The sequence below is a fragment of the Leclercia sp. UBA1284 genome (genome assembly GCF_002308415.1).
In the GTDB taxonomy this organism is placed as follows: Bacteria; Pseudomonadota; Gammaproteobacteria; order Enterobacterales; family Enterobacteriaceae; genus Enterobacter; species Enterobacter pneumoniae.
Genome location: NZ_DBUS01000005.1, coordinates 172,546 through 230,216, shown reverse-complemented (window position 1 = coordinate 230,216; position 57,671 = coordinate 172,546). Strand labels below are relative to the sequence as shown.

Genomic DNA, 57,671 nt, shown 5'->3' with positions numbered 1-57,671 from the left:
GGTCTGCGCGCGGAACACTTTTACTCACCCATTCGTCGCTACCGACAGGTGACCAGGCGGTGATAAAGCCGTCGTTAGTACGTTGTAGCTTCAGGCGAAACTCTGGCGTCTGGTTGAGATCGACCTCCTCTTTATAGCTCTGTTTCACAATGGCCGCACCGGCATTTCCCCAGGGCTGCGAGATCCCCTCGCGGGTGATTGCCTGAAGCTTTATCCGATGATGATCTTTTTTATCCTGCGTCATAATGGCATTCATGACCAGGTTCGAGGCGGCCGGAAATTCTTCATAGCCCTCTTTCAGCGGTTGCTGGCGGGGCACACCAATAACATCACGCACCAGCAGGCCAGCACCCTCCTGCGCGGCGGGTTTTGCGCCATTCTCCGGCCCAAACTGATCAACTCTCACCGTCGCCTGCAGAGTAAAGTTTTCGCTGGTGGGAAGCTCAGTGTAGAAAAAGGTGAGTCCATCATGGGAATTGGCAATTTTGCCGCCCCGGCTCTCAATCACAACGGGTTTAGTCAGATCAGCGGCATCCTCTGGCTCGAGAATTTTACCATCGATAGTGACATCATTAACGCCCACCTTTTCCGGCAAAACATTCGAGGAGAAATTGACGTCTGTGGACTGGCCGAACGCAATTGCTCGCCAGACCTGCGGCTGCTCCGCCGCGTTAACAGCACAGGCGCTGCAGATCATTAAGGCCAGAGGTAATTTATAATTCATTTTTATTCTCCTGAGTGATAATTGAGCGCCATTATCATCAGGATGAAACGCCGTTTCTTTTTTCTTTGTCACATTATTGGATAATTAAAACGATGTTTTGTTTTTGACCGATCTTTATTTTTGCGGCGAAAAAATAGCTAACCTGTTGTGTGAACAAGAGAGTTCCAGCAATGACGCTATTTTCCGGACGAAAAGTGATTTACTCTGCCCTGAAAAGTATCTTCAAATAGCCCGTATTGACTGATGTTGTGCGTTTTACCGCCGCTCCATTTTTTGGCGCAAAATATGTAGAATTTTCAACGTCAAAGGGTTTTACTTCTCACTCAAATTACAGTCAGGACGTGTATGTTGAACAATGCGATGAGCGTGGTCATCCTTGCCGCTGGTAAAGGCACCCGCATGTATTCCGATCTTCCGAAGGTGCTGCATACCCTTGCAGGGAAAGCGATGGTGCAGCATGTCATTGATGCCGCTAACGAAATGGGTGCCGACCAGGTTCATCTTGTTTACGGTCACGGCGCCGATATGCTGAAACAGACCCTCAGTGACGACAAACTGAACTGGGTGCTGCAGGCAGAGCAGCTGGGAACCGGCCATGCGATGCAGCAGGCTGCGCCGTTCTTTGCTGACGACGAAGATATCCTGATGCTTTACGGCGACGTGCCGCTGATTTCCGTTGAGACTCTTACCCGCCTGCGTGATGCTAAACCGCAGGGCGGCATTGGCCTCCTTACCGTTAAGCTTGATGATCCAACCGGCTATGGCCGCATCACCCGAGAAAACGGCACTGTCACCGGTATTGTTGAACATAAAGATGCCACAGAAGCGCAGCGTGAAATTCAGGAAATCAATACCGGTATCCTGATTGCCAACGGCGCGGATATGAAGCGCTGGCTATCGAAGCTGAACAATAATAACGCCCAGGGTGAGTTCTACATCACCGATATCATTGCGCTGGCGCATCAGGAAGGCCGCGAAATCGCCGCCGTCCACCCGGATCGCTTAAGTGAAGTGGAGGGCGTGAACAACCGCCTGCAACTCTCCCGCCTGGAACGCGTTTATCAAGCTGAGCAGGCTGAAAAGCTGCTGCTCGCAGGCGTTATGCTGCGCGACCCTTCGCGTTTCGATCTGCGCGGTGAACTGAACCACGGGCGCGACGTTGAAATTGATACTAACGTTATTCTGGAAGGGAAGGTCACTCTCGGCCATCGCGTTAAAATTGGCGCAGGCTGCGTGATCAAAAACAGCGTGATCGGCGACGACTGTGAAATCAGCCCGTACAGCGTGGTGGAAGATGCCAACCTGGCCGCTGCCTGCACCATCGGGCCGTTTGCACGTCTGCGCCCTGGTGCGGAGCTGCTGGAAGGCGCCCACGTGGGTAACTTCGTTGAAATGAAAAAGGCGCGCCTGGGCAAAGGCTCCAAGGCGGGCCATTTGACCTATCTGGGCGATGCGGAAATTGGCGATAACGTCAATATCGGCGCGGGTACCATCACCTGTAACTATGATGGCGCCAATAAATTCAAAACCATCATCGGCGACGATGTATTTGTAGGCTCTGATTCACAGCTGGTCGCGCCGGTGACCATTGGCAAAGGCGTGACCATTGCCGCCGGTACCACGGTAACCCGCGATGTAGCGGATGACGAACTGGTATTAAGCCGCGTGCCACAGGTGCACAAAAAGGGCTGGAAACGCCCGGTGAAGAAAAAGTAATTACTCCGCATTTTAACCCTCTCTCCTCAGGGGAGAGGGATGATTCGATGCGGTGTGTCGGGTGAGGAGATAAATATATATCCCCCCCAATAGCAGTACCTATAACAATAACCCCACTCTCTACAAGGCTCGGGGCGCCCGTAAAACGGGCAACAACAGGTCAGCGACAACGCATGGCATAACGCCATAATCAGGAAATTTAACTATGTGTGGAATTGTTGGCGCAGTCGCGCAGCGTGATATTGCTGAAATCCTTCTCGAAGGATTACGTCGTCTGGAATACCGTGGTTACGACTCTGCCGGTCTGGCGGTGGTCGATGCAGAAGGTCACATGACCCGTCTGCGCCGCCTCGGTAAAGTACAAATGCTGGCACAGGCCGCGGAAGAACATCCGCTGCATGGCGGCACAGGCATTGCTCACACCCGTTGGGCGACCCACGGCGAGCCCTCTGAAGGCAATGCGCACCCGCATGTCTCTGAACATATCGTGGTGGTGCATAACGGCATCATTGAAAACCACGAACCGCTGCGTGAAGAGCTGAAAGCGCGCGGTTATACCTTCGTCTCTGAAACTGACACCGAAGTCATTGCCCACCTGGTACATTGGGAACTGGCACAGGGCGGTACGCTGCGTGAAGCGGTACTGCGCGCTATTCCTCAACTGCGTGGCGCTTACGGCACGGTAATCATGGATTCCCGCGATCCGTCCACGCTGCTGGCGGCTCGCTCCGGCAGCCCGATGGTTATTGGCCTGGGCATGGGTGAAAACTTCATTGCTTCCGACCAGCTGGCCCTGTTGCCGGTGACACGTCGCTTTATCTTCCTTGAAGAGGGTGACATCGCGGAAGTGACACGCCGTAGCGTGACCGTATTCGATACTAAAGGCGTACAGGTTAAACGCGCTGAGATCGAATCTAACCTGCAGTATGACGCGGGCGACAAGGGCGCGTATCGTCACTACATGCAGAAAGAGATCTACGAGCAGCCAAACGCCATCAAAAACACTCTGACCGGGCGTATCAGCCACGGTGAAGTGGATCTGAGCGAACTGGGGGCCAATGCCAATGAGATGCTGGCGAAAGTTGAGCATATCCAGATCGTGGCCTGCGGGACCTCTTACAACTCCGGTATGGTTTCTCGCTACTGGTTCGAATCGCTGGCCGGTGTGCCTTGTGATGTGGAGATCGCTTCCGAATTCCGCTATCGCAAATCGGCCGTACGCAAAAACAGCCTGATGATCACCCTGTCTCAGTCCGGTGAGACCGCCGATACACTCGCGGCGCTGCGCCTGTCGAAAGAGCTGGGCTATCTCGGTTCGCTGGCAATCTGCAACGTGCCGGGCTCGTCCCTGGTGCGTGAATCCGATCTGGCGCTGATGACCAAAGCGGGCACCGAAATCGGCGTGGCCTCTACCAAGGCCTTTACCACCCAACTGACCGTTCTGCTGATGCTGGTGGCGAAACTGGCGCGTCTGAAAGGCCAGGATGCTTCTGTTGAGCACGACATCGTTCACGGTCTGCAGGCGTTGCCGAGCCGTATCGAGCAGATGCTGTCGCAGGATAAGCGTATCGAAGCGCTGGCTGAAGATTTCTCCGACAAACATCACGCACTGTTCCTGGGGCGTGGCGATCAGTATCCCATTGCGCTGGAAGGTGCATTGAAGCTGAAAGAGATCTCCTACATCCACGCAGAAGCCTACGCAGCAGGCGAGCTGAAACACGGTCCGCTGGCGCTGATTGATGCTGATATGCCGGTTATCGTTGTCGCACCTAACAATGAACTGCTGGAAAAACTGAAGTCCAACATCGAAGAAGTGCGCGCCCGTGGTGGCCAGCTGTATGTCTTCGCCGATCAGGATGCCGGTTTTGTGAGTAACGACAACATGCACATCATTGAGATGCCGCATGTGGAAGAGGTCATTGCACCTATCTTCTACACCGTGCCGCTGCAGCTTCTGTCTTATCACGTCGCGCTGATTAAAGGCACCGACGTTGACCAGCCACGTAACCTGGCGAAGTCGGTTACTGTCGAGTAATACCTCCAGGCTCCACCTTCGGGTGGAGCTTTTCTCCCCGTTTTTTTCTTCTTGTGATGGTGACAACCTGTCATCTTCAGCTATTTTTTTGAGTGTCATAGAAAGAAAATTTTTCTGCAATCTTACTGTCAAAAAAACCGTCAAATTACTGATAAAAAAGAGTTATCTGTTTTAGATTAAAGTGAAATTTTCACTGTAATAAAACTGTCATAATTCGGACATTTATCTGTCACCTGTTTGTCCTATTTTGCTCCTCGTAGCCACTAAACAACGATTTACCAAAATCTTGCAGGAGACATTATGAAAGTTATGCGTACCACTGTCGCAACTGTTGTCGCCGCGACCTTATCGATGAGCGCGTTCTCTGTGTTCGCAGAGGCAAGCCTGACTGGTGCTGGTGCAACCTTCCCTGCGCCGGTGTATGCCAAATGGGCTGATACTTACCAGAAAGAGACTGGTAATAAGGTGAACTACCAGGGTATCGGCTCCTCCGGTGGCGTTAAACAAATTACCGCGAATACCGTTGATTTCGGCGCATCAGACGCTCCGCTGTCTGATGAGAAACTGAACCAGGAAGGTCTGTTCCAGTTCCCGACCGTTATCGGCGGTGTTGTGCTGGCCGTGAATATCCCGGGCCTGAAGTCTGGCGAGCTGGTGCTGGATGGTAAAACGCTGGGTGATATCTACCTCGGCAAAATCAAAAAATGGGATGACGAAGCCATCACTAAACTGAACCCAGGCGTGAAGCTGCCTTCGCAGAACATCGCTGTGGTTCGTCGTGCTGACGGTTCCGGTACCTCCTTCGTCTTCACCAGCTACCTGGCGAAAGTGAACGAAGAGTGGAAATCCAAAGTAGGTTCTGGCTCTACCGTGAACTGGCCGACCGGTCTGGGCGGTAAAGGTAACGACGGTATCGCCGCGTTCGTACAGCGTCTGCCAGGCTCAATCGGCTACGTAGAGTACGCTTACGCGAAGCAGAACAACCTGGCTTACACCAAGCTGGTTTCTGCTGACGGCAAACCGGTGAGCCCGACCGAAGAGACCTTTGCTAACGCAGCAAAAGGCGCTGACTGGAGCAAATCCTTCGCACAGGATCTGACAAACCAGAAAGGTGACGAAGCCTGGCCAATCACCTCCACGACCTTCATCCTGGTTCATAAAGATCAGAAGAAACCTGAACAAGGCACAGAAGTGCTGAAGTTCTTCGACTGGGCATACAAAAACGGCGGCAAACAGGCTAATGACCTGGATTACGCCAGCCTGCCGGACAGCGTGGTTGAGCAGATTCGTGCTGCATGGAAAACTAACGTGAAAGATAGCAGCGGTAAAGCGCTGTACTAACAGGATATTTTTGACGAAGATGGCGGGGGCGCAAGCGCCCGCCACCTTTCGTGAAACGACGTTAACAGAAGAGTAATTTATGGCTGCAACCAAGCCTGCTTTTAATCCTCCGGGAAAAAAAGGCGACATGATCTTCAGCGCGCTAGTAAAACTGGCTGCGCTAATTGTGCTATTGCTGCTGGGCGGCATTATCGTGTCTCTGATTTTCTCCTCCTGGCCGAGCATTCAGAAATTCGGTTTCTCCTTCCTGTGGACCAAAGAGTGGGATGCGCCAAACGAAGTCTTTGGTGCGCTGGTACCCATTTACGGTACCCTGGTGACCTCGCTCATTGCCCTGCTGATTGCGGTTCCGGTGAGTTTTGGTATCGCCCTGTTCCTGACGGAGCTGGCACCTGGCTGGCTGCGACGTCCGCTTGGTATCGCCATTGAACTGCTGGCGGCCATTCCGAGTATCGTATACGGCATGTGGGGCCTGTTTATCTTTGCGCCGCTGTTCGCCACATACTTCCAGGAGCCGGTAGGGAATGTGCTCTCTGCCATTCCGTTTGTGGGCGCGCTGTTCTCAGGCCCGGCGTTCGGTATCGGTATTCTGGCTGCAGGCGTGATCCTCGCCATCATGATTATTCCGTACATTGCGGCGGTTATGCGCGATGTCTTCGAACAAACCCCGGTGATGATGAAAGAGTCGGCCTACGGGATCGGCTGTACCACCTGGGAGGTTATCTGGCGCATCGTTCTTCCGTTCACCAAAAATGGGGTGATCGGGGGCATCATGTTGGGCCTGGGGCGTGCGCTGGGCGAAACTATGGCGGTGACCTTTATCATTGGTAACACCTACCAGCTCGATAGCGTCTCACTTTATATGCCGGGTAACAGCATTACTTCTGCACTGGCGAACGAATTCGCCGAAGCGGAATCGGGGCTGCACGTTGCGGCGCTGATGGAACTGGGTCTGATTCTGTTTGTTATCACCTTCATTGTTCTGGCGATTTCTAAGCTGATGATTATGCGTCTCGCTAAAAATGAGGGGGCACGCTAATGGCGACTCTCGAAATGCAAAACACCGCTGAGCTGGCGGAATCCCGCCGCAAAATGCAGGCCAGACGCCGCACGAAGAACCGCATTGCGCTGACACTCTCCATGGGGACGATGGCATTCGGTCTGTTCTGGCTGGTCTGGATTCTTTTCTCCACCGTGGTACGCGGTATCGATGGAATGTCGCTGGCGCTGTTCACCGAGATGACGCCGCCGCCGAATACGGCGGGCGGGGGGCTGGCAAATGCCCTGGCGGGCAGTGGCCTGCTGATCCTCTGGGCGACGGTCTTTGGTACGCCGCTGGGCATCATGGCGGGGATTTATCTGGCGGAGTACGGCCGTAAATCCTGGCTGGCTGAAGTCATTCGCTTCATCAATGACATCCTGCTGTCTGCGCCCTCTATCGTCGTCGGTCTGTTTGTTTATACCGTGGTGGTGGCACAGATGGAGCACTTCTCCGGCTGGGCTGGCGTGATTGCGCTGGCGCTGCTGCAGGTGCCTATCGTCATTCGAACTACCGAGAATATGTTGAAACTGGTGCCGGACAGCCTGCGTGAAGCGGCTTACGCGCTGGGAACGCCAAAGTGGAAAATGATCTCCGCGATTACGCTGAAAGCGTCTGTTTCCGGGATCATGACCGGTATCCTGCTGGCCGTTGCCCGTATCGCCGGTGAAACCGCCCCGCTGCTGTTTACGTCTCTCTCCAACCAGTTCTGGAGCACGGACATGATGCAGCCGATCGCCAACCTGCCGGTGACGATCTTTAAATTTGCGATGAGCCCATTCGTAGAATGGCAGCAGCTGGCCTGGGCCGGGGTGCTGATCATCACGCTTTGCGTACTGTTGCTGAACATTCTGGCGCGCGTCATTTTCGCGAAGAAGAAACACGGTTAATTTTTTACGGCGCGGCACATCGCGGCGCCGAATGAGGAAAAGAGTCAATGAGTATGGTTGATACTGCCCCGGGTAAGATTCAGGTTCGTGATTTGAACTTCTACTACGGCAAATTCCATGCACTGAAGAATATCAACCTGGATATCGCCAAGAACCAGGTTACGGCATTCATCGGTCCGTCTGGCTGTGGGAAATCCACGTTGCTGCGTACCTTTAACAAGATGTATTCGCTCTACCCAGAGCAGCGCGCTGAAGGCGAAATCATCCTGGACGGCGAAAACATCCTGACGCATGCCCAGGATATCGCCCTGCTGCGCGCGAAAGTGGGCATGGTATTCCAGAAGCCGACCCCGTTCCCGATGTCGATTTATGACAACATCGCCTTTGGCGTGCGTCTGTTTGAGAAACTCTCCCGTGCCGATATGGACGAGCGTGTGCAGTGGGCCTTGACCAAGGCCGCATTGTGGAACGAAACCAAAGATAAGTTGCACCAGAGCGGGTACTCTCTCTCCGGTGGTCAGCAGCAGCGTCTGTGCATCGCCCGCGGTATCGCTATTCGCCCGGACGTATTGCTGCTGGACGAGCCGTGCTCGGCGCTGGACCCTATTTCAACCGGGCGCATCGAAGAGCTGATCACCGAGCTGAAGCAGGATTACACCGTGGTGATCGTGACCCACAACATGCAGCAGGCTGCGCGTTGTTCCGACCATACGGCGTTTATGTACCTGGGCGAGTTGATTGAGTTCAGCGATACGGACGCGCTGTTCACCCGCCCCGCGAAGAAACAAACTGAAGATTATATTACTGGCCGCTACGGTTGATTTGGAGTGAACCATGGACAACCTCAATCTTAATAAACATATTTCCGGCCAGTTCAACGCAGAGCTGGAAAGCATCCGCACCCAGGTGATGACCATGGGCGGTATGGTGGAACAGCAGCTGACCGATGCCATCACGGCGATGCACAACCAGGACAGCGAGTTGGCGAAGCGCGTTATCGCTGGCGATCAGAACGTCAACATGATGGAAGTGGCCATCGACGAGGCCTGCGTGCGCATTATTGCCAAGCGTCAGCCAACGGCGAGCGACCTGCGTCTGGTGATGGCGATCATCAAAACTATTGCCGAGCTGGAACGTATTGGCGACGTGGCGGATAAAATCTGCCGCACCGCGCTGGAGAAGTTCTCCCAGCAGCATCAGCCGCTGCTGGTGAGCCTGGAGTCGTTGGGTCGCCACACCGTGCAGATGCTGCACGACGTGCTGGACGCCTTTGCACGTATGGATCTGGACGAAGCAGTTCGTATCTACCGCGAAGATAAGAAAGTCGACCAGGAGTATGAGGGCATTGTGCGTCAGCTGATGACCTACATGATGGAAGACTCCCGCACCATTCCCAGCGTTCTGACCGCGCTGTTCTGTGCTCGCTCTATTGAGCGTATCGGCGACCGTTGTCAGAACATCTGTGAATACATCTTCTACTTCGTGAAGGGGCAGGACTTCCGTCACGTGGGCGGAGATGAGCTGGATAAGATGCTGGCGGGTAAAGATCCGAAAGAGTAATATTATTAACGCCAGCAAAGCTGGCGTTATATTTTTAAAGAATCCATTCCCCATATAAATAACACCTGATCTATTTTTTGCCGGTGCGCGAATTAATTAGGCGTTAGTCACATTTTACCCTCCCCTGAATTGTTTTTATTTTTGCTCTGGAATAAAAAAGAGCGGCGCAGTTGTGTCATCAGACGCTATTTTTAGTTAATACCTTAAACATTGATAACTGGATTGTTACCGTCAACGTACGGGCAAAACCTGAAAGAGGTCCTCTCTGCATAGAGGTGCCTTTTTCAGGTTTTTTTATTTCCCGGTGGCGGTTAAAGGATGAGCAAATGGAATTAGCCGAAATAATTGTCACAGGCGTAGGGGGCAAAGAAAATATTCTGAGCTTGCTTCATTGTGCAACCCGCCTGCGTTTCAGATTAAAAGAGAGAGATAAAGCCACGCCTGAGATCTTAAAAAATACGCCGGGTATCATCATGGTCGTTGAAAGCGCCGGTCAGTTTCAGGTCGTGATTGGCAATCATGTTCATGATGTTTATAACGCTATCAATGCCCTTATCGGGGAGAAAGCACCTGCCAGTATGGACACGGCGACGGGCAACCTTATTAATCGTTTTATTTATACGGTATCCAGTATTTTTACCCCGTTAATAGGCGTGATGGCGGCAACCGGCATACTGAAAGGTGCCCTGGCAGCCGGGGTGGTCTTTGATGTGTTAACAGAGCAGAGCGGGACTTATCGCATTCTGTTCAGCGCCAGCGATGCCCTGTTCTACTTTTTCCCGGTTATTCTGGGCTATACGGCCGGTAAACAATTTGGCGGTAATCCTTTTGTCTCGATGGCCATTGGTGGCGCATTAATACATCCCACCATCATTCAGTCTCTGGGAAGTGCGGCGGCTACGCCACATGAATTTATGGGTTTACCCGTTACGTTTATCAATTATAGCGCTTCCGTCATCCCGATAATCTTCTCTGCCTGGTTTTGTGGCGTCGTAGAGAAACACCTTAATAACTGGCTCCCTTCATCAATAAAAAATTTCGTCACGCCGCTTCTTTGTCTGATGGTGACGACCCCTCTGGCCTTTCTGGTTATTGGGCCACTCGCCACCTGGATAAGTAACGGCATTGCCCAGGGTTATTTGGCGCTCTACGGCTTTGCTCCGGGGGTTGCTGGCATCGTTATGGGCGGGTTATGGCAAGTGTTTGTCATGTTTGGCCTGCACTGGGGGCTGGTACCGTTATGCATTAATAACTTCACGGTGCTGGGATATGACTCGCTCCTGCCTTTGCTGGTGCCAGCCATTCTTGCGCAGGTTGGCGCTGCGCTGGCCATGTTCTGCTTTGAACGCGACCCGCAAAAGAGAGTGGTTGCCGGATCGGCTGCAATCACCGGGCTCTTTGGTATCACCGAACCGGCCGTTTATGGCGTTAATTTACCGCGCAAATATCCCTTTTATATCGCCTGTGTCAGTGGCGCCTGCGGAGGGCTGTTGGTCGGGCTCGCGCAAACCAAAGCCTGGTCTTTTGGGATGCCAGGCATCTTCACCTTTATGCAAATTCTTCCCCCCGGCGGGGTGGATTATAGCGTCTGGGCTTGTTTGTTGGGTTCAGCCCTCGCTCTCGTCGCGGCTTTTATTGGCTCTTTGCTCTTTTGCTATTTCGCGGATAAGGCATCCGCCGTCGCTTAATTCATTTGAAAAAGGAATTCATTATGTTCAGGAGAAATATCATAGCCTCTGCGCTTGTCATGATACTGCCGGGTTTGAGCTGGGCGGGCTCATTGACGGTCGAACAACGCCTGGAGATGCTTGAAAAAGCGTTAAAGGAGACGCAGGCCGAATTACAGCATTACAAAAATCAGGCCGTCCCCGTTCAGGTCGCCGATAAACCGGCGAAAAAGCCGGCCACCGTGCTGGTGAAAAATGAGAGCAAAGATGTATCTGCTATCACCATGAAGGATTTCAGTAAGTTTGTTAAAGATGAGATTGGCTTTAGCTATAACGGCTATTTCCGTTCCGGCTGGGGCAGTGCGTCTCACGGCTCGCCCAAATCCTGGGCCATTGGCTCTCTCGGGCGACTGGGTAATGAATATACCGGCTGGTTTGATTTACAGCTGAAACAGCGGGTCTGGCATGAGGGCAACAAACGTGTCGATGCAATCGTTATGCTGGATGGCAACGTCAGTCAGCAGTACTCCACCGGCTGGTTTGGTGACAATGCGGGTGGCGAAAACTATTTACAGTTCTCCGACATGTACGTCACCACGCAGGGTTTCCTGCCATTTGCGCCGGAAGCCGACTTCTGGGTGGGTAAACATGGCGCACCGAAAATCGAAATCCAGATGCTGGACTGGAAAACACAGCGTACGGATGCTGCCGCAGGGGTGGGGCTGGAAAACTGGAAAGTGGGCCCCGGCAAGGTGGATATTGCGCTGGTGCGTGAAGATGTGGATGACTACGACCGCGATCTGAATAACAAACAGCAAATCAATACCAATACCGTCGACCTTCGCTATAAAGAGCTCCCTCTGTGGGAAGACGCCACGCTGATGCTCAGCGGGCGCTATGTGGCGGGTAATCAGAGCGCCAGCGAGAAAAGTAATCAGGATAATAATGGCTATTACCGCTGGAAAGACACCTGGATGGTGGGCAGTACCCTCACGCAGAAACTCTCTGACGGCGGCTTTAATGAGTTTTCGCTGCTGGTTGCGAATAACTCCATAGCCAGCAGTTTTTCACGTTATGCGGGCTCCAGCCCGTTCACCACGAATAATGGCCGTTACTATGGTGACCATACTAACGGGACAGCTGTCCGTCTGGCCTCACAGGGAGAGATGTATCTCGGCGATAAGGTGATTGTCGCCAATGCGCTGGTCTACTCCTTCGGCAACGACGTCTACAGCTATGAAACGGGTGCCCACAGCGATTTTGATTCGATACGTGCCGTTGTCCGTCCGGCCTGGATCTGGGATAACTTCAACCAGACCGGCGTAGAGCTCGGTTACTTCAGACAGAAAAATACCGATCTGAACGGCAAGAACTATTACGAGTCGGGTTACAAAACCACGCTGTTCCACACCTTTAAAGTCAACACCAGCATGTTGACCTCCCGTCCCGAAATCCGTTTTTACGGCACCTACATTAAAGCGGATGAGACCGATTTAGATCACTTCACTTTCGAAGACCAAAAACAGGACCAGTTTGCGCTCGGTGCGCAGGCTGAAATCTGGTGGTAACAGGCTACTTAACAAGGATGAAACTGATGAACAAAATGAAGACCGCTTTATCCATCATTACGCTTTCAGTTTGCTTCGCTCAGCAACTTTACGCGATGCCGCTACCTGCGATGCCGGATCCCGCGCAGCCCGTGAACCGGTTTGTTACGCAGGTGAATGCGGATAACTCCATTACCTTTCGCTATTTTGCACCACAGGCAAAAAGCGTCTCTGTGGTGGTGGGCATACCTACGCCAGAGAGCATCCACCCCATGACCAAAGACAGTACCGGTTTATGGAGCTGGCGCGGGCCGGTGATGGAGCCCAATTTGTATGAGTATTTTTTCAACGTTGACGGCGTGCGCAGTATCGATACCGGCACGGCGATGACCAAGCCGCAGCGCCAGGTTAACACCAGCATGGTGCTGGTGCCTGGTAGCATGCTGGATACCAATCCGGTACCGCATGGCGATCTGATAACGCTGACCTACCACTCGGATGCGTTGAAATCAGAACGGCAGCTCTTTGTCTGGACGCCGCCAGGCTATAGCGGTCAGGGTGACCCGCTACCGGTGCTCTATTTTTATCACGGGTTTGGCGATACGGTACGTTCCGCGGTCGACCAGGGGCGTATCGCGCAGATCATGGACAATTTGTTAGCGAAAGGGGCAATTAAACCGATGCTGGTGGTGGTACCGGATACGGAAACGGACGCAGAGGGCATCGTTCCTGAAACCTTTGTGCCCGCTGAACGGCGGAAAGTGTTCTACCCCCTGAATGCTAAAGCCGCTGACCAGGAGCTGATGACCGACATCATTCCATTAATCAGCAAGCGCTTTCATGTACGAAACGATGCCGAAGGGCGCGCGCTCGCCGGGCTCTCCCAGGGAGGATACCAGGCGCTCGTCTCTGCTCTTAACCACCCCGAAAGTTTCGGCTGGCTTGCATCTTTTAGTGGCGTGACCACCACCACGGTGCCTGATGCAGGCGTTAGCGCAGGCCTGGATGACCCGACCTCGATTAATCAACAGCTACATAATTTTACCCTGGCGGTGGGCAGCAAGGATGACGTGACCGGGAAGGATATCGCCGGGCTGAAGGCCGAGCTGGAAAAGCGGAATATCCGTTTTGAATACCATGAGTATCCGGGGCTTAACCATGAAATGGATGTCTGGCGCCCGGCCTACGCGCAATTCGTGCAGACAGTATTCAAATAACTTTCTGATCAGGATGATCTCATGAAACTTATATTGACCGACGATTACGAACAGATGAGCCAGGCAGCCGCGCAACATCTGCTGAGCTATATGACCAGACCGGGCCGGGTGAATCTGGCCATCACCGCCGGGAAGACCCCGAAACGCATGTATGAGCTGTTAATCCCGATGATGAAGAGCAAGCAGGGGATAAATAGCCATTTTTACAACTTCGACGAGATCCCTTTTCGCGGCAAAACAGGCGATGGCGTGACAATCACCAATCTGCGTCGTCTCTTTTTTACCCCGGCGCAGATAGAGGAATCCCGCATACACCCGCTGACGGTTGAAAACTATCAGCAGCACGACGCCACTCTGGTCGCAGAGGGGGGGCTTGATCTGGTGGTGATGGGGCTGGGGGCTGACGGCCATTTTTGCGGGAACCTCCCCGGAACCACCCACTTCCATGAGATGACCACCAAAGTGGCGATTGAAGGGGAGATGGTCGCGATGGTGGCCCATGGCGAACTGGGGGGCGATTTTTCGCTGGTACCGGATTGCTATGTCACGATGGGGCCAAAAAGCATTATGGCCGCGAGAAATCTACTGCTTATCGTCAATGGCACAGCGAAGGCGCAGGCGTTAAAAGGGGCGCTGGAAGGGCCAGTTAGCGAGCGCCTGCCTGCATCGGTGTTGCAGCTTCACCCCTCGCTGACGGTCATTGCAGATAATGCCGCCGCCGCGGCGCTCTCGTCCAACCCCTGAGCAACGCTAAAGCTCCGCCGCGGCCTGCGGCGGAGCTGATCTTAACGGGTAATATTCCAGCCGCGCGTTTTCCACAGGCCGGGCAATTCTGCCAGATCGGTAAAGGTGGTCACCTTAGGATGGTGGATCGGCTTGTTATGCGGGTCGGCACAGAAGTAAAACACCTCCATCCCCGCATCAATCCCTGATTGCGCGCCCGCGGAGGAGTCATCCACCAGAATGCAATTTTCCACGTTCACATTCATCGCTTTTGCCGCGTGAAACATCAGGGCCGGATCGGGCTTCCAGCGCTGGATATCGTAACCGCTGAACAGTTTTTCCGGGAAGTGGTGCAGCATCTCTAGCTTGCCGAGTGAATGCTGCATTTTGCTGACCGGGCCGTTAGAAACCACGCACATTGGCACGGTCATCGCCTCCAGCAAGGCGTTTGCGCCTGCGATCACCTCAAGTTCCGCATCGAAAAGGCGTGCGACCTCGGCGCGGTAAACTGGTTCGAGATCGGCTTTCGCCAGATCAACGCCGTGCTCAGTATTAATAATGTCGATAATTTCGTAGAGCTTAACGCCTTTAAAGCGTTTAAAAATCTCGTCGAGATCGAGCGTAATGCCAAACTCCTGAAACATGGCGACATACGCACGGGCGCAAATGACCTCACTGTCGACCAGCGTACCGTCGCAGTCGAAAAATACCGCTTCAATCTGAGACATGCCTTTCCCTTTTTAACAGGTTTAACGTTTACGTACTGATTGTTTGCGGCACGCAATCGTTGCCGTATAAGCAAAATCAATGAAAAAAAGTACGCCACAAACACCCCTATTGTCGCATTTTGGTATAGGATAGCGACGGATTTTCCCTCCCTGTTCGGAAATAGATGATGAGTCAACAACATACTACCCAGGCATCTGGCAAGGGTCTGCTTGAGCGCGTGTTTAAACTGCGCGAGCACGGTACAACGGCGCGCACCGAAGTGATCGCGGGTTTTACCACCTTCCTGACAATGGTCTATATCGTTTTTGTTAACCCGCAAATTCTGGGCGTGGCTGGCATGGATACCAGCGCCGTCTTCGTTACCACCTGTCTGATCGCCGCGTTCGGCAGCATTTTAATGGGGCTGTTCGCCAACCTGCCGGTTGCGCTGGCTCCGGCGATGGGTCTGAACGCATTCTTCGCCTTCGTCGTGGTTCAGGCCATGGGCTTGCCATGGCAGGTCGGTATGGGTGCGATTTTCTGGGGCGCAGTCGGTCTGCTGCTGCTGACCATTTTCCGCGTACGTTACTGGATGATTGCCAATATCCCGGTGAGCCTGCGCGTGGGCATCACCAGCGGTATCGGTCTGTTTATCGGGATGATGGGGCTGAAAAATGCTGGCGTGATTGTGGCGAACCCGGAAACCCTGGTCAGCATCGGTAACCTGACCTCCCACAGCGTGCTGCTGGGCATCCTGGGCTTCTTTATCATCGCTATTCTGGCGTCCCGTAACATTCATGCTGCGGTACTGGTTTCGATCATCGTAACCACGCTGCTGGGCTGGATGCTGGGCGACGTCCACTACAGCGGCATCATCTCTGCGCCGCCGAGCGTCAGCACCGTGGTCGGTCACGTGGATCTGGCTGGCTCCCTGAATCTGGGTCTGGCAGGCGTGATCTTCTCCTTTATGCTGGTGAACCTGTTCGACTCCTCCGGTACCCTGATTGGCGTGACCGATAAAGCGGGCCTGGCAGATGAGAAAGGCAAATTCCCGCGCATGAAGCAGGCACTGTTCGTGGATAGCGTCTCCTCGGTAACCGGCTCTTTTATCGGTACCTCTTCTGTTACCGCTTACATTGAGTCCTCTTCAGGCGTGTCTGTGGGCGGTCGTACCGGCCTGACAGCGGTTGTTGTGGGTCTGCTGTTCCTGCTGGTTATCTTCCTTTCGCCGCTGGCGGGGATGGTGCCACCGTATGCGGCCGCAGGTGCGCTGATTTACGTGGGCGTACTGATGACCTCCAGCCTGTCGCGCGTGAAGTGGGACGACCTTACCGAAGCAGTACCGGCGTTTATTACCGCGGTAATGATGCCGTTCAGCTTCTCGATTACCGAAGGTATCGCGCTGGGCTTTATCTCTTACTGTGTGATGAAGGCGGGCACCGGACGTTTCCGTGAAATTAGCCCGTGTGTGATCGTGGTAGCGCTGCTGTTCGTGCTGAAGATTGTCTTTATCGATGCAAAATAAACAGCAAGCTCGTTTCTAAACGGGCTTGCTGGTTTGTGTCCTCTCCCGGCGGGAGAGGACATCAGGCTGTGCTTACGCCTTCACCCTCTTGATGTAATCACCAAACGCGGTCAACTGCCCCGAGAGATGGTCCAGCGTGCTCTGGTCAATCACTTCACCTGTTTGTGGGTCGACCTTGTTCTGAATCACGCCGCCCATAAATTCCGGTTTGTTCATGACCATCGCGTCGAGGAACACCAGGATCTGACGCAGATGGTACTGGCAGCGCGCGCCGCCGATGGCGCCCATGGAGCTGGTCTGGAGCAGCACCGGTTTACCCGCCAGCGGCTGTTCCGGCAGACGAGAGAGCCAGTCGATCGCATTTTTTAATCCACCCGGTACCGAGTAGTTATATTCCGGGGTCACAATCACCACCCCATCTGCCTGGCGAATCTGTTCAGCCAGCACTTCAACGCTTTGCGGGAACCCCTCTTCTTGCTGCACATCGGCATCGTACAGCGGGATATCCCCAATAGACGGCAGGGCGTCGACCGTCATCCCCTCTGGCGACAGTTTCGGCAGCGTACGGGCAACCATCCCGTTAAATGAACCTTTGCGCAGGCTTCCCAGTAACGTAACAACTTTCAACGTATCAGACATGATTACTCCTGTTTCATCATGATGGCCCTGGACGGGTCAGCTAAGGGTAAATGCTTTCTCTGCGGGTAAACTGGTTAATCTCATCAGACGCGTGGCGGGTTCGTTGGCACGCTCGGGAACGTCCGCCAGGCTATTCCAGCCATGCTTGCTGTCAAATTCCCAGATATTCAAACGCTCAATCGCGGGCGTAACGGCGAGAGACCAGATCAGCACATCTTCTGCGTCGCTGAGGGCCTCTACAAGCGTTGCCTGGGTGGCGCGAAGTCGTCCGGAACCTGGAAGCAATTGTAGCAGCCGGGCATCGTCAGAGGCGCATCCGCAGAGTTTACGAATACTCTGGCGCAGGGTAATGAGCTGCGCTTTGGCTTCATTAGGATCGTTTTGATTACGCACCCACAGCAGTTCATTGCTGGATAACGGATAGGTGTCGTGGGCATGCGGCCCGCCGTGGAAGCCACGAATAGCGCGCTGCAGTTCCATATCCAGACCACAATCGCCCTCTGTCGTGAGCGCTACACCGACAATATTCCCGGTATAGGCGATGGAAAAACGAGGCAGTTCAGGGTTGGCAAATACAGGGCGCCCCTCCGGCAGGGTGATGATATCCGGTAGCTCAGTGGTGCCGTAAAGCATAAACAGCAGTTCGGCGAGCAGCGCTCTTGAGGCGATAAAACGTGAGCGGCGATGTTCCGGCAGTATCCGTGCTTCATCATGACAGGCGGGGGAGAGCCTGGTAGAGACAAGATGTCCCTGGGTAAGTATCCCTCTAGCAAAGTGCGTTGCCATTTTTCGCTCCGTGATAATGGTTTGTGCCTGGTTAAACGGTTACATCATTATCGCTTAACTCTTCCTCAGTTTTAATCCGTAAAGTTGATTATTAGAAGTCCCGACACCGAACTTTACATTTTCAGATATAAAAATCGGATTCCTCGCGCAGTGAATCGCAATAGAGGGCCTTGATCGTCTCTTTAAGCCAGATGATTTTCGGGTTATGGCTGTTACGTTTGTGCCAGATTAGCGTAAAGGGCACGGTAAGTTTTTCTGCCATCGCTTCGTCGATAGGGATCGGACGCGTCACCAGCTTACGCTGGTGGAGATGATTATAGTGCCGGCAGTAGTGCGGCGCGGTCGCAATGTAGTCATGGTGCGGCTGCGCAGCCATAAACATCGACTGCTCAAACCCCGGCAGGCTCATAGCGATATTGCGCGTCAGCCCCATCTCATTTAACACCTCGTCCAGCGCCCAGGTGTCGCTACGCTCCCAAAAGATACTGATATGGGGGTAGCGGAGAAACGTCTCGAGATTCCACTCCTCCTGAAGCGCCGGATGGCCCTCACGCAGGTAGACGCAGGGGCGGTCGGAAAAGAGAATTTCATGGTCGATAAACCACGGCAGCAATTTCAACAATTCGCGGGAGCGAGGATGGGTTTCGCGACCGGTAAAGCCGATATCCACTTCACCCCGGGTTATGGCATCCAGCGAGTCGTAGTCCCAGTGGCGCATACGCACCGAGGCCTGGGGATAGCGCTGGTTTATCCTGTCCAGTAGCGCGTTAAAGCGGATCAACATTAACGGCGTTTCTGCCGCCAGTTCAAACTTCATCCCCCCCGGGGAGTCATTGTGTGACTTGTCGAGGATCTGATTGCCTATCTGCATCCAGTCGGCAAGATCGTGCTCCAGGCTTACCGTCAGCGGCGTTGGCAGTAACCCGAGCGGGGTTTTCACAAATAACGGATCATCGAACCAGGCGCGCAGCTTTGCCAGCGCTTTGCTGACCGCGGACGGCGTGATGTTCATTCGCTTCGCCGCCCGGGTAACGCTTCGCTCCTGCAACAACAGTTGCAGGGTGAGTAACAGATTAAGATCCAGACTGCTGAGGGGCTTCTTCATAATGGGCTATGGGCCGAATCGCCAGAAGGAGAACAATGCAGAGAATGCTACAGCCAATCAGAATCCCGATCAGCATATTCAGCGCATTAAGGCCGAGTACGGCGGCGAGCCAAATCCACAGCGACGAGCCGCACACCTGCGCGATACCTAATACTGAACTGGCCACGCCTGCCCGCAACGAAAAGGGTCCTAACGCCTGACTCATCGCTACGCCAAAGCCGACGGAGAAACCTGCGCAAATCAGCGTAATGCCCGCCAACATCAAAGAGTGCGAACTTGCCGATGCGAGCAGCACGCCTGCGGCCAGGAACAGTACCTGTGAGGTCAGCATCAGGGTGCGCTGGCTAAAGATATTTAGCGCAAAAGGAGTAGAGAAGGAGACGGCCATACTTACCAGCGCGGTAGAGGCCATCACTGTAGAGTATTCGCCGCGATCAAAGCCCATGGTTTCCATCAGTAATACCGGGGAAACGTTTACATAGGTCAGGATCACCGCCACGCTGAGGGTCGTGACCAGCAGTCTGCTAATAAAAAACCGGTTTAGCAGTTTTTCCGCCGGATGGAAGGTGGTCCCCGTCCGGGAGTGTTGTGAGCCCGGGTGGGTCTCTTTCAATACCGCAATAGAGAGGATGAAGACCAACATCCCCATTACCGCCATGGTCCAGAACAGGCTTTGCCAGGGTAATTTGAGCATAATCAGATAACCGATGACCGGCGCCAGTACCGGAATAATGCAGGTAATGCCGTTAAGCATCGAGAGCACTTTCGCACGGCGTTGAGCGCTTAACGTATCGCGCAGAATAGCAAACGCCACCACGTAGCAGCCGCCAGCGCCGACGCCCTGAATGAAGCGTCCGATCAGAAAGAGGGTGCTTTCTTGCGCTTGTGAACAGAGTACTGACGCGAGGGCAAAAATCACGGCGCCGGTAATCGCCACGGGCTGACGTCCTGCTTTATCGGCAATTTTCCCGGCAAACACCATTGAGGAGGCCATTCCCGCGAGGTAGGCCGAAAAGGCAATGTGCAACTGCGCTTCACTGGCCCCCAGGTCGCGGGCGATATGCGGCAAACCGACCAGATACATATCAATGCCAGACGGATAAAGCAGAACCAGTGCAAAGCTACAAAACAGAAAACGAGCCATAGATCCCCCATAGATGCAGGCAAGCAGAATAGGGGTTGGGAAGGGGATAAGCGAGTTGCCATTTGGACAAAGGTGATTTCCTGTCAGGAAAGCCACCCGGGCGGGTGGCGTAGACAACGAGCGCGGACGTTAACCGAAGCGTGGCAAAACGTTAAAGGTGCTGCCGAACCAGCAGAGAATAACTGCAATACCAAACAGAATGACCAGCCCCGGAATAAACAGCCCTCCCCAGACGGTGAAGGTTTTTTCGGGAAACTTTTTTCTCGCTTTTAATGCCAGCACGGCAGGAACAATCACGGCCCAGATGGTTGCGCACAATCCCGCACCGCCAATGCCATAGATAAAGCCATTCGGGAAGATGAGATAGAGAATGGCGGGGGGCAGAAAGGTTAACAAAACCGTTTTCAGGCGTCCGACAGGAGAGTTATCGATGTTAAAGAGATCGGCAAGATAGTCGAACAGCCCCAGGGTGACGCCGAAGAAAGAGCTGGCGACCGCAAGGTTAGAGAAGACCAGCAGGCAAAATTCGATCACGCCGTGCTGTCGGGTGCCGAGGAATGATTTCACCAGCGAATCGACATTGCCGCCTGAAGAGATAATCTCGTTAAAGCTCTCGCGGGTGATATTGCCCATCGTGCAGTACAACCAGAACAGATAAATGAACAGGGCCAGCAGCGAACCAAAGACAATGCTTTTAATCAGCTTATCTTTTCGTTTGCCGTAGCAGATGATTAAGCTGGGGATGTTGCCATGAAAACCAAACGACGCCAGACAGACCGGCAAGGCCATAAAAATATAGGGGAAATAGGCTGTGTTGCTGGTGGTACTGACATTAATGTCCCGTAAAATGGCGTAGTCCACCTGGAAGAAAAACGACCCAAAAACAATAATAAACGCAATGATCTTAATCCCCAGGAAAAGCGAGGTAATACGGCTGGCTGCCAGGGAACTGACCCATAATACCGCCGCAACAAAGATCGCTGTACCTATCCCTACGAGGCGCGGATTAACATGCGTCCCCTGGTTCATGGCGATGGTTTCACTAATGATCGCGCCATTGGCAGAGATATACGCATAAGTAAGAATATACAGAACAAAGGCGACCGTGAAGCCACTCACCACATTCCATTTATTGCCAATCAGATCTTTGGTGATGGTATTAAAGCTGGAACCGACAGGATAATTTAAATTGGCCTCTAACAGTAATAATCCTGAGTGAAGCATTGAAAACCAGGCGATGATTAAAATAAATGCGCCCCAAAAAAACCACGAGCCTGCTAAATCCACGGGTAAAGCAAACATTCCCCCGCCAATAACCGTACCTGCTATTACCATGACACCCCAAAACGAGGAGTGTTTAGTCTTTAAACTGTTATCCATGGTGCACCCATTAATTATGGTTAGCCTGATGTTGTTGGTGTGTAATGAATTCCGGGTGACTAACAGGGTGTTAGTCACCCGGAAGGTGCGGGTTAAACTTCTTTCAGTTTGGCAGTGAAGTGACGTAAAACTTTCGGTTCGTAGGTGAAGGTTAACCCCTTAATATTGCTGGCGTTCTCTTTCACATGTTTAAAGGCTTCGACAATAAAGTCCATGTGTGTCTGTGTGTAGGTCGCGCGTGGAATGGTTAAACGCAGTAACTCCGCCGGGCAGGGCAGCTGTTTGCCGGTTTTAGGATCGCGGCCTAACAAGAACGACCCGATTTCTACCGCCCGAATGCCCGCCACCTTATAGAGCTCGCAGGCTAACGCCTGTGCCGGGAACTGATCAGCCGGAATATGCGGCAGTAGTTTTCCTGCATCAACAAATGCCGCATGCCCTCCCGCCTGCTGACACACTACACCGATGGCTTCCAGGCCATCGACCAGGTATTGCACCTGATTGATACGATACGCCAGCCAGTCCGGATTCATGCCATCATGCAGACCGACGGCCAGGCGCTCCATCGCACCGCCTTCAAGGCCACCGTAGGTCGGGAAGCCTTCCTGCACCACGCAAAGGGTTCGGCATTCGGTATAGACGTCGAAGAAGCGGTCATCCTTAATACACAGCAGGCCGCCCATGGGCACCATCGCGTCTTTTTTGGCCGACATCGCCAGCATATCGGCGTATTTATAGGTTTCACGGGTAATGTCTGCAATGCTCCAGTCGCGGTATTCCGCTTCACGCTTCTGGATAAAGTAGGCGTTCTCCGCGAAGCGCGCGGAGTCCATCACTACCGGAATGTCATATTTTTGCGCGATGGCGTACATCGCCTTCAGGTTGGCCAGCGAGACCGGCTGGCCGCCGGCGGAGTTGCTGGTAATGGTTGCGACGATATAAGGCACATTATTGGCGCCCACCTCCTGAATGCCGCGCTCCAGTCCTTCGAGGTCAAAGTTGCCTTTAAAATCGTAACGAATACCGGTATCAAACGCCTCTTTGATATAGACGTTACGCACCGTGCAGCCATTAATCTGGCTATGGCCCTGAGTCGTATCAAAGAAATAGTTGGAGAACGCGACCATTTTGCTGCGGTCCAGCCCTTTTTCCTGCTCGCGTTTTTTGATCAAGACCGGAATGTAAATCTGTTCAGCACCCCGCCCCTGGTGAGTCGGGATAGTGTATTGATAGCCAAAAATGGTTTTCACCGCATCGGAGAGCGCGTAATAACTGCGGCTGCCGCTGTAGGCTTCGTCCCCACGCAACATAGCGGCCTGCATATTTTGTGTGACTGCCCCGGTACCGCTGTCGGTCAGCAGGTCAATAAAGACATCTTCGCTATCAAGCAGAAACGGGTTCATGCCCGATTCAACAATGGCATTTTCCCGATGCTCGCGGGTGGTGCGTTTCACTGGCTCAATAACACGAATACGGAAAGGCTCAGGTAAATGTTTGAAGTTTTCCATTTGTTCATCCTTTTTGCACGCAGCGGTGCTGAGGGCTATTTAATAACCCTAAGTACAGAGATGTATATGCCAGCCATCATTTAATGCCGCCTGTGGAAATAAACCATGCAGACGATCGGAGCTGGCAAGAATATATTGCAGACATACCAAATAAGCAGATTAATAAACCTGGTTAGTTAGCATTTAGCAAAGGACGAGCAAAGAGGGGATTATGGGTGGTGATTGACAATTTTATTGTCAATATTAAACCACTTAGAAGTGATGTATGTATTTAAGATAATCATCATTGATTTATCCTCATTAGACACTCAGCTACATTATTATAATGAGAATAATGGGTCTATCTGTAGGATAATTAATTGTGAGTGTAATCACAGCCACAATAACCTGACGATTACTGTGGCTGTGCAGGGTTATTTCCCGATACAGAAGCTCGAGAAGATGCGGCCCAACAGATCGTCCGAAGAAAACTCCCCGGTGATCTCACTCAGATTCTGCTGCGCCAGGCGCAGCTCTTCCGCCAGCAGTTCACCCGCCCAGGCGCCAATCAGCTGTGCTTTCCCCTGAACAAGATGATTCGCCGCCTCTTCCAGCGCCTGCAGGTGACGACGGCGCGCCAGGAAGCCGCCTTCCATGCTGGTATCAAAGCCCATGCTCTGTTTGAGATGGTTACGCAGGTCATCCACGCCTTCGCCGGTACGTGCCGAGAGGCGAATAAGTGAGTGACCATTTACTTCACTGATACCCAGCGTCTCGCCAGTCATATCGGCTTTGTTACGCACAACGGTGATCGGCAGTTTAGCGGGCAGACGGGCGATAAAGTCCGGCCAGATATCTGCGGGATCCACCGCGTCAGTGGTAGTGCCATCTACCATAAATAGCACGCGGTCAGCCTGCTCAATCTCCTGCCAGGCGCGCTCGATACCGATACGCTCCACTTCGTCGCTGGCATCGCGCAGACCCGCGGTGTCGATAATATGCAGAGGCATGCCGTCGATGTGGATATGCTCGCGCAGTACGTCGCGGGTGGTGCCGGCGATATCAGTAACGATGGCAGCCTCACGGCCCGCCAGGGCGTTCAGCAGGCTCGATTTACCGGCATTAGGGCGACCGGCAATCACCACTTTCATCCCTTCACGCAGCAGGCTGCCCTGGCGCGCTTCGGCGCGCACCGCGTCGAGATCGGTCATCACGCTGTTGAGCTGGGCTTCGATTTTACCATCGGAAAGGAAGTCGATCTCCTCATCCGGGAAATCAATCGCCGCCTCCACGTAGATCCTGAGGTGAGTAAGTGCTTCCACCAGATGATTTACGCGGGCAGAAAATGCCCCCTGCAGCGAATTGAGCGCAGAGCGGGCCGCCTGCTCTGAGCTGGCATCAATCAGGTCGGCAATCGCCTCGGCCTGCGCCAGATCGAGTTTATCGTTCAGGAAGGCACGCTCAGAAAACTCACCCGGCTTCGCAATGCGCAGGCCCGGCAAGGTCAGAATACGTTTTAACAGTAAATCGAGGATCACCGGGCCGCCGTGGCCCTGAAGTTCGAGCACATCTTCGCCGGTGAAGGAGTTTGGCCCCGGAAACCACAGCGCAATGCCCTGATCCAGCGCGGTACCGTCGCTGTCTTTAAACGGCAAATAATCGGCGTAGCGCGGCTTCGGCAGTTTCCCCAGTACGGCTTCTGCTACCTCGCGCGCCTTCTGGCCGGAGATGCGCAGGATGCCCACACCACCGCGTCCCGGTGGGGTTGCCTGGGCGACGATAGTGTCGTTATGGCTCATGGTTTTTCTCAACTGTGTTGCAATAAAAAAAGGCGGTCATTTGACCGCCCTTATTCTAGCTACTGCTCAACCGAATCAGGAACTTTTCTTTTCGCGGCTATGCAGGCCACGTTTTTCCAGACCACGGTAAATCAGCTGCTGCTGGATAATGGTCACCAGGTTGCTGACGATGTAGTACAGCACCAGACCTGACGGGAACCACAGGAAGAACACGGTGAAGATGACCGGCATAAAGGTCATGATCTTCTGCTGCATCGGGTCGGTCACGGTGGTCGGCGACATCTTCTGGATGAAGAACATCGTCACGCCCATCAGGATCGGCAGGATGTAGTACGGGTCCTGTGCAGACAGGTCATGGATCCACAGGGCGAACGGCGCATGGCGCAGCTCAACGGAACCCATCAGCATGTAGTACAGCGCAAGGAAGATTGGCATCTGAATCAGCAGCGGGAAGCAACCACCCAGTGGGTTCACTTTCTCTGCTTTATACAGGGCCATCATCTCCTGGCTCTGACGCTGTTTGTCATCGCCCAGACGCTCACGCATCGCCGCAATCTTCGGCTGCAGCATGCGCATCTTCGCCATGGAGGTGTACTGCGCTTTAGTCAGCGGGTACATGATGCCACGAACGATAAAGGTGATAACGATGATGGAGAAGCCCCAGTTACCCAGGAAGCTATGGATCCACTTCAGCAGCTTAAACAGCGGCTGAGAGATGAACCACAACCAGCCGTAATCCACGGTCAGATCCAGGTGCGGCGCTACTGCAGCCATTTTGTCCTGAATTTCCGGGCCGACCCACAGGGTGCTCGCCAGCTTACCGGTTTGACCCGGCTGCACCAGAACCGGCTGAGATTTGTAGCCGATAGCTGCAATACCGTTGCCGAGGTTCGCGGTGTAGAAGTTGTTGGTACCGTCGTTATTAGGCACCCACGCCGTTGCGAAATACTGTTGCAGCATCGCGACCCAACCGCCTTTAGCGCTGACGTTCAGGTTCTCGTTATCCGCGATAGTATCGAATTTGTATTTCTCATACTTCGAATCTGGCGTGGAGTACGCTGCGCCACGGAAGGTATGCAGCGCGAAGTTGCTGCTTCCGGTGTCACGATGAGACGGCAGATCGATGGATTGCTTCAGCTGACCAAAGGTCGAGATTTCCAGCGGTTTCTCGCTGGCGTTCTGCACGCTGTAGCCAACGTTCACCGCATACTCACCGCGTTTCAGGGTGAAGGTTTTGGTGAAGGTGTTGCCTGCGGCGTCGGTATAAGTCATCGGGATAGCCAGCTCGTTCTGACCATCAGCCAGCACAAAGGTATCACTCTCGACGTTATACAGTGGACGCGCACCGTTAGCCGGGTTATCCGGGCCATCACGACCGGTCAGACCGCTCTGCGCCTGATAAAGGAACTGCGGTGTGGTTTCCAGTAACTGGAACGGTTCGGTAGACTTCAGCTCTTTTGGGTAGGTCAACAGCAGCGCCTGCTCAACATCACCACCACGGGTGTTGATAGTCAGCTCAAGCACATCGGTCTTAACCGTAATCTGTTTCCCCTGGCCACTGGCCGGTACGCCCTGGTCGGCGGCGCTACCCGCTGCGGTGGTCGTGGTCTGCGTGGTCTGCTGCTGGGGTTGAGGATTTTTATCCTGCTCCCATGCCTGCCAGATCATGAAAGACACGAACAACAAAGCGATGATAAGAAGATTGCGTTGCGAATCCATCGTTAGTGTTCTCTGGTATCAAAGGGTCCGGGGGGGACGGGGTCGTCTCCACCTGGGTGTAAAGGGTGGCATTTTAATACGCGTTTCACCGTCAACCAACTGCCTTTTATCACTCCAAACCTGCGCAATGCCTCAATTCCATAGCTTGAGCATGTCGGTGTGAAACGGCAGTGCGGCCCGAGTAGCGGACTAATCAGGCGTTGATAGACCCTAATGAGGGCTATCAGGACCCGTGAGCCAGGCGACAGTGGCGGCGCCATAATTTTTCCAACGCTTCCGAGAGAGCACGGTTATCGAGGTCGGCAACCCCTTTTTTCGCCACCACCACAAAATCCATCGAAGGGAGTTCATGTTGACGTAAACGGAAGCTTTCACGCGTCAGACGTTTAATCCGGTTGCGTTCATGCGCACGCTTAACGTTTTTCTTGGCGACAGTAAGACCGATACGGGGATGCCCCAGCGAATTTTGGCGGCCGAGGATGGTGATTTGCGGCGTGCCAGCCCGTTGTGGCTGCTGGAAGACGAAAGTGAAATGAGTGGGAGTTAACAAACGTAACTCCCTGGGAAATGCGAGCTTAACCACCAGGGGTTAGCTTTATTACTTGGAAACGGTCAGACGAGCGCGGCCTTTAGCACGACGACGTGCCAGAACCTGACGACCATTTTTAGTAGCCATACGAGCACGGAAGCCGTGAGAACGGTTGCGCTTCAGTACAGACGGTTGAAAAGTGCGTTTCATGGCGATTTCTACCTAAACTTGAATAAATTCAATGGCTTTTTACGATGCCCGAACGAATATCGCACGACGGACGCCGAAGCCATGGGTGATTAAAGAGGCCGGATTGTAATAATTGTACACTCCGGAGTCAATTCTCTTTCCTTATTTCCCGCGTAAATTCACACGATTTCGCATGCAAAATGAACAGCGTTAAACGCGCGGGAAGCCGAGCATTACGCGACGGGTGGAGGATTATACGACCTCACCGGTAAAGCGCAAGGATCGTCCAGGATCTTCGTTAGATCTTTTAAGCAAAAATTTGTCACGACTCAGTAATTTTTCCAATATGCGGCCTAAATCCCGGGGCAGGCTAACCAGGATCGATTACACTTACCCGGTTTCGGATCTTCCTGTGGATAAATCGGGAAGAATCTGTGAGAAACAGAAGATCTCTGGCTCAGTTTAGGCTATGATCCGCGGTCCCGATCGGGATCCCAGCGGTTACGATCGGGTATAAAACCGCAGACAGCGGTTCGCACGTCCCCCTTATGCGCAGGGCTTTTCGACGTGCGTCTACAATCATGACTATTCAATAGCTTTCTTTTTATTGTTCGAGTGGAGTCCGCCGTGTCACTTTCGCTTTGGCAGCAATGTCTTGCCCGATTGCAGGATGAGTTACCAGCCACAGAATTCAGTATGTGGATCCGCCCGTTGCAGGCGGAACTGAGCGATAACACGCTGGCTTTGTATGCGCCAAACCGTTTTGTGCTCGATTGGGTAAGGGACAAGTACCTTAATAATATCAATGGACTGCTAAACGATTTTTGCGGTACCGATGCCCCACAGCTGCGTTTTGAAGTGGGCACCAAGCCGGTCACCCAAACCCTTAAAGAGACCGTTAACGTTGCCGCCCCTGCGCAGACGACACAGGTCCATCAGCCGCGCGTCGTGCCTGCGGCACGTTCAGGCTGGGATAACGTTCCGGCCCCGGCGGAGCCGACCTACCGTTCCAACGTTAACGTCAAACATACCTTCGATAACTTCGTAGAAGGTAAATCAAACCAGCTGGCCCGTGCGGCAGCCCGTCAGGTAGCGGATAACCCCGGCGGGGCGTATAACCCCCTGTTTTTATATGGCGGTACCGGTCTGGGTAAAACGCACCTGCTGCATGCCGTGGGCAATGGCATCATGGCGCGCAAGCCAAACGCCAAAGTGGTGTATATGCACTCCGAGCGCTTCGTTCAGGACATGGTAAAAGCCCTGCAAAACAATGCGATCGAAGAGTTTAAACGCTACTACCGTTCCGTTGATGCCCTGCTGATCGATGACATTCAGTTCTTCGCTAATAAAGAACGATCCCAGGAAGAGTTTTTCCACACCTTCAACGCTCTGCTGGAAGGTAATCAACAGATCATTTTGACCTCGGATCGTTATCCAAAAGAGATCAACGGTGTTGAAGATCGTCTTAAGTCTCGCTTCGGCTGGGGCCTGACCGTGGCGATCGAACCGCCGGAGCTGGAAACCCGTGTGGCGATCCTGATGAAAAAGGCAGATGAAAACGACATTCGCCTGCCGGGTGAAGTGGCATTCTTCATCGCCAAGCGCCTACGCTCTAACGTGCGTGAGCTGGAAGGGGCACTGAACCGCGTCATCGCCAACGCCAACTTTACCGGCCGGGCCATCACCATTGATTTCGTGCGTGAAGCGCTGCGCGATCTGCTGGCGTTGCAGGAAAAACTGGTCACCATCGACAATATTCAGAAGACGGTGGCGGAGTACTACAAAATTAAAGTGGCCGACTTACTGTCGAAACGCCGTTCACGCTCGGTAGCCCGACCTCGCCAGATGGCGATGGCGCTGGCAAAGGAGTTAACCAACCACAGTCTGCCGGAGATCGGCGATGCGTTTGGTGGCCGTGACCACACCACCGTGCTGCACGCTTGTCGTAAAATCGAGCAGCTGCGGGAAGAAAGCCACGACATAAAAGAAGACTTCTCCAATTTAATCAGAACATTATCATCGTGACGCTATGAAATTTACCGTTGAACGTGAACATTTATTAAAGCCGCTACAACAGGTGAGTGGCCCATTAGGCGGCCGCCCGACACTGCCTATTCTTGGTAACCTGCTGCTGCAGGTCGCAGACGGTACGCTGTCGCTGACCGGCACCGATCTGGAAATGGAGATGGTTGCGCGGGTGACGCTGACTCAGCCGCACGACGCAGGCGCCACCACGGTTCCGGCCCGTAAATTCTTTGATATTTGCCGTGGCTTGCCTGAAGGGGCAGAGATCGCCGTGCAGCTCGAGGGCGACCGCATGCTGGTCCGCTCTGGCCGCAGCCGTTTCTCTCTCTCTACCCTGCCAGCCGCGGACTTCCCGAACCTGGATGACTGGCAGAGCGAAGTGGAATTCACCCTGCCACAGGCGACGATGAAGCGTCTGATTGAAGCCACGCAGTTTTCTATGGCGCATCAGGACGTTCGCTACTACTTAAACGGCATGCTGTTTGAAACCGAAGGGGAAGAGCTGCGTACCGTCGCCACCGACGGACACCGCCTGGCGGTCTGCTCTATGCCAATTGGCGTTAGCCTGCCAAACCATTCGGTGATCGTGCCGCGTAAAGGGGTGATTGAGCTGATGCGCATGCTTGACGGCGGTGATACTCCGCTGCGCGTGCAAATTGGCAGCAATAACATTCGTGCCCACGTGGGGGATTTCGTCTTCACCTCGAAGCTGGTTGATGGGCGTTTCCCGGATTATCGCCGCGTATTGCCGAAGAATCCCGACAAGACGCTGGAAGCGGGCTGCGACAGCCTTAAGCAGGCATTTGCCCGTGCGGCCATTCTCTCCAACGAGAAGTTCCGCGGCGTGCGTCTGTATGTGAGTGAAAACCAGATCAAAATCACCGCGAATAACCCGGAGCAGGAAGAGGCAGAAGAGATTCTGGACGTCACCTACGCCGGCGCAGAGATGGAAATCGGCTTTAACGTTAGCTACGTGCTGGACGTACTGAATGCACTGAAATGCGAGAATGTTCGCATTCTGCTGACCGACTCTGTATCGAGCGTACAGATTGAAGATGCTGCATCCCAGTCCGCTGCTTATGTTGTTATGCCAATGAGACTGTAGTGATAACTATCGGGCTATCTTACTTGCCATTTTCAACCTGGGCTGTGCTCGCCCCTGTCACGTACTGCGTGTACGCGCCAGGGTCTGCGCGCAGTCCGCGTTGAAACTGGCTGCGCCGATTACGCCCTGGCCCGAAGAAATTCAGATATGTCACTGACGCGCCTTTTAATCAAAGATTTCCGTAATATTGAAAATGCGGATCTCGCTTTATCCCCCGGCTTTAACTTCCTGGTTGGCGCAAACGGCAGCGGCAAAACCAGCGTGCTGGAAGCCATCTATACGCTTGGCCACGGTCGGGCGTTTCGCAGCTTGCAAATTGGCCGCGTCATTCGCCACGAGCAAGAGTCCTTTGTTCTGCATGGGCGTCTCCAGGGCGCAGAGCGTGAAACCGCCGTCGGCCTGACCAAAGACAAGCAGGGTGACAGTAAAGTCCGCATTGATGGTACCGACGGGCATAAGGTGGCCGAACTGGCGCTCTTGATGCCGATGCAGCTGATTACGCCCGAGGGGTTTACTTTACTCAACGGCGGCCCCAAATACAGAAGAGCGTTCCTTGACTGGGGATGCTTTCACAATGAAGCGGGATTCTTTAACGCCTGGAGCAACCTTAAGCGTTTGCTCAAGCAGCGCAATGCCGCGCTGCGCCAGGTGACGCGCTACGCCCAACTGCGCCCGTGGGACAAAGAGTTGGTCCCGCTGGCGGAACAAATCAGCACCTGGCGTGCCGAATACAGCGCAGGTATCGCCGAAGATATGGCCGACACCTGCAAACAGTTTTTACCGGAGTTCTCTCTCACCTTCTCCTTCCAGCGTGGCTGGGAGAAAGAGACGGATTATGCCGAGGTGCTGGAGAGAAGCTTCGAGCGCGACCGCCTGCTGACCTATACCGCGCATGGCCCGCATAAAGCGGATTTCCGCATTCGTGCTGACGGTGCGCCGGTAGAAGATACATTATCGCGTGGGCAGCTTAAGCTCCTGATGTGCGCGCTACGGCTGGCACAGGGGGAGTTTCTCACCCGCGAGAGCGGCCGACGCTGCCTGTATCTGATAGATGATTTTGCCTCGGAACTCGACGACGCGCGGCGAGGGCTGCTAGCCAGCCGCTTAAAAGCCACGCAGTCGCAGGTTTTCGTCAGCGCGATTAGCGCTGAACACGTTATGGACATGTCGGACAAAAATTCGAAGATGTTCACCGTGGAAAAGGGTAAAATAACGGATTAACCCAAGAATAAATGAGCGAGAAACGTTGATGTCGAATTCTTATGACTCCTCCAGTATCAAAGTCCTGAAAGGGCTGGATGCGGTGCGTAAGCGCCCGGGTATGTATATCGGCGACACGGATGACGGCACCGGTCTGCACCACATGGTATTCGAGGTGGTAGATAACGCTATCGACGAAGCGCTCGCGGGTCACTGTAAAGACATCGTGGTGACGATCCATGCGGACAACTCCGTATCCGTCACCGATGATGGTCGTGGCATCCCAACCGGTATTCACCCGGAAGAGGGCGTATCTGCTGCGGAAGTTATCATGACCGTTCTGCACGCAGGCGGTAAATTCGATGATAACTCCTATAAAGTCTCCGGCGGCCTGCACGGCGTAGGCGTCTCCGTGGTTAACGCCCTGTCGCAGAAGCTGGAGCTGGTTATCCAGCGTGAAGGCAAAGTTCACCGCCAGATCTATCAGCATGGTGTGCCGGAAGCGCCGCTGGCTGTCACTGGCGATACCGAAAAAACCGGTACCCTGGTGCGTTTCTGGCCGAGCCTGGAAACCTTCACCAACGTCACCGAATTCGAATATGAAATTCTGGCCAAACGCCTGCGTGAGCTGTCGTTCCTGAACTCCGGCGTCTCTATTCGTCTGCGCGACAAACGCGACGGCAAAGAAGACCACTTCCACTATGAAGGCGGTATCAAGGCGTTCGTTGAGTATCTGAACAAGAACAAAACGCCTATTCACCCGAATATCTTCTACTTCTCTACCGAAAAAGACGGTATCGGCGTGGAAGTGGCGCTGCAGTGGAACGATGGTTTCCAGGAAAACATCTACTGCTTCACCAACAACATTCCACAGCGTGACGGCGGTACGCACCTGGCGGGCTTCCGTGCGGCGATGACCCGTACCCTGAACGCCTACATGGACAAAGAAGGCTACAGCAAGAAAGCGAAAGTCAGCGCCACCGGCGACGATGCTCGTGAGGGCCTGATTGCCGTGGTTTCTGTTAAGGTGCCGGATCCGAAGTTCTCCTCTCAGACCAAAGACAAACTGGTCTCATCTGAGGTGAAATCGGCGGTTGAACAGCAGATGAACGAACTGCTGAGCGACTACCTGCAAGAAAACCCGTCTGACGCGAAAATCGTGGTCGGCAAAATTATCGATGCGGCACGTGCCCGTGAAGCGGCGCGTAAAGCCCGTGAAATGACCCGCCGCAAAGGCGCACTCGACTTAGCAGGCCTGCCGGGCAAACTGGCAGACTGTCAGGAGCGCGACCCGGCGCTGTCCGAACTGTACCTGGTGGAAGGGGACTCCGCGGGCGGTTCTGCGAAGCAGGGCCGTAACCGTAAGAACCAGGCGATCCTGCCGTTGAAGGGGAAAATCCTCAACGTCGAGAAAGCGCGTTTCGACAAGATGCTCTCTTCGCAGGAAGTGGCAACGCTGATTACCGCGCTCGGCTGCGGCATCGGTCGCGACGAATACAACCCGGACAAGCTGCGTTATCACAGCATCATCATCATGACCGATGCGGACGTCGACGGCTCGCACATCCGTACGCTGCTGTTGACCTTCTTCTATCGTCAGATGCCGGAAATCGTTGAACGTGGCCATGTCTACATTGCGCAGCCGCCGCTGTACAAAGTGAAGAAAGGCAAACAGGAACAGTACATCAAAGACGACGAAGCGATGGATCAGTATCAGATCTCTATCGCTCTGGATGGCGCAACGCTGCATGCGAACGCCAGCGCTCCGGCCCTGGCCGGCGAGCCGCTGGAACGTCTGGTGTCCGAGTTCAACGCTGCGCAGAAAATGATTGGCCGTATGGAGCGTCGTTATCCGAAAGCGCTGCTGAAAGAGCTGGTGTATCAGCCAACGCTGACCGAAGCCGATCTGAGCAGCGAGCAGACGGTCAGCCGCTGGGTCAACGCGCTGGTAAGCGAGCTGAACGAGAACGAACAGCACGGTAGCCTGTGGAAATGCGATGTTCAGCAGAACGCTGACCAGCTGTTCGAGCCGATCGTTCGCGTGCGTACCCACGGTGTGGATACCGACTATCCGCTGGAGCACGAGTTTGTGACCGGACCGGAATACCGTCGCCTTTGCACTCTCGGCGAAAAGCTGCGCGGTCTGATCGAAGACGATGCCTACATCGAACGTGGCGAACGCCGTCAGCCGGTTGCCAGCTTCGAGCAGGCGCTGGAGTGGCTGGTGAAAGAGTCCCGTCGTGGTCTGGCAATTCAGCGTTATAAAGGCCTGGGCGAAATGAACCCGGATCAGCTGTGGGAAACCACTATGGATCCGGAAAGCCGCCGTATGCTGCGCGTTACCGTAAAAGACGCGATTGCAGCGGATCAGCTGTTCACCACCCTGATGGGCGATGCGGTTGAACCCCGTCGTGCCTTTATCGAAGAGAACGCGCTGAAAGCGGCAAATATCGATATCTAAGCTGTTATCACCCCTCACCCCAGCCCTCTCCCACAGGGAGAGGGTGCACGGTTCCCTCTCCCTGTGGGAGAGGGTTAGGGTGAGGGTAAACCTGTGCAAAAGAGGAATCCCCTCCTCATATCCAATCCCCTTTCTTACCGTGTTTTTTGAGCGGAATCGCGTTAGCATGAGTGCAGACTCATTCAATCCGGGGATCCCATGGCCATCAAACTCATTGCAATCGATATGGACGGCACGCTGCTGCTGCCAGATCACACCATCTCTCCAGCCGTTAAAAATGCGATTGCCGCCGCCCGTGCAAAAGGGGTGAATGTGGTACTGACGACCGGTCGCCCCTATGCCGGTGTGCATAATTACCTGAAAGAGTTGCACATGGATAAACCGGGCGATTACTGCATTACGTATAACGGTGCCCTGGTTCAGAAGGCCGCCGACGGCAGCACCGTCGCCCAGACCGCGTTGAATTATGACGATTACCTCTATCTCGAAAAACTCTCCCGCGAGGTGGGTTCACATTTCCACGCGCTCGATCGCAATACGCTCTACACGGCCAACCGCGATATCAGCTACTACACCGTACACGAATCCTATGTCGCCACTATTCCACTGGTTTTCTGTGAAGCAGAAAAAATGGATCCGCAAACGCAGTTCCTGAAGGTGATGATGATTGATGAGCCAGCTATTCTCGATAAAGCCATCGCCCGCATTCCGGCTGAGGTTAAAGAGAAATACACTGTGCTAAAAAGCGCGCCGTACTTCCTCGAAATCCTCGATAAACGCGTCAATAAAGGCACCGGCGTGAAATCGCTGGCCGATACGCTGGGCATCAAGCCTGAAGAGATCATGACCCTGGGCGATCAGGAAAACGATATTGCGATGATCGAATATGCGGGCATGGGCGTGGCAATGGATAACGCAATCCCATCGGTGAAAGAAGTGGCCAATTTCGTCACCAAATCTAACTTGGAAGACGGCGTTGCCTACGCGATTGAGAAATTTGTCCTGAACTAAGCGTGGCTAAATACATCGGCCCTGGTTATTAACCGGGGCTTTTTTTTGCCCTGAATTTATCGAATTGTTCTTTTTGTGATCCAGATTGTAGTACAAAACAAACAGATTGTACTACATTGCAATCACGGTCTTAACGAATTGCATCACGTTTGTACTGCAAAAGTGAGGCGGAATTCAGCGGTCGCGGTAAAGTAGTGATGGACACAAAAATCATAAGGACCCTCCATGACTCTCAATAAAACCGACCGCATTGTCATCACGCTGGGCAGCCAGATTGTGAGTGGCAAATACGTACCCGGCTCGCCGCTTCCTGCAGAGGCGGAGCTATGCGAAGAGTTTGAAACCTCGCGCAACATCATCCGGGAAGTGTTCCGCTCGCTGATGGCGAAGCGGCTAATTGAAATGAAGCGTTATCGCGGAGCCTTTGTCGCCCCACGTAGTCAGTGGAACTACCTCGATACCGATGTTCTGCAGTGGGTACTGGAAAACGATTATGACCCGCGGCTGATTGGTGCCATGAGCGAGGTACGAAACCTCGTAGAACCGGCGATAGCCCGCTGGGCCGCCGAACGCGCCACCTCGGGCGACCTGGCGCAGATTGAGTCGGCGCTGAACGACATGATCGCCAATAACCAGGATCGTGATGCCTTCAACGAAGCGGATATTCGCTACCACGAGGCGGTGCTCCAGTCGGTGCATAACCCGGTGCTACAGCAGCTTAGCGTGGCGATCAGCTCGCTACAGCGCGCGGTATTTGAACGGACCTGGATGGGCGATGAGGCCAACATGCCGAAAACGCTCCAGGAACATAAAGCGCTGTTCGATGCGATACGGCATCAGGACGGCGATGCGGCAGAGCAGGCGGCACTCACGATGATCGCCAGCTCGACACGAAGGTTAAAGGAAATCACATGACATCTCGCTACATCGCTATTGACTGGGGATCGACCAATCTGCGCGCCTGGCTTTATCAGGGTGAGCAGTGCCTGGAAAGCAGGCAATCAGAAGCAGGCGTTACGCGTCTGAACGGTAAATCCCCCGAGGCGGTGTTAGCAGAGGTGACACAAAACTGGCGCGACGGCGCCACGCCAGTGGTAATGGCGGGCATGGTGGGCAGTAACGTAGGCTGGAAAATTGCGCCTTATCTGCCCGTACCGGCTCGTTTCTCCGCTATTGGCGAACAGTTAACGTCCGTTGGCGACAATATCTGGATTATTCCCGGCTTGTGCGTCTCTCGCGACGATAATCACAACGTCATGCGCGGCGAAGAGACGCAACTGCTCGGCGCGCGCACGCTTTCTCCTTCTTCTGTCTACGTTATGCCCGGTACCCACTGCAAGTGGGTACAAACCGATGCAGAGCAGATCCACGATTTTCGCACCGTGATGACCGGTGAATTACACCATTTGCTCCTTAAGCATTCGCTGGTGGGGGCGGGTTTGCCGGAGCAAGCCCCCTCGCCGGAGGCATTTGCCGCCGGGCTTGCGCGCGGGATCGCTTCTCCTGCCGTTTTGCCGCAACTTTTTGAGGTTCGCGCCTCGCACGTGCTGGGACAACTCCCGCGCGAGCAGGTTAGCGAGTTTCTGTCCGGCCTGCTGATTGGCGCCGAAGTCGCCAGCCTGAGTGAACGCTTCGCCGGGCAGCAGGCCATTACTCTGGTCGCAGGCTCATCACTGAGCTCACGTTATCGCCAGGCGTTTCACGCCATCGGCCGGGACGTGGCGGTGGTAGAGGGCGACACGGCATTTCAGGCTGGAATAAGGAGCATCGCTCATGCAGTGGCAAACTAACCTTCCCCTTATCGCGATATTGCGCGGCATCACCCCCGACGAGGCGCTGGCGCACGTAGGCGCGGTGATTGACGCCGGGTTCGACGCGGTGGAAATCCCGCTCAACTCCCCGGAGTGGGAAAAGAGCATCCCGGCCGTCGTCGATGCGTTTGGTGATAAAGCGCTGATTGGCGCAGGCACGGTGCTACAGCCGGAGCAGGTCGACAGACTGGCGAAGATGGGCTGCAAACTTATCGTCACGCCTAACATCAACCCCGAGGTGATCCGCCGCGCGGTGGGCTACGGCATGACCGTCTGCCCGGGATGTGCAACGGCAACCGAAGCCTTTACCGCTCTCGATGCGGGCGCGCAGGCGCTGAAAATTTTCCCGTCATCGGCTTTTGGCCCGGAGTACATCAAGGCGCTGAAAGCGGTCTTACCCGCCAGCGTACCGGTCCTGGCCGTGGGCGGCGTGACGCCAGAAAACCTGGCGCAGTGGATGAAAGCTGGCTGTGCAGGCGCCGGGCTGGGTAGCGATCTCTATCGCGCCGGACAGACCGTAGAGCGCACCGCACAGCAGGCGGCAGCATTTGTGAAAGCGTATCGAGAGGCAGCAAAATGAAAATAACCAAACTCACCACGTACCGTTTACCGCCGCGCTGGATGTTCCTGAAAATCGAAACCGACGAAGGGGTAGTGGGCTGGGGCGAGCCGGTGATTGAGGGCCGTGTGCGCACCGTCGAGGCCGCTGTGCACGAGCTGGGTGAATACCTGATTGGGCAGGATCCCGCGCGCATTAACGATCTGTGGCAAGTGATGTACCGCGGGGGCTTCTATCGCGGCGGCCCCATTCTGATGAGCGCCATCGCCGGTATCGACCAGGCGCTATGGGATATCAAAGGGAAAGTGCTGAACGCTCCGGTCTGGCAGCTGATGGGCGGCCTGGTGCGCGACAAAATTAAGGCCTACAGCTGGGTGGGGGGCGATCGCCCTGCCGAAGTCATTGATGGCATCAGAAAGCTGCGCGGTATTGGTTTTGATACCTTCAAGCTCAACGGCTGTGAAGAGATGGGGGTCATCGACAATTCACGTGCGGTAGACCGGGCGGTAAACACCGTGGCGCAGATCCGCGAAGCCTTTGGCAACGACATTGAGTTTGGTCTGGACTTCCACGGCCGCGTCAGCGCGCCAATGGCGAAAATATTAATTAAAGAGCTGGAACAATACCGCCCGCTCTTTATTGAAGAGCCGGTGCTGGCGGAGCAGGCAGAATATTATCCACGGCTGGCGGCGCAAACCGCTATTCCTATCGCTGCAGGGGAACGTATGTTCTCGCGCTTCGAGTTTAAACGCGTACTGGAGGCGGGTGGGATTGCCATCCTGCAGCCGGATCTCTCCCACGCGGGGGGCATCACCGAATGCTACAAAATTGCCGGTATGGCAGAAGCTTACGACGTGGCGCTGGCCCCGCACTGTCCGCTGGGGCCAATTGCGCTGGCGGCCTGTCTGCACGTGGACTTTGTCTCCCGCAATGCCGTGTTCCAGGAACAGAGCATGGGGATTCACTATAACAAGGGCGCGGAGCTGCTCGACTTTGTGAAAAATAAAGAAGATTTCAACATGGAAGGCGGCTTCTTCAAACCCTTAATGAAGCCTGGGCTTGGTGTTGAAATAGATGAGGCGCGGGTCAGCGAATTAAGCCGAAATAGCACAGACTGGCGCAATCCTCTGTGGCGTCAGGAAGATGGTGCGGTTGCCGAATGGTAACACCCTAATAAGTTAATGCGTTTCTCTATATCAATCTTTGCCTTCTGATGGCCGCGATTTGGCCTGAAGAGGGCAAGATGAAGAGGTAATAATCGATGAGCATTGCACTCTATACTTCTACACTCAAAAAACTAAATAGCAAAATAATTCCCTTCGTCATCATTTGTTATTTTGTCGCCAATCTTGATAAAACGAATATTTCTATTGCCGCCTTACAAATGAATGCGGATTTAGGTCTCACAGCCAGTATGTATGGCCTTGGCGTGGGCATGTTCTATATCTCCTACATTATTTTTGAAATTCCCAGTAACATTATTATGACGCGCGTCGGGGCGCGTATCTGGATTGCCAGGATAATGATCACCTGGGGTATTATCAGCGCCGGGATGTCGCTGGTACAAACACCTACTCAGCTTTATGTCATGCGTTTTCTGTTGGGCATGGCGGAGGCAGGGTTTACGCCCGGTATTATTTACTATATTTCCTGCTGGTTCCCTAAGAGCAACCGCGCCCGCGCGATGTCATTCTTCTATATGGGCTCCGTACTGGCCTCCATCATCGGCCTGCCTATCTCGGGATCCATTCTCAATATGCACGGCATTGCTGACATCGCCGGCTGGCGTTGGTTGTTCGCCATTGAAGGCATTCCGGCCATTATCCTGGGGGTGATGGTTTTAGGGTTACTGCCCTCTACGCCTGAGAAAGCCCACTGGTTATCGGGGTCTGAAAAGGAGTGGTTAATTGCTCAGTTAGCGGAAGATAACCGAAGTGTGACGGTGAACGAAAACCACTCCTGGCTGAGCGCGCTAAAAAACAAAGTGGTGCTGTTACTGAGTCTGGTTTGGTTTTTACAGGCCTTCGGCTCTATCGGTATTACGCTATTTTTACCGCTGATTCTTAAAAGTATTGCCAGCGAGCAAAGTAATTTTGTGATCAGCTTGCTCTCTGCGGTGCCGTTTATTTTTGCCTGCCTGTTTATGTATTTGAATGGTCGCCATTCCGATGTAACGAAAGAGCGATCCTTACATATGGGGTTACCTTTAATTCTCGCCGGAATATCGCTCGGGGCCGCTATTTATTCGGGTAACCTGCTGGTCTCCTATATTCTGCTGGTGCTGACGGTCGGTTTTAACTTTGCCCTAACCCCTGTTTTCTGGGCAGTGACAACAGAAAAACTGGCCGGCGTTGCCGCGGCTGCCTCTATTGCATTTATTAATACGATTGCCAATTTCGTTGGATTAGGTCTGCCGCCTGTTTTAGGCAAGATTAAGGATCTGACCAACAGCTATCACTACGGCCTGCTGATTGTGGCTATTGCGCTGATATTAGGGGGGATTATCGGTATCGCCGTCTCTCGTCCGGGTAAAAGCACATCGCTCAAGCAGTCAGCCCCCTCTTCTTTATAAGTGAACGGATAACGATGAAATTGAAATTTTTGAAACAAGCCTCCCTGCCTGACCAGCTAACGGCAGAACTGGAAAAACGTTACGACGTTTATGAATATGCGGCGCTTAGCGAGGAGGCATTCGCCGACCTGGCCGGACAATTTACCGTGATGATTACTAACGGTGAGGCCGTCGTCACGCGCCAGCTGATCGCCAGCCTGCCCTCTCTGGAACTGATTGCTGTTTTTGGCGTGGGATACGACGGTGTCGACGTGGCGGCTGCGGCAGATCATCATGTGGCCGTCAGCCATACGCCGGGCGTATTAACGGACGATGTTGCCGATTTGGCGATGGGACTCATGCTGGCGACATCGCGCCAGATCGTTTCTGCTCAGAAGTTTATTGAGGCGGGAAGCTGGCATCAGGGAGGATATCCGTGGACACACAAGGTCTCGGGGGCGCGAGTCGGCATTGTGGGTATGGGGAGAATTGGCCAGGCCATCGCACAACGTTGTGAAGGCTTTGCCATGCAAATTGCTTATAGCGATAGCAAAGTTATCCCGGGGCTAAATTATACCCGAATTGAGGACATTGCCTCCCTGGCGGCAGAAAGTGATTTCTTGATGATATGTACGCCGGGTAGTGCAAAAAACCAGGCGCTGATTGATGGCCGGGTCCTCGCGGCGCTGGGTGAGAAAGGAATATTGATCAACATTTCGCGTGGTAGCGTAGTGGACGAGCCCGCGCTGATTAACGCGATTGAACAGGGCACCATCGCCGGGGCCGGACTGGATGTGTTCAGTCGCGAGCCGGACGTTCCGCAAGCATTGCTCCAGCGCGCTAACGTGGTGGTGACGCCACATATGGCCAGCGCGACCTGGAGCACCAGAGAGGCGATGTCCCGGTTAGTGCTGGAAAATGTTTCGGGTTGGGCCAGCAATAAGCGTCTGGTAACCCCCATCCCTGAGCTGGACGCGTAGTCATTTTCCGGCAGATCCATTACTCTGAAGCGCAACTGTCGCTTCAGAGTTTATCCGTTCATGAAACAAGTCACCTTCGCTTCCCGCCATCACCAGCTCACCAATATCAACACCTGGACGCCAGATAGCCAGTGGCTGGCCTTTGACGTACGCCCATCCGGCGCATCGTTCACCGGTGAAACCATCGAGCGGGTAAATATCAGTACGGGCGAGGTTGAGGTGATTTATCGCGCCACAAACGGCGCGCATGTCGGGGTGGTGACCGTTCATCCTGCAGAAGACAAATATGTCTTTATCCATGGCCCGGAAAACCCGGATGCCGACTGGCAGTACGATTTTCACCATCGTCAGGGCGTGGTTGCGCACAATGATCGGGTGGATAATCTCGATGCGATGGATATCACCGCCCCCTACACGCCCGGCGCACTGCGCGGCGGCAGCCATGTCCATGTCTTTAGCCCGAACGGGCAGTACGTCAGCTTCACCTATAACGACCATGTTCTGCACGAGCGCGACCCAGCGCTTGATTTGCGCAACGTGGGGGTCGCCGCGCCTTTCGGTCCCGTGAACCCACCGGCTACGCATCCCCGGGAATATGCGGGCACCTTCTGGAGCGTGCTGGTCACTCGCACGACGCCGAACCCGCCGCCAGGCAGCGATGCAATCAATCGCGCCTACGAAGAGGGCTGGGTAGGGAACCACGCGCTGGCGTTTATTGGCGATACCCTGTCTGAGAAAGGCGACAAGGTGCCGGAGCTCTTTATTGTCGATTTACCGAAAGATGAGCAGGGCTGGAAGCACGCCGGGGATGCACCGCTACAGGGTACGCCAGAGGCCCTGCCGGCACCTCCGGCGGGCGTGGTGCAGCGTCGGTTAACCTTTACGCATCAGAACGCGTACCCGGGGCTTGTGAACGCGCCGCGCCACTGGGTGCGTAGCAATCCGCAAGGTACGCAGATTGCCTTTTTAATGCGCGATAACCAGGGAGTGGTGCAACTCTGGCTTCTCTCACCCGAGGGCGGCGAGCCGCGCCAGTTAACCGCTAACCGCAGCGATATTCAGTCGGCCTTCAACTGGCACCCGTCCGGCAACGGGCTGGGATTTGTACTGGAAAATCGTCTTGCATACTGCGATGCGGCGACGGGGAGCGTGACGTTTTTGACGTCCGATCACGGCAATCCACCTTCTGCGGATGCCGTGGTCTTTTCACCGAATGGGCGTTATATCGCCTGGATGGAAGAGGCGGAGGGCTTCCGCCAGCTGTGGATCACTGAAACCGGGCGCTGATCAGCGCACGGGCATGGCGGCAGGGGGAATAACCGAGTTGGTGGCCAGCGTCTCCTGCTCGCTTTTTTCAACGCGCGAGCGCACGGAGCTGTCCGCACGGAAGAAATCCCAGGGCAGCAGAAGCGTATCGAATACCGCCGTAAAGGGCATATCCAGAATCACCAGAGATTTGGTGCCCCAGTTGGTGTCATCATCTGACAACATTGTGGCACTGGCTCGCGTGCCGGGATAGGTCCCTTCTTTACCGCCGGTGTGCGACATCACGCTTGAACATCCGCAAAGCAACACCACCGCGCTGAACGTCGTCAACTTTATCAGAACATTTTTCATCATCAGTTTGTCATCATCAATGGCGCGATATGAACCAGCAACCCGGTTTATAACGGGCCATATGCAAATTGAACAGTTGAAAAGCGCCGCTCTGTGGCAGCCATCGCAATTTAACCCTTTGTGCTGCCATCCCAGTCTAAGCCAGTGACAGTAAAGTGCAAAAAAAACTGTTCAGGATCCGCTTGAAATGATCGAAATCAGACCCATTTTAGAGATGTGTCCATGAACAAACGCGCCTGATGGGTGTTTGGGATACCGCAGCCTGTCCATGGTGGAAGGCTACAATTTCTCGCTGATTTCAGGAGTTTTAACTTATGCGTAATTTCGATCTCTCCCCGCTATACCGTTCTGCAATTGGTTTTGACCGCCTGTTCAACCATTTAGAAAATAACCAGAGCCAGAGCAACGGCTACCCTCCTTACAATGTTGAACTGGTTGACGAAAACCACTACCGCATCGCCATTGCCGTCGCCGGTTTTGCAGAGAGCGAACTGGAGATCACCGCCCAGGATAATCTGCTGCTGGTGAAAGGCTCGCATGCGGCCGAACAGAAAGAGCGTACCTACCTCTATCAGGGCATCGCCGAGCGTAACTTTGAACGCAAGTTCCAGCTTGCTGAGAACATTCACGTTAAAGGCGCAAATCTGGTCAACGGCCTGCTGTTTATCGAACTGGAACGTGTGATTCCGGAAGAGAAAAAACCGCGTCGTATCGAAATCAACTAATTAGACGGGTCGCCATCGCGGCCCACTCAGAATTGCTTGCCGAACCGGGAGCATAGGCGAATCCGTAAGGATTTGCAGGAACAACTGCGCACAAAATTAGACTGTGCCGAACTCGCTTCTCAGAAGGAGATTTAGTATGCGTAACTACGATTTATCCCCCCTGCTGCGTCAGTGGATTGGTTTTGACAAACTGGCTAACGCCCTGCAAAGCACCACCGAGCAACAGACATTTCCGCCGTACAATATCGAAAAAAGCGACGATAACCACTATCGCATCACCCTTGCGGTAGCCGGATTCCGCCAGGACGATCTGGATATCCAGCTTGAAGGAACGCGCCTGACGGTGAAAGGTACCCCGGAAAAACAAGAAACCGAGACGAAGTGGCTGCATCAGGGTCTGGTGACGCAGCCGTTCAGCCTGAGCTTTACGCTGGCGGACCATATGGAAGTCTCTGGTGCGACCTATACCAACGGTCTGCTGCATATCGACCTGACCCGCAACGTGCCGGAAGCAATCGCTCCGCAGCGTATCGCCATTAGCGAACGCCCTGCGTTAAACAGCTAACAGTATGCGGGCTGATGCCTTCTCCCACAGGGGGAGGGCGCAAACACTAAAAACGGTCACCTTCGGGTGACCGTTTTGCTTTTACCTTCGGTTTTTTTGTGCGCCATCGCCCATACAACCGTCACCGGCTCTGAGAAAATCCCCACCATAACTAAGGTTATGCACAGGGAGTGGATCATGAGTGATATCGCGTTAACCGTCAGCGTGTTGGCCCTGGTCGCAGTAGTAGGACTGTGGATTGGCAACATCAAAATCCGTGGCGTCGGGTTTGGGATTGGCGGGGTACTGTTCGGCGGGATTTTTGTTGGCCATTTTGCCGACCAGTTTGGCCTGGTACTCAGCGCCGATATGCTCCACTTCATCCAGGAGTTCGGCCTGATTCTCTTCGTCTACACCATCGGTATTCAGGTCGGTCCGGGATTTTTCGCCTCCCTGCGCGTCTCCGGGCTACGGCTAAACCTCTTTGCCCTTGGTATCGTGGTGATGGGCGGGCTGGTTACCGCCATTCTGCACAAAATCTTTGCTATCCCTCTGCCGGTGGTACTGGGTATTTTCTCCGGCGCGGTCACCAATACGCCGGCGCTCGGGGCGGGCCAGCAAATTCTGCGTGATTTGGGGATCGAGCCCGGCATCGTTGACCAGATGGGGATGAGTTACGCCATGGCTTATCCGTTTGGCATCTGCGGTATTCTGCTCTCTATGTGGCTGGTACGGGTGCTGTTTCGTATCAACGTCGAAGAGGAGGCGAAGGCGCACGAAACTGCGCATACCAACGGCCATATGCCGATCAAAACCATCAACATTCGTGTCGACAACCCCAATCTCAATAAGCTGGCGATTCAGGATGTGCCGATTCTGAACAGCGTAAATGTGGTCTGCTCGCGCCTGAAGCGGGAAGAGATATTGATGGTGCCGTCACCGGGCACGGTGATCCATACCGGAGATTTGCTGCACCTGGTTGGTCAGCCTGACGATCTGCATAATGCGCAACTGGTCATTGGCAAGGAGGTCGATACCTCGCTTTCCACCCGCGGCACCGATATGCGCGTAGAGCGCGTCGTCGTCACCAACGAGCATGTTCTTGGAAAGAAAATCCGCGATCTGCAGGTAAAAGAGCGGTATGACGTGGTGATCTCCCGGCTTAATCGCGCCGGGGTTGAGCTGGTTGCCAGCCAGGACGCCAGCCTGCAGTTTGGGGATATCCTCAACCTGGTTGGGCGCCCATCCTCTATCGATGCCGTGGCGGATATGGTGGGCAACGCCCAGCAAAAATTGCAGCAGGTACAGATGCTACCGGTCTTCATCGGCATTGGCCTGGGCGTGCTGCTGGGCTCCATTCCGCTGTACGTGCCGGGCTTTCCGGTGGCGCTCAAGCTGGGGCTGGCGGGCGGGCCGCTGATTATGGCGCTGATCCTCGGGCGCATCGGTTGTATCGGCAAGCTTTACTGGTTTATGCCGCCGAGCGCCAACCTGGCGCTGCGCGAGCTGGGGATCGTGCTCTTTCTGGCCGTGGTCGGGCTGAAGTCCGGCGGAGATTTTATCGCTACCCTGGTCAAGGGCGAAGGGATGAGCTGGATTGGCTACGGGATCGTTATCACGGCTATCCCGCTTCTGACCATGGGGATCCTGGCGCGAATGTTCGCCAGAATGAACTACCTGACGATCTGCGGTATGTTGGCCGGCTCCATGACCGATCCCCCTGCGCTGGCCTTTGCTAACAACCTGCACGCCACCAGCGGCGCGGCGGCGCTGTCTTACGCCACGGTCTATCCGCTGGTGATGTTCCTGCGCATTATCACCCCGCAGCTACTGGCGGTGCTGTTCTGGGGGGCAGGTTAACAACGCCGCCTGCATTAGGCTATGCTGAAGCCAGGCCGTAGCACGACAAGGACTCTTGATGAAAATTTCCCGCCTCGGCGAAGCGCCGGACTACCGCTTCTCTCTGGCTAATGAACGCACTTTCTTAGCGTGGATCCGTACCGCACTGGGCTTTCTGGCCGCCGGGGTGGGTCTTGACCAGCTGGCGCCTGATTTTGCCACGCCGCTGATCCGTGAAGTGCTGGCGCTGCTGCTGTGCCTGTTCGCCGGCGTGCTGGCCATCTACGGCTACCTGCGCTGGCTGCGTAATGAGAAGGCGATGCGACTCAAGCAGGATCTGCCCTATACGCGCGGGTTATTTATCATCAGCGCGATTCTGCTGACGGTGGCAGGCGTAGTGATGGTGCTGGTTTTCTATGGCGGATAGCCGCAAAGCGCGACGCGAAGCGGACCCCGGCCTGCAGCCGGAGCGGACATCACTCGCCTGGCTGCGCACGCTGCTGGGGTACGGCGCCCTGATTGCGCTGGCGATTAAACACAACTGGCACCGTACCGGCCTGCCGTTCTGGATCTCACTGGTGGTGCTGGCGCTGGTGGCCCTTATGTTATGGCGTTATACCCGCAGCCGTAACCTGATGGACGTCACGCAGGATGAATTCGTACAGCCGAAAGCCGTCCGGGATAAACTCTTGATCGCGCTTGCGGTGCTGTCGCTCTCTCTGCTGTTTGCGGTGACGCACCTGGAGGTTATTTTTTCCCTTTAGCCAGATATGTCGCCATCTCCTCTTCCGGCACCATGCCGCCGCCGGTCGCCCAGACCAGATGGGTGACCTGTGCATCGGCTTTGAAACGCACCGGGCCGGCCATACCCGCCAGCGCCGACGGCTCCAGACGAATATTTTCCGCCTGCGCCAGCCAGCCGAGCATGTCATACATGCTCTGATCGGACAGGGTATAGAATCCGTCCAGTAACCGCTCCATCGCGCGCCCCACGAAGCCAGAGGCCCGACCTACCGCCAGTCCGTCTGCCGCCGTCACGTTATCGATACCGAGATCCTGCACCGCAATGTCGTCGTGCAGTCCGGTGTAGACCCCCAGCAGCATGCACGGGGAGTGCGTCGGCTCGGCGAAGAAGCAGTGGACGTTATCACCGAAAGCCAGCTTCAGGCCAAACGCCACGCCGCCGGGGCCGCCGCCAACGCCGCACGGCAAGTAAACATACAGCGGATGTTGAGCATCGACCACGCGGCCCTGTTCGGCAAACTGGGCCTTCAGGCGCTCGCCCGCTACCGCATAGCCCAGGAACAGGGTGCGGGAGTTTTCATCGTCAATAAAGAAACAGTTTGGGTCGTTTTCGGCCGCTTTTCGTCCCTGTTCCACCGCCACGCCGTAGTCCTGCTCATATTCCACAACGATCACGCCGTGGCTACGTAGTTTGGCTTTCTTCCATTCGCGGGCATCGGCAGACATATGCACCGTCACTTTAAAACCGAGGCGGGCGCTCATAATGCCGATGGACATCCCGAGGTTGCCGGTTGAGCCCACCGCAATGCTGTACTGACTAAAGAACGCCTTAAAGCGGGGCTCCAGCAGGATGCTGTAGTCGTCATTGAGGTTCAGCAAGCCTGCTTCCAGCGCCAGTTTTTCCGCATGCGTCAGCACCTCATAGATGCCGCCGCGGGCTTTAATGGAGCCGGAGATGGGCAGATGGCTGTCTTTTTTTAGCAGCAGCGTGCCGGGGATGCCGACACCCGTTTCGCTCGCCAGCCGCGTTTGCATCGCCGGGATCGCGACCAGCTCGGATTCGATAATTCCACCCGCTGCCGCCGTTTCCGGAAAGGCTTTCGCCAGATATGGCGCGAAGCGGCTGAGGCGAGCATGCGCGTCGTTGACGTCGTCCTGGGTCAGCCCGACATAAGGCAAGCCTTGCGCAAGGGTTGTGGCGCGCGGGTTAAGCCAGGTGAGCTCTTTCAGGGCGATCAGATCGGCAACCAGGGGGAATTTGGCGGTCAGCGTGTTAACGGCGTCGTTATTCATAATCTGTCTCAGAAATTAGTTCATTTTGACTCTACACGAAATGGCAAAAAGCGTGCTAAATACGGCTTATTACTTTCGATTTTTTCGCAAGGTTGATCGTGTTAAGACCCTTAATGGCCACCCTCTTATTGTGCGCTTCTGGCTGGGCCGCCGCCGCGGAGCCGCCGCTGACGGCGGCACGTTATGCTCAGCAGTTGGGCGTGGGAATGGATGTTGACTGGGCGCGTACCGAGCGTGGTATACGCGAATTTGACCCGCTGGTGGTGCGTGACTTTCACGCTAAAGGACTAAGCCATGTGCGTATCCGCGTCGCGGGGGCACCCACCGAGGCGCGGCTGATTCATCTGCGTAAGCTGGTGGAGGCGTGCGAGCAGTACGGCGTGATCCCGATTATCACTTATCAGGCGGATGCCTGGAAAAGCGACCCCAAGCCGGAAAATGAGAAAGCGGTGGTGAACTGGTGGATAGCGGTAGCCCGCTATTTCGGCCAGAGTTCTCCGCTGCTGGGTTTTGATCTGATTTATGAGCCTGCCGAAAAGCTCAACCATAACCTCGCTGCGCTTAATCGTGTCTACGAAAAAACCATCAAAGCCATTCATGGCATCGACCCGCAGCGGATGATTTTTATCGCCCCACGTCTGCGGGCCGCACCTGAAGATCTTCCCGGCCTGAAATTGCCGGCTCACAGCCAGGGCAATGTACTGGCAGAGTGGCACATCTTCCCCTGGGGGCCGCTGAAGAGTAACGGCAAATACCCCTGGACCTCCGGCACGGCGGCCGAAAAGGCGGCGATTCATGGGCGGATAAGCGCGGCCCTGCGCTGGCAGCAAAAAACCGGGCACAGCAGCTGGGTAGGGGGCTGGACGGTAGGGGAGACCATCAACTCTACGCCGACGGCCTCGCAGCTGGCCTTTGCTACCTTTATGGCCTGTGAACTGCAAAAGGCAAAAATACCCTATGCCATCAATGCGGATAATCAATTCTACGACGGAGAAGAGGGGGCGTGGCGACCCTCATCAGAGCCGTTATTGCAAACGATGATAGCCCCGCGCTGTGAAAAGCCCGACGAGAAGTCGGGCCATCATGGGATTAAACCGGCTGCTCGTGATGCGGCACGCGCGACGCCAGCGGTAGCCAGCACAGCAAAATCAGCAGCCCCATCAGCGTCATCAGCAAACCTAAACTAGCCTGTCCGGTTTGCGGCATCATGGCGGAAAGCCAGGCCAGCGCGCCAGAACCGATGTTCTGCAAGCCGCCAACCAGTGCGCCGGCGGTGCCTGCCAGAAACGGAAACGGCTCCATCGCGCCGCTGGTGGCGAGCGGGAACAGCATTCCCGCCCCGAAGAAGAACAGCGCCGCCGGGATGAGCAGCGTCCAGACGGTCATCACGCCAAACAGCCCAGGGATCCACATCATCAGCCCCGCCAGCAGACAGCTGATAACGGACTGCCACATCAGCGTGGAGAAACGCTTGTTGGGGCGACCCGCGAACCAGGCGCCGAAAAACGCCGCCGGGATCGGCAAAATAAACAGAATACTTACCACCATGCTGCTCAGGCCAAGCCCCGCACCCAGCAGCACCCCGGAACAGGCTTCAAACACCGCGATACCTGCCAGGCCACCGATCAGCATCAGCAGATAGCAAGTAAACGCCCCGTTGCCGAACAGCGTCTTATAGCTGGTGAGAAGTTTGGTACGCGGCGCATCCACTGGACGCGTTTCCGGCATCCAGCGCGCCATGCTGAAGGTGACTATCACGCACAGCACCAGCAGGAAGGCGTAGCAGGCGCGCCAGGACCACACCGTATCCAGCAGGCCGCCAATCAGCGGTGCCAGTAGCGGACTGACCAGAATGCCCATATTCAGCAGGCTGTTAGCATGACGTAGCTGGGTGCCCTGATACATATCGCGCGGTAAGGTGCGCGCCATCACTCCACCGACGCCGGTTCCGACACCCTGCAGGGCGCTGGCGGCGATCAGGACGGTCAGGCTATGGGTCGCGATCGCTATTACCGTCGCTACCATAAAAATGGTCATGCCCACCAGGATCACCGGACGACGCCCGACCCGATCAGAGAGCGGCCCGTAGAAGAGCTGCGATACGCCATAGGTCAGCAGGTAGGCCGCCATTACGCTCTGTACTGCGCCCTCGCGGACATTCAGTTCCTTTGCCATATCGGCAATCGCCGGTATGTAGATGGTTTGCGCCATCTGCCCGACGGCCACCAGTAACACCAGCATCAACAATAAATTAACGTTCCGTTGCTTTTTCATGTCGCTGAATATGTTTGCTTAAAGATAAAAGAAAGAATAAGTGACTGCGCATTCCCATAAATGCGCGAGGAATCTACCACAATGAGATGACAATTTAAGCATTGCGATAAGGAATGGAAAAACCGGGTCAGGCAGGATTTGTAAACATGAGCGGCAACGAATGTTGCCATGAATTTATGCCAGGCGAAGCAGCATGGCTCCGCCTGCTATACCCAACGCCGCAGCGATGCGTAAACCGGCAACCTTTTCTTTTAAAAGCACAAAGGCGATAAGCGCCCCGAAGAGTATCGAGGTTTCGCGCAGGGCAGCAACGACGGCAAGCGGTGCCTGGGTCATCGCCCATAATGCCAGACCGTAGGATCCCAGCGTGCCTACGCCACCGAGCAACCCTTTTTTCCAGTGCAGGCACAGATAACGGGTGGCTTCCCGGCGGCGGGCCACCATCGCCCAGGCGAGCAGGCAGAAGCCGTTCATCAGAAAGGTCCAGAGCGTATAGCCCAGCGCGGTATCAGACAGACGCACGCCGGTGCCGTCCACCAGGGTGTAACCGGCAATAAAACAGGCATTCAGCAACGCCAGCCCGATCCCTTTACGCGATCGCATGCGACCGTTCATCGCCATGGCAAGAATCGACAGGCAGATCACCCCGATGCCGGACCATGCCAGCCCTGAGAGGCTATCCCCCAGCGCCAGCACGCTGATTAGCGCCACCAGCAGCGGCGCCGTGCCGCGCATAAGCGGGTAGGTCTGGCTCATATCAGAGACCTGATAGGTCTTGGCTACCAACACCGTGTACACCACCTGCAGCGCGCAAGAGACGATCAAAAACGGCCAGCTGGCAGCAGAGGGTTGTGGAGAGAAAGGGAGTATTACCAGAGCGATAAGCGCGGCAGAGCCGCTCACGCCGATCGCGGAGTAGAGTTTGTCCGTTCCGGCTTTGACGATGGCATTCCAGCTGGCATGCAGCAGAGCGGCAAACAACAGAATGCAGAAAACGGTGAGGGTCATAGCGTATCGGGTGGTGAATTGTCATCTAACTGTAACATTCACACCCTGAGCCTGCCAGGCGGTTATACCGCACAGAAAAGGCGGTGCGTCACCCGGGGTTCGTCGCAGACCAGCGTAAAACCAGCCCGATGATAAAATCCGTACGCGGTGTCCGGTGCATGGGTATTCAGAAAATCAAACCAGATGCTGGCATCGGCCATTACGACGGTTAAAAGCTGCTTCCCGATGCCCAGCCCCCGGCACTTCTCGCTGACGTAAAGGTGGCGAATACGCCCCGCACGGGGCTGCTGGCTAAAGGGATCGCGGTTTAAGCCGCACACGCCCACCAGCTTGCCGTTTAGAAACGCCCCCAGCAGCTTTTCGCCCGGCGCGTTAAAGCGATTCTCACCCCGCTGCCAGTTCTCTTCCAGCCTGCGCAGCATATTGAAACGTAGCGCAATACTCTCTGCCTTCAGGGCGATATACCCCGGTTCGTCCGGGGTGACAGGCTCAATTAACAGACGCGACATAGCATTCCCTCGTTATTAAAGAGGGGCGGTTTCCCGCCCCTCTCAGGTGCGACTTGAACCTGAATTACCGAGTGTATTTCAGGACAGCATCAAGCAGTTGCAGTGCTGCAACAATGAGTTTGAGGATAAGTACAACCATATCCACTACGCTCATACGCGTCTCCTTTTGGTAAAAAGGAGCACGATGCTGGCGTACCTTTCCGCCGCCTGTTACCAGCACCTGGATTGACGTAACACAGTGTGCTCACTTCAGGGGGTTAAGGCACTGACGGCACCACCCGTTTCAGCCAGGACGTCGTTGCGCCGGTAGAACTGCGGCCCCCTCGCTCACTGCGAACAGACTCAGTATAGATAAATACTGTATGTATGAACAGTATTTTATAGACAAAAATCAGAAGGCGGTCCATACTCAAAAACGTCAAAATCCGTGCCAGAAATTGCGCGTTCGTCTTCGATCGCGTATACTTTTGCCGTTGACGTAACACAGTGTGTTCTGCGGAAACCAACCGCAAAACCCTGATAAAAACCTCGCTTAGGCGGGGTTTTTTGTTTTCACTGCGCAACAAACGAAACGTGATCCCTGACGCATTTTTATGCGGATATCTATTTTTCCATTGTCACGCCTTAAAACCTGTGGTTGTATAAATTCTATCAATGATTCCAAACACAGGTTCCTCATGACTCCATCCCTGTTTACCGCGACCCTACTAAAAACTGCGCAACCCGCCGCAGTGGTCGTCGTGCGTGTGGTGGTCGTCGTCGGCAATGCGCCGTAGGGACTGGATCAACACACGAATCCAAAACCCCGCCGGCGCAAACCGGGCGGGGTTTTTCGTTTTAGCGACCCTCTCCCGGAAAGTCGGCTCAGATCAGAATAAAAGGACTGGAGCATGGCAAGTTCGGGCACAACATCCAACAAGACGCGTTTTACGGGCGCGCAGTTAATCGTTCATTTACTGGAACGGCAGGGCATCACCACGGTAGCGGGTATCCCTGGCGGCACGGTACTCCCGCTGTATGATGCGTTAAGCCAGAGCAGCAAAATCCGCCACGTGCTGGCACGCCACGAACAGGGCGCGGGTTTTATCGCCCAGGGCATGGCGCGTACCCAGGGTAAACCGGCGGTCTGTATGGCCTGTAGCGGCCCGGGGGCCACTAACCTGGTCACCGCTATCGCCGATGCGCGTCTCGACTCTATCCCCCTGATCTGCATTACTGGCCAGGTCCCCTCGTCCATGATCGGCACCGACGCCTTTCAGGAAGTAGATACCTACGGCATCTCTATCCCCATCACCAAACATAACTACTTAGTTCGCGACATCGCCGAGCTTCCGCAGGTTATCAGCGATGCGTTCCGCATTGCGCAGTCCGGCCGCCCAGGCCCGGTGTGGATAGACATTCCTAAGGATGTCCAGACCGCAGAGATCGACATCGATGTCCTGCCAGAGCCGGGCGATCGCGCCCCTGCGCCAGAATTCAGCGCAGAGAGCGTGCGTGATGCCGCAGCCATGATTAACGCCGCCAAACGCCCGGTACTCTATCTGGGCGGCGGGGTGATCAACGCGCCGGAGGCGGTGCGCGAGCTGGCCGAAAAGGCGCAATTACCCACCACCATGACGCTGATGGCGCTGGGGATGTTGCCAAAAGCGCACCCGCTGTCGCTGGGCATGCTGGGGATGCACGGCGCGCGCAGCACCAACTACATCCTGCAAGAGGCGGATTTACTGATTGTGCTCGGGGCCCGTTTTGATGACCGGGCGATTGGTAAAACCGAGCAGTTCTGCCCGAACGCGAAAATCATTCACGTGGATATCGACCGCGCCGAGCTGGGTAAAATTAAGCAGCCGCACGTGGCCATTCAGGGGGATGTGGGCGAAGTGCTGGCCCAACTGACGCCGCAAATTGAGGCGGCCCCGCGTGCGGAGTGGCACCAGCTGGTGGCCGATTTAAAACAGGAGTTCCCGGGTGCCATCCCAACCGGGGGCGATCCGCTGAGCCACTATGGCCTGATCAACGCCGTGGCCGCCTGCGTGGACGACAGCGCCATTATCACCACCGACGTGGGCCAGCATCAGATGTGGACTGCGCAAGCCTATCCATTGAACCGTCCCCGTCAGTGGCTCACCTCTGGCGGCCTGGGCACCATGGGCTTTGGCCTGCCTGCGGCGGTGGGGGCGGCGCTGGCCAACCCGGATCGCAAAGTGATCTGCTTCTCCGGCGATGGCAGCCTGATGATGAATATTCAGGAGATGGCGACCGCGGCGGAAAACCAATTAGACGTGAAAATTATTCTGATGAATAACGAAGCGCTGGGGCTGGTACACCAACAGCAGAGTCTGTTTTACAAGCAGGGCGTCTTTGCGGCGACCTATCCAGGGATGATTAATTTTATGCAGATTGCCGCCGGGTTTGGTCTGCACACTTGCGATTTGAATGCCGAAGCCGATGCGCATGCCGCCCTGCAGGCGGCGATTTCCCGCCCTGGCCCGGCGCTGATCCACGTGCGTATCGACGCGCAACAAAAAGTCTATCCGATGGTCCCACCCGGTGCGGCCAATACAGAAATGGTGGGGGAATAAGCCATGCAGAAACAACACGACAACGTCATTCTCGAACTTACCGTCCGCAACCACCCGGGGGTGATGACCCACGTCTGCGGGCTGTTTGCCCGCCGCGCATTCAACGTGGAAGGCATTCTTTGTTTGCCAATTCTGGGCAGTGAACACAGCCGCATCTGGCTACTTGTCAACGATGACCAGCGCCTGGAGCAGATGATGGCGCAGATTGATAAACTGGAAGATGTGACCAAAGTGGTGCGTAACCAGTCCGATCCCACCATGTTTAACAAAATTGCGGTCTTCTTCGAATAAATCGCTCATTGCTTGAACGCCCGCGCGCTTATCGTTAAGGTAAGCGCGTTTTTTTATCCGCCCGCCAGGAACGCACATGACCACCATTGCCCTCATCGACGACCATCTTATCGTCCGCTCCGGCTTCGCCCAGTTGCTGAGTCTGGAGGCCGATTTCCAGGTTGTCGCGGAATTTGGCTCTGGCCGTGAGGCGCTGGCAGGCCTGCCGGGGCGCGGGGTGCAGGTCTGTATCTGCGATATCTCCATGCCGGATCTCTCCGGTCTTGAACTGTTAAGCCAGCTGCCGAAAGGGATGGCGACCATCATGCTGTCGGTTCACGACAGCCCGGCGCTGGTGGAGCAGGCGCTTAACGCGGGGGCGCGTGGGTTCCTCTCAAAACGCTGTAGTCCGGACGAACTGATTGCCGCCGTACGCACCGTTGCCACCGGCGGCTGTTATTTAACCCCGGATATCGCCGTCAAGCTGGCGACCGGACGCCAGGATCCGCTCACAAAGCGTGAACGTCAGGTGGCAGAGAAACTCGCCCAGGGAATGTCGGTTAAAGAAATTGCCGCTGAATTGGATCTATCGCCAAAGACCGTGCACGTTCATCGGGCAAACCTGATGGAAAAACTGGGCGTCAGTAACGACGTTGAACTGGCCCGGCGTATGTTTGATAACTGGCAATGAACCCGGTGTTTTCGCGGCTGATCGCCGTCGTTGCCAGCTTTTTTATCTTCTCCGCCGCCTGGTTCTGCCTGTGGAGTATTAGTCTGCATCTGGTTGAACGCCCCGAACTGGCAGTGCTGCTGTTCCCGTTCGGCCTGCGGCTTGGACTGATGCTGCAATGCCCGCGCGGCTACTGGCCGGTGCTGCTGGGCGCGGAGTGGCTGATGCTGTTCTGGCTGGCGCAGGAAGTGGCGCTGGCCCATCTGCCATTATTGATGATCGGGAGTGTGCTGACGCTTCTTCCGGTCACGCTGATCTCGCGCTATCGCCATCAGCGGGACTGGCGCACGCTGCTGTGGCAAGGCACGGCGCTGATGGCCGCCGCGCTGTTACAGTCATTGCCGTGGCTCGGCGAGCAAGAGATGCTGAACGCCCTGCTGTTGACCCTCACCGGCGGCCTGACGCTGGCCCCCACCTGTCTGGTTATCTGGCATTACCTCACCAGCACCGTCTGGCAGCCGCTCGGCCCGGCGCTGGTCTCCCAGCCGGTAAACTGGCGCGCCCGGCATCTTATCTGGTATCTGCTGCTGTTTGTTCTGAGCCTGTGGCTGCAGCTTGGCCTGCCCGCCGAGCTTTCCCGCTTTACGCCGTTTTGTCTGGCGCTGCCGATTATCGCCCTCGCCTGGCACTATGGCTGGCAGGGCGCGCTGATCGCGACCCTGATGAACGCCATCGCGCTGATCGCCAGCCAGACATGGCACGATCACCCCGTTGATTTGCTGCTCTCGCTGCTGGCCCAAAGCCTGACCGGGCTGCTGCTGGGGGCGGGTATCCAGCGCTTGCGCGAACTGAATCAGTCCCTGCAAACCGAGCTGGCGCGCAACCGGCTCCTGGCAGAGCGTCTGCTGGAGACCGAAGAGAGCGTGCGCCAGGAAGTGGCCCGCGAGCTGCACGATGACATCGGCCAGACCATCACCGCTATCCGCACCCAGGCGGGCATTGTCCAGCGTCTGGCGGCGGAAAACGCAGGCGTGAAGCAGGGCGGGGCGCATATCGAGCAGTTGTCGCTGGGGGTGTACGATTCCGTGCGCCGCCTGCTCGGCAGACTGCGCCCGCGCCAGCTCGACGACCTTTCGCTTGAGCAGGCGGTGCGCTCCCTGATGCGCGAAATGGAGCTGGAAAGCCGGGGCATCGTCAGCCATCTCGACTGGAATATTGATGAACGGACGCTGAGCGAAGGCCAGCGCGTCACGCTGTTCCGCGTCTGCCAGGAGGGGCTAAACAACGTGGTGAAACACGCCAACGCCAGCGCGGTCACGCTGCAGGGCTGGCAGCAGGAAGACCGCCTGATGTTGATTATTGAAGACGATGGCTGCGGCCTGCCGCCGGGCTCCGGCCAGCAGGGCTTTGGCCTGGCGGGGATGCGCGAGCGCGTCGTGGCGCTGGGCGGCACCCTGACCCTCTCCTGCACGCACGGCACACGCGTCAGCGCCAGTTTGCCGCTACGGAGTCACCATGTTTAACACCCCCGCCAATGCCGCGCCCGTCGGCAACCAGGCCGACATCGACGCCCGGTACCGCTACTGGCGGCGCCATATCCTGATCACTCTCTGGCTCGGCTATGCGCTGTTTTACTTCACCCGCAAAAGCTTTAACGCCGCCGCGCCGGAAATCCTCGCCAGCGGTGTGATGACCCGCACCGATATCGGCCTGCTGGCGACGCTGTTTTACATCAGCTACGGCCTGTCGAAGTTCTTCTCCGGTATCGTCAGCGACCGCTCTAACGCCCGCTACTTCATGGGCACGGGGCTGATCGCCACCGGCGTGGTGAACATCCTGTTCGGCTTCTCTACCTCCCTGTGGGCGTTTGCCCTGCTGTGGGCCCTGAACGCCTTTTTCCAGGGCTGGGGGGCACCGGTGTGCGCCCGCCTGCTCACCACCTGGTACTCACGCAATGAGCGCGGCGGCTGGTGGGCAATCTGGAACACGGCGCATAACGTCGGCGGGGCGCTGATCCCCATCGTGGTGGGCGCGGCGGCGCTGCACTACGGCTGGCGTGCGGGAATGATGATTGCGGGCGGGCTTGCCATCCTCGCCGGGCTGTTCCTCTGCTGGCGCCTGCGCGATAAGCCCCAGACCGTCGGGCTTCCCCCCGTTGGCGACTGGCGGCATGACGAGATGGAGATCGCCCAGCAGCAGGAGGGGGCGGGGCTGACGCACAAAGCGATTCTGACGAAATATGTGCTGAAAAATCCCTACATCTGGCTGTTATCGCTGTGCTACGTGCTGGTGTATGTGGTGCGCGCGGCGATCAACGACTGGGGCAACCTGTACATGTCCGAGACGCTCGGCGTCGATCTGGTCACCGCCAACTCGGCGGTCACCATGTTCGAGCTGGGCGGATTTATCGGCGCGCTGGTGGCGGGC

Annotated in this window: 56 protein-coding genes, 1 pseudogene and 1 other annotated feature (2 of these 58 only partly in view); of the genes and pseudogenes, 36 read left to right on the top strand and 21 right to left on the bottom strand. The window is 55.2% G+C overall.

Features of this window, described 5'->3' with window-relative positions:
• Positions 1-724, bottom strand: the beginning of a protein-coding gene (locus tag B3511_RS03110) for a right-handed parallel beta-helix repeat-containing protein (RefSeq protein ID WP_286776537.1). Its footprint begins 1,376 nt before the window's first position; only the first 724 of its 2,100 coding nucleotides appear in the window; the start codon lies at positions 722-724; its stop codon lies off the left edge, out of view.
• A 345-nt stretch (positions 725-1,069) separates the two neighbouring features.
• Here B3511_RS03110 and glmU point away from each other — a divergent pair, with 345 nt between their 5' ends.
• From glmU to B3511_RS03055, 11 genes and pseudogenes are all read left to right on the top strand, one after another.
• Positions 1,070-2,440 (top strand): bifunctional UDP-N-acetylglucosamine diphosphorylase/glucosamine-1-phosphate N-acetyltransferase GlmU, encoded by a 1,371-nt coding sequence (gene glmU / locus B3511_RS03105; protein ID WP_040077710.1) that lies wholly within the window; start codon positions 1,070-1,072, stop codon positions 2,438-2,440.
• 205 nt (positions 2,441-2,645) lie between these two features.
• Complete coding sequence (gene glmS / locus B3511_RS03100; protein ID WP_286776536.1) at positions 2,646-4,475, top strand: glutamine--fructose-6-phosphate transaminase (isomerizing); 1,830 nt, start codon at positions 2,646-2,648, stop codon at positions 4,473-4,475.
• A 300-nt stretch (positions 4,476-4,775) separates the two neighbouring features.
• Positions 4,776-5,816, top strand: a complete 1,041-nt coding sequence (pstS, locus tag B3511_RS03095) for a phosphate ABC transporter substrate-binding protein PstS (protein ID WP_040077712.1) — start codon at positions 4,776-4,778, stop codon at positions 5,814-5,816.
• A gap of 79 nt (positions 5,817-5,895) precedes the next feature.
• Positions 5,896-6,855 (top strand): phosphate ABC transporter permease PstC, encoded by a 960-nt coding sequence (pstC, locus tag B3511_RS03090; protein ID WP_040077714.1) that lies wholly within the window; start codon positions 5,896-5,898, stop codon positions 6,853-6,855.
• The gene (gene pstA, locus B3511_RS03085) at positions 6,855-7,745 is read left to right on the top strand and encodes a phosphate ABC transporter permease PstA (RefSeq protein WP_040077715.1); all 891 of its coding nucleotides are present in this window, start codon (positions 6,855-6,857) and stop codon (positions 7,743-7,745) included. Before pstC ends, pstA begins: the two co-directional genes overlap by 1 nt.
• A 47-nt stretch (positions 7,746-7,792) precedes the next feature.
• Positions 7,793-8,566: a phosphate ABC transporter ATP-binding protein PstB gene (pstB, locus tag B3511_RS03080; protein ID WP_040077716.1), complete on the top strand. Its 774-nt coding sequence runs from the start codon at positions 7,793-7,795 to the stop codon at positions 8,564-8,566.
• 13 nt (positions 8,567-8,579) lie between these two features.
• A complete protein-coding gene (gene phoU / locus B3511_RS03075) occupies positions 8,580-9,305 on the top strand; it encodes a phosphate signaling complex protein PhoU (protein WP_040077717.1) in 726 nt (241 codons plus the stop codon).
• Positions 9,306-9,631: 326 nt separating this feature from the next.
• Positions 9,632-10,975: pseudogene (locus B3511_RS03070) on the top strand (PTS transporter subunit EIIC); the annotation flags it as partial.
• A gap of 41 nt (positions 10,976-11,016) precedes the next feature.
• Entirely contained in the window at positions 11,017-12,540 is a 1,524-nt protein-coding gene (locus tag B3511_RS03065) for a carbohydrate porin (protein WP_207292676.1), read from the top strand.
• Between the two features lie 26 nt (positions 12,541-12,566).
• The gene (locus tag B3511_RS03060; RefSeq protein ID WP_414671869.1) at positions 12,567-13,736 is read left to right on the top strand and encodes an alpha/beta hydrolase-fold protein; all 1,170 of its coding nucleotides are present in this window, start codon (positions 12,567-12,569) and stop codon (positions 13,734-13,736) included.
• Positions 13,737-13,757: 21 nt separating this feature from the next.
• A complete protein-coding gene (locus B3511_RS03055; protein WP_286776535.1) occupies positions 13,758-14,480 on the top strand; it encodes a glucosamine-6-phosphate deaminase in 723 nt (240 codons plus the stop codon).
• Between the two features lie 41 nt (positions 14,481-14,521).
• Here B3511_RS03055 and yieH read toward each other — a convergent pair whose 3' ends face one another.
• Positions 14,522-15,187 carry a 6-phosphogluconate phosphatase gene (gene yieH / locus B3511_RS03050; RefSeq protein WP_286776534.1) on the bottom strand — a complete coding sequence of 222 codons (666 nt, stop codon included), beginning with the start codon at positions 15,185-15,187 and terminating at the stop codon, positions 14,522-14,524.
• Positions 15,188-15,354: 167 nt separating this feature from the next.
• Here yieH and adeP point away from each other — a divergent pair, with 167 nt between their 5' ends.
• Positions 15,355-16,692, top strand: coding sequence for an adenine permease AdeP (gene adeP / locus B3511_RS03045; protein WP_154298909.1), 1,338 nt, complete (start codon positions 15,355-15,357; stop codon positions 16,690-16,692).
• Positions 16,693-16,764: 72 nt separating this feature from the next.
• On the opposite strand, the gene B3511_RS03040 is transcribed toward adeP, so the two are convergent.
• From B3511_RS03040 to B3511_RS20705, 13 genes are all read right to left on the bottom strand, one after another.
• Complete coding sequence (locus B3511_RS03040; protein WP_286776531.1) at positions 16,765-17,331, bottom strand: NADPH-dependent FMN reductase; 567 nt, start codon at positions 17,329-17,331, stop codon at positions 16,765-16,767.
• A gap of 36 nt (positions 17,332-17,367) precedes the next feature.
• Positions 17,368-18,117 (bottom strand): 4'-phosphopantetheinyl transferase family protein, encoded by a 750-nt coding sequence (locus tag B3511_RS03035; protein ID WP_046886357.1) that lies wholly within the window; start codon positions 18,115-18,117, stop codon positions 17,368-17,370.
• Between the two features lie 121 nt (positions 18,118-18,238).
• Positions 18,239-19,222 carry an HTH-type transcriptional regulator YidZ gene (yidZ, locus tag B3511_RS03030; RefSeq protein ID WP_286776530.1) on the bottom strand — a complete coding sequence of 328 codons (984 nt, stop codon included), beginning with the start codon at positions 19,220-19,222 and terminating at the stop codon, positions 18,239-18,241.
• The gene (locus tag B3511_RS03025) at positions 19,191-20,366 is read right to left on the bottom strand and encodes an MFS transporter (protein ID WP_286776529.1); all 1,176 of its coding nucleotides are present in this window, start codon (positions 20,364-20,366) and stop codon (positions 19,191-19,193) included. Before B3511_RS03025 ends, yidZ begins: the two co-directional genes overlap by 32 nt.
• A 129-nt stretch (positions 20,367-20,495) precedes the next feature.
• On the bottom strand, positions 20,496-21,746 hold the full coding sequence (tnaB, locus tag B3511_RS03020; RefSeq protein ID WP_046886355.1) for a low affinity tryptophan permease TnaB: 1,251 nt from the start codon (positions 21,744-21,746) through the stop codon (positions 20,496-20,498).
• 92 nt (positions 21,747-21,838) lie between these two features.
• The gene (tnaA, locus tag B3511_RS03015; RefSeq protein ID WP_233803315.1) at positions 21,839-23,254 is read right to left on the bottom strand and encodes a tryptophanase; all 1,416 of its coding nucleotides are present in this window, start codon (positions 23,252-23,254) and stop codon (positions 21,839-21,841) included.
• 209 nt (positions 23,255-23,463) lie between these two features.
• Complete coding sequence (tnaC, locus tag B3511_RS20640) at positions 23,464-23,538, bottom strand: tryptophanase leader peptide (RefSeq protein WP_103181005.1); 75 nt, start codon at positions 23,536-23,538, stop codon at positions 23,464-23,466.
• A 129-nt stretch (positions 23,539-23,667) separates the two neighbouring features.
• Positions 23,668-25,032, bottom strand: coding sequence for a tRNA uridine-5-carboxymethylaminomethyl(34) synthesis GTPase MnmE (gene mnmE / locus B3511_RS03010; protein ID WP_286776527.1), 1,365 nt, complete (start codon positions 25,030-25,032; stop codon positions 23,668-23,670).
• Positions 25,033-25,107: 75 nt separating this feature from the next.
• Positions 25,108-26,751, bottom strand: coding sequence for a membrane protein insertase YidC (gene yidC, locus B3511_RS03005; protein WP_040077734.1), 1,644 nt, complete (start codon positions 26,749-26,751; stop codon positions 25,108-25,110).
• 2 nt (positions 26,752-26,753) lie between these two features.
• The gene (yidD, locus tag B3511_RS03000) at positions 26,754-27,011 is read right to left on the bottom strand and encodes a membrane protein insertion efficiency factor YidD (protein WP_001307474.1); all 258 of its coding nucleotides are present in this window, start codon (positions 27,009-27,011) and stop codon (positions 26,754-26,756) included.
• On the bottom strand, positions 26,975-27,334 hold the full coding sequence (gene rnpA / locus B3511_RS02995; RefSeq protein WP_014072458.1) for a ribonuclease P protein component: 360 nt from the start codon (positions 27,332-27,334) through the stop codon (positions 26,975-26,977). The genes yidD and rnpA overlap by 37 nt, the downstream gene beginning before the upstream one ends.
• Positions 27,335-27,349: 15 nt before the next feature.
• A complete protein-coding gene (gene rpmH / locus B3511_RS02990) occupies positions 27,350-27,490 on the bottom strand; it encodes a 50S ribosomal protein L34 (RefSeq protein ID WP_000831330.1) in 141 nt (46 codons plus the stop codon).
• 231 nt (positions 27,491-27,721) lie between these two features.
• The gene (locus B3511_RS20705) at positions 27,722-27,814 is read right to left on the bottom strand and encodes a hypothetical protein (RefSeq protein ID WP_419395832.1); all 93 of its coding nucleotides are present in this window, start codon (positions 27,812-27,814) and stop codon (positions 27,722-27,724) included.
• Between the two features lie 282 nt (positions 27,815-28,096).
• Here B3511_RS20705 and dnaA point away from each other — a divergent pair, with 282 nt between their 5' ends.
• From dnaA to B3511_RS02930, 12 genes are all read left to right on the top strand, one after another.
• On the top strand, positions 28,097-29,494 hold the full coding sequence (gene dnaA, locus B3511_RS02985; protein WP_286775687.1) for a chromosomal replication initiator protein DnaA: 1,398 nt from the start codon (positions 28,097-28,099) through the stop codon (positions 29,492-29,494).
• Positions 29,495-29,498: 4 nt separating this feature from the next.
• Positions 29,499-30,599: a DNA polymerase III subunit beta gene (gene dnaN, locus B3511_RS02980; RefSeq protein ID WP_040077737.1), complete on the top strand. Its 1,101-nt coding sequence runs from the start codon at positions 29,499-29,501 to the stop codon at positions 30,597-30,599.
• Between the two features lie 147 nt (positions 30,600-30,746).
• The gene (recF, locus tag B3511_RS02975; protein ID WP_040077739.1) at positions 30,747-31,820 is read left to right on the top strand and encodes a DNA replication/repair protein RecF; all 1,074 of its coding nucleotides are present in this window, start codon (positions 30,747-30,749) and stop codon (positions 31,818-31,820) included.
• Positions 31,821-31,848: 28 nt separating this feature from the next.
• The gene (gene gyrB / locus B3511_RS02970; RefSeq protein WP_040077741.1) at positions 31,849-34,260 is read left to right on the top strand and encodes a DNA topoisomerase (ATP-hydrolyzing) subunit B; all 2,412 of its coding nucleotides are present in this window, start codon (positions 31,849-31,851) and stop codon (positions 34,258-34,260) included.
• Between the two features lie 198 nt (positions 34,261-34,458).
• Positions 34,459-35,271, top strand: coding sequence for a sugar-phosphatase (gene yidA / locus B3511_RS02965; RefSeq protein ID WP_040077742.1), 813 nt, complete (start codon positions 34,459-34,461; stop codon positions 35,269-35,271).
• Positions 35,272-35,496: 225 nt separating this feature from the next.
• A complete protein-coding gene (gene dgoR / locus B3511_RS02960; protein WP_286775686.1) occupies positions 35,497-36,186 on the top strand; it encodes a D-galactonate utilization transcriptional regulator DgoR in 690 nt (229 codons plus the stop codon).
• Complete coding sequence (locus B3511_RS02955) at positions 36,183-37,061, top strand: 2-dehydro-3-deoxygalactonokinase (protein WP_286775685.1); 879 nt, start codon at positions 36,183-36,185, stop codon at positions 37,059-37,061. Before dgoR ends, B3511_RS02955 begins: the two co-directional genes overlap by 4 nt.
• A complete protein-coding gene (locus B3511_RS02950) occupies positions 37,045-37,662 on the top strand; it encodes a 2-dehydro-3-deoxy-6-phosphogalactonate aldolase (RefSeq protein WP_286775684.1) in 618 nt (205 codons plus the stop codon). Before B3511_RS02955 ends, B3511_RS02950 begins: the two co-directional genes overlap by 17 nt.
• On the top strand, positions 37,659-38,807 hold the full coding sequence (dgoD, locus tag B3511_RS02945) for a galactonate dehydratase (RefSeq protein ID WP_040077746.1): 1,149 nt from the start codon (positions 37,659-37,661) through the stop codon (positions 38,805-38,807). The genes B3511_RS02950 and dgoD overlap by 4 nt, the downstream gene beginning before the upstream one ends.
• 95 nt (positions 38,808-38,902) lie before the next feature.
• Positions 38,903-40,213 (top strand): MFS transporter, encoded by a 1,311-nt coding sequence (locus B3511_RS02940; RefSeq protein WP_212478211.1) that lies wholly within the window; start codon positions 38,903-38,905, stop codon positions 40,211-40,213.
• A 14-nt stretch (positions 40,214-40,227) separates the two neighbouring features.
• Complete coding sequence (locus B3511_RS02935) at positions 40,228-41,172, top strand: 2-hydroxyacid dehydrogenase (protein WP_286775683.1); 945 nt, start codon at positions 40,228-40,230, stop codon at positions 41,170-41,172.
• Positions 41,173-41,232: 60 nt separating this feature from the next.
• On the top strand, positions 41,233-42,459 hold the full coding sequence (locus tag B3511_RS02930; RefSeq protein WP_286775682.1) for a DUF3748 domain-containing protein: 1,227 nt from the start codon (positions 41,233-41,235) through the stop codon (positions 42,457-42,459).
• On the opposite strand, the gene B3511_RS02925 is transcribed toward B3511_RS02930, so the two are convergent.
• Positions 42,460-42,792, bottom strand: a complete 333-nt coding sequence (locus B3511_RS02925) for a YceK/YidQ family lipoprotein (RefSeq protein ID WP_286775681.1) — start codon at positions 42,790-42,792, stop codon at positions 42,460-42,462. It abuts the gene before it with no gap.
• 244 nt (positions 42,793-43,036) lie between these two features.
• Positions 43,037-43,110, top strand: a sequence feature (ROSE (Repression Of Heat Shock gene Expression) occurs in the 5'-region of heat shock genes and acts as an RNA thermometer to modulate expression.).
• On the opposite strand from B3511_RS02925, the gene ibpA reads away from it, so the two are divergent.
• From ibpA to B3511_RS02900, 5 genes are all read left to right on the top strand, one after another.
• Complete coding sequence (ibpA, locus tag B3511_RS02920) at positions 43,104-43,514, top strand: small heat shock chaperone IbpA (RefSeq protein WP_040077751.1); 411 nt, start codon at positions 43,104-43,106, stop codon at positions 43,512-43,514. Its footprint overlaps the feature before it by 7 nt.
• Positions 43,515-43,650: 136 nt before the next feature.
• Positions 43,651-44,079 (top strand): small heat shock chaperone IbpB, encoded by a 429-nt coding sequence (gene ibpB, locus B3511_RS02915; protein ID WP_040077752.1) that lies wholly within the window; start codon positions 43,651-43,653, stop codon positions 44,077-44,079.
• A 177-nt stretch (positions 44,080-44,256) separates the two neighbouring features.
• Positions 44,257-45,918, top strand: a complete 1,662-nt coding sequence (locus B3511_RS02910) for a putative transporter (protein WP_207292688.1) — start codon at positions 44,257-44,259, stop codon at positions 45,916-45,918.
• A 58-nt stretch (positions 45,919-45,976) separates the two neighbouring features.
• Positions 45,977-46,324 carry a YidH family protein gene (locus B3511_RS02905; protein WP_040077755.1) on the top strand — a complete coding sequence of 116 codons (348 nt, stop codon included), beginning with the start codon at positions 45,977-45,979 and terminating at the stop codon, positions 46,322-46,324.
• On the top strand, positions 46,314-46,661 hold the full coding sequence (locus B3511_RS02900) for a DUF202 domain-containing protein (RefSeq protein ID WP_040077756.1): 348 nt from the start codon (positions 46,314-46,316) through the stop codon (positions 46,659-46,661). Before B3511_RS02905 ends, B3511_RS02900 begins: the two co-directional genes overlap by 11 nt.
• Here the strand turns inward: B3511_RS02900 and dsdA are convergent.
• Positions 46,645-47,934 carry a D-serine ammonia-lyase gene (gene dsdA, locus B3511_RS02895; protein ID WP_286775678.1) on the bottom strand — a complete coding sequence of 430 codons (1,290 nt, stop codon included), beginning with the start codon at positions 47,932-47,934 and terminating at the stop codon, positions 46,645-46,647. The genes B3511_RS02900 and dsdA overlap by 17 nt on opposite strands.
• 98 nt (positions 47,935-48,032) lie before the next feature.
• On the opposite strand from dsdA, the gene B3511_RS02890 reads away from it, so the two are divergent.
• Positions 48,033-49,121: a cellulase family glycosylhydrolase gene (locus tag B3511_RS02890; protein ID WP_286775677.1), complete on the top strand. Its 1,089-nt coding sequence runs from the start codon at positions 48,033-48,035 to the stop codon at positions 49,119-49,121.
• Here B3511_RS02890 and emrD read toward each other — a convergent pair.
• The 4 genes from emrD to tisB all read right to left on the bottom strand — a co-directional run bounded on the left by emrD (position 49,024) and on the right by tisB (position 51,879).
• Positions 49,024-50,208, bottom strand: a complete 1,185-nt coding sequence (emrD, locus tag B3511_RS02885) for a multidrug efflux MFS transporter EmrD (RefSeq protein ID WP_040077760.1) — start codon at positions 50,206-50,208, stop codon at positions 49,024-49,026. The two genes, B3511_RS02890 and emrD, sit on opposite strands and share 98 nt — an antisense overlap.
• 174 nt (positions 50,209-50,382) lie before the next feature.
• Complete coding sequence (locus tag B3511_RS02880; protein ID WP_286775676.1) at positions 50,383-51,216, bottom strand: EamA family transporter; 834 nt, start codon at positions 51,214-51,216, stop codon at positions 50,383-50,385.
• A gap of 62 nt (positions 51,217-51,278) precedes the next feature.
• A complete protein-coding gene (locus B3511_RS02875) occupies positions 51,279-51,725 on the bottom strand; it encodes a GNAT family N-acetyltransferase (protein WP_040077762.1) in 447 nt (148 codons plus the stop codon).
• 64 nt (positions 51,726-51,789) lie between these two features.
• Positions 51,790-51,879 carry a type I toxin-antitoxin system toxin TisB gene (tisB, locus tag B3511_RS02870; RefSeq protein WP_040077764.1) on the bottom strand — a complete coding sequence of 30 codons (90 nt, stop codon included), beginning with the start codon at positions 51,877-51,879 and terminating at the stop codon, positions 51,790-51,792.
• A 523-nt stretch (positions 51,880-52,402) separates the two neighbouring features.
• Here tisB and ivbL point away from each other — a divergent pair.
• From ivbL to B3511_RS02840, 6 genes are all read left to right on the top strand, one after another.
• Positions 52,403-52,501: an ilvB operon leader peptide IvbL gene (gene ivbL, locus B3511_RS02865; RefSeq protein WP_088208941.1), complete on the top strand. Its 99-nt coding sequence runs from the start codon at positions 52,403-52,405 to the stop codon at positions 52,499-52,501.
• 114 nt (positions 52,502-52,615) lie between these two features.
• On the top strand, positions 52,616-54,304 hold the full coding sequence (ilvB, locus tag B3511_RS02860) for an acetolactate synthase large subunit (RefSeq protein WP_286775675.1): 1,689 nt from the start codon (positions 52,616-52,618) through the stop codon (positions 54,302-54,304).
• Positions 54,305-54,307: 3 nt separating this feature from the next.
• Complete coding sequence (gene ilvN / locus B3511_RS02855) at positions 54,308-54,595, top strand: acetolactate synthase small subunit (protein WP_040077766.1); 288 nt, start codon at positions 54,308-54,310, stop codon at positions 54,593-54,595.
• 76 nt (positions 54,596-54,671) lie between these two features.
• Positions 54,672-55,265: a transcriptional regulator UhpA gene (gene uhpA / locus B3511_RS02850; RefSeq protein ID WP_040077767.1), complete on the top strand. Its 594-nt coding sequence runs from the start codon at positions 54,672-54,674 to the stop codon at positions 55,263-55,265.
• Positions 55,262-56,767 (top strand): signal transduction histidine-protein kinase/phosphatase UhpB, encoded by a 1,506-nt coding sequence (gene uhpB / locus B3511_RS02845; protein WP_286775674.1) that lies wholly within the window; start codon positions 55,262-55,264, stop codon positions 56,765-56,767. Before uhpA ends, uhpB begins: the two co-directional genes overlap by 4 nt.
• A protein-coding gene (locus tag B3511_RS02840) for an MFS transporter (protein WP_286775673.1) crosses the window boundary here: on the top strand, positions 56,760-57,671 show its 5' portion. 399 nt of this gene lie beyond the right edge of the window; only the first 912 of its 1,311 coding nucleotides appear in the window; its start codon is at positions 56,760-56,762; its stop codon lies beyond the right edge, outside the window. The genes uhpB and B3511_RS02840 overlap by 8 nt, the downstream gene beginning before the upstream one ends.

Bases quoted from the DNA above. Each gene is read 5' to 3' on its own strand.
- glmU (WP_040077710.1), top strand. From the start codon at position 1,070: ATGTTGAACAATGCGATGAGCGTGGTCATCCTTGCCGCTGGTAAAGGC.
- glmS (WP_286776536.1), top strand. From the start codon at position 2,646: ATGTGTGGAATTGTTGGCGCAGTCGCGCAGCGTGATATTGCTGAAATC.
- pstS (WP_040077712.1), top strand. From the start codon at position 4,776: ATGAAAGTTATGCGTACCACTGTCGCAACTGTTGTCGCCGCGACCTTA.
- pstC (WP_040077714.1), top strand. From the start codon at position 5,896: ATGGCTGCAACCAAGCCTGCTTTTAATCCTCCGGGAAAAAAAGGCGAC.
- pstA (WP_040077715.1), top strand. From the start codon at position 6,855: ATGGCGACTCTCGAAATGCAAAACACCGCTGAGCTGGCGGAATCCCGC.
- pstB (WP_040077716.1), top strand. From the start codon at position 7,793: ATGAGTATGGTTGATACTGCCCCGGGTAAGATTCAGGTTCGTGATTTG.
- phoU (WP_040077717.1), top strand. From the start codon at position 8,580: ATGGACAACCTCAATCTTAATAAACATATTTCCGGCCAGTTCAACGCA.
- B3511_RS03065 (WP_207292676.1), top strand. From the start codon at position 11,017: ATGTTCAGGAGAAATATCATAGCCTCTGCGCTTGTCATGATACTGCCG.
- B3511_RS03060 (WP_414671869.1), top strand. From the start codon at position 12,567: ATGAACAAAATGAAGACCGCTTTATCCATCATTACGCTTTCAGTTTGC.
- B3511_RS03055 (WP_286776535.1), top strand. From the start codon at position 13,758: ATGAAACTTATATTGACCGACGATTACGAACAGATGAGCCAGGCAGCC.
- yieH (WP_286776534.1), bottom strand. From the start codon at position 15,187: ATGTCTCAGATTGAAGCGGTATTTTTCGACTGCGACGGTACGCTGGTC.
- adeP (WP_154298909.1), top strand. From the start codon at position 15,355: ATGAGTCAACAACATACTACCCAGGCATCTGGCAAGGGTCTGCTTGAG.
- B3511_RS03040 (WP_286776531.1), bottom strand. From the start codon at position 17,331: ATGTCTGATACGTTGAAAGTTGTTACGTTACTGGGAAGCCTGCGCAAA.
- B3511_RS03035 (WP_046886357.1), bottom strand. From the start codon at position 18,117: ATGGCAACGCACTTTGCTAGAGGGATACTTACCCAGGGACATCTTGTC.
- yidZ (WP_286776530.1), bottom strand. From the start codon at position 19,222: ATGAAGAAGCCCCTCAGCAGTCTGGATCTTAATCTGTTACTCACCCTG.
- B3511_RS03025 (WP_286776529.1), bottom strand. From the start codon at position 20,366: ATGGCTCGTTTTCTGTTTTGTAGCTTTGCACTGGTTCTGCTTTATCCG.
- tnaB (WP_046886355.1), bottom strand. From the start codon at position 21,746: ATGGATAACAGTTTAAAGACTAAACACTCCTCGTTTTGGGGTGTCATG.
- tnaA (WP_233803315.1), bottom strand. From the start codon at position 23,254: ATGGAAAACTTCAAACATTTACCTGAGCCTTTCCGTATTCGTGTTATT.
- mnmE (WP_286776527.1), bottom strand. From the start codon at position 25,032: ATGAGCCATAACGACACTATCGTCGCCCAGGCAACCCCACCGGGACGC.
- yidC (WP_040077734.1), bottom strand. From the start codon at position 26,751: ATGGATTCGCAACGCAATCTTCTTATCATCGCTTTGTTGTTCGTGTCT.
- yidD (WP_001307474.1), bottom strand. From the start codon at position 27,011: ATGGCGCCGCCACTGTCGCCTGGCTCACGGGTCCTGATAGCCCTCATT.
- rpmH (WP_000831330.1), bottom strand. From the start codon at position 27,490: ATGAAACGCACTTTTCAACCGTCTGTACTGAAGCGCAACCGTTCTCAC.
- dnaN (WP_040077737.1), top strand. From the start codon at position 29,499: ATGAAATTTACCGTTGAACGTGAACATTTATTAAAGCCGCTACAACAG.
- recF (WP_040077739.1), top strand. From the start codon at position 30,747: ATGTCACTGACGCGCCTTTTAATCAAAGATTTCCGTAATATTGAAAAT.
- gyrB (WP_040077741.1), top strand. From the start codon at position 31,849: ATGTCGAATTCTTATGACTCCTCCAGTATCAAAGTCCTGAAAGGGCTG.
- yidA (WP_040077742.1), top strand. From the start codon at position 34,459: ATGGCCATCAAACTCATTGCAATCGATATGGACGGCACGCTGCTGCTG.
- dgoR (WP_286775686.1), top strand. From the start codon at position 35,497: ATGACTCTCAATAAAACCGACCGCATTGTCATCACGCTGGGCAGCCAG.
- B3511_RS02955 (WP_286775685.1), top strand. From the start codon at position 36,183: ATGACATCTCGCTACATCGCTATTGACTGGGGATCGACCAATCTGCGC.
- B3511_RS02950 (WP_286775684.1), top strand. From the start codon at position 37,045: ATGCAGTGGCAAACTAACCTTCCCCTTATCGCGATATTGCGCGGCATC.
- dgoD (WP_040077746.1), top strand. From the start codon at position 37,659: ATGAAAATAACCAAACTCACCACGTACCGTTTACCGCCGCGCTGGATG.
- B3511_RS02940 (WP_212478211.1), top strand. From the start codon at position 38,903: ATGAGCATTGCACTCTATACTTCTACACTCAAAAAACTAAATAGCAAA.
- B3511_RS02935 (WP_286775683.1), top strand. From the start codon at position 40,228: ATGAAATTGAAATTTTTGAAACAAGCCTCCCTGCCTGACCAGCTAACG.
- B3511_RS02930 (WP_286775682.1), top strand. From the start codon at position 41,233: ATGAAACAAGTCACCTTCGCTTCCCGCCATCACCAGCTCACCAATATC.
- B3511_RS02925 (WP_286775681.1), bottom strand. From the start codon at position 42,792: ATGATGAAAAATGTTCTGATAAAGTTGACGACGTTCAGCGCGGTGGTG.
- ibpA (WP_040077751.1), top strand. From the start codon at position 43,104: ATGCGTAATTTCGATCTCTCCCCGCTATACCGTTCTGCAATTGGTTTT.
- ibpB (WP_040077752.1), top strand. From the start codon at position 43,651: ATGCGTAACTACGATTTATCCCCCCTGCTGCGTCAGTGGATTGGTTTT.
- B3511_RS02910 (WP_207292688.1), top strand. From the start codon at position 44,257: ATGAGTGATATCGCGTTAACCGTCAGCGTGTTGGCCCTGGTCGCAGTA.
- B3511_RS02905 (WP_040077755.1), top strand. From the start codon at position 45,977: ATGAAAATTTCCCGCCTCGGCGAAGCGCCGGACTACCGCTTCTCTCTG.
- B3511_RS02900 (WP_040077756.1), top strand. From the start codon at position 46,314: ATGGCGGATAGCCGCAAAGCGCGACGCGAAGCGGACCCCGGCCTGCAG.
- dsdA (WP_286775678.1), bottom strand. From the start codon at position 47,934: ATGAATAACGACGCCGTTAACACGCTGACCGCCAAATTCCCCCTGGTT.
- emrD (WP_040077760.1), bottom strand. From the start codon at position 50,208: ATGAAAAAGCAACGGAACGTTAATTTATTGTTGATGCTGGTGTTACTG.
- B3511_RS02880 (WP_286775676.1), bottom strand. From the start codon at position 51,216: ATGACCCTCACCGTTTTCTGCATTCTGTTGTTTGCCGCTCTGCTGCAT.
- B3511_RS02875 (WP_040077762.1), bottom strand. From the start codon at position 51,725: ATGTCGCGTCTGTTAATTGAGCCTGTCACCCCGGACGAACCGGGGTAT.
- tisB (WP_040077764.1), bottom strand. From the start codon at position 51,879: ATGAGCGTAGTGGATATGGTTGTACTTATCCTCAAACTCATTGTTGCA.
- ivbL (WP_088208941.1), top strand. From the start codon at position 52,403: ATGACTCCATCCCTGTTTACCGCGACCCTACTAAAAACTGCGCAACCC.
- ilvB (WP_286775675.1), top strand. From the start codon at position 52,616: ATGGCAAGTTCGGGCACAACATCCAACAAGACGCGTTTTACGGGCGCG.
- ilvN (WP_040077766.1), top strand. From the start codon at position 54,308: ATGCAGAAACAACACGACAACGTCATTCTCGAACTTACCGTCCGCAAC.
- uhpA (WP_040077767.1), top strand. From the start codon at position 54,672: ATGACCACCATTGCCCTCATCGACGACCATCTTATCGTCCGCTCCGGC.
- uhpB (WP_286775674.1), top strand. From the start codon at position 55,262: ATGAACCCGGTGTTTTCGCGGCTGATCGCCGTCGTTGCCAGCTTTTTT.